This window comes from Stakelama flava (assembly GCF_019351405.1).
Classification (GTDB): Bacteria; Pseudomonadota; Alphaproteobacteria; order Sphingomonadales; family Sphingomonadaceae; genus Sphingomonas; species Sphingomonas flava_A.
Genome location: NZ_JAHWZX010000010.1, coordinates 1 through 53,464, shown reverse-complemented (window position 1 = coordinate 53,464; position 53,464 = coordinate 1). Strand labels below are relative to the sequence as shown.

72 protein-coding genes (1 of these 72 cut by a window edge) are annotated in these 53,464 nt (G+C 62.4%); 63 read left to right on the top strand and 9 right to left on the bottom strand.

Annotated elements, in window-relative coordinates:
- A protein-coding gene (locus KY084_RS11410) for an AI-2E family transporter (RefSeq protein ID WP_219238601.1) crosses the window boundary here: on the bottom strand, positions 1-385 show its 5' end (the start). The gene continues 641 nt to the left of window position 1, outside the view; the window shows 385 of its 1,026 coding nt (coding positions 1-385); the start codon lies at positions 383-385; its stop codon lies beyond the left edge, outside the window.
- Positions 382-1,293 (bottom strand): LysR family transcriptional regulator, encoded by a 912-nt coding sequence (locus tag KY084_RS11405; RefSeq protein ID WP_219238600.1) that lies wholly within the window; start codon positions 1,291-1,293, stop codon positions 382-384. The genes KY084_RS11410 and KY084_RS11405 overlap by 4 nt, the downstream gene beginning before the upstream one ends.
- Positions 1,294-1,373: 80 nt before the next feature.
- On the opposite strand from KY084_RS11405, the gene KY084_RS11400 reads away from it, so the two are divergent.
- From KY084_RS11400 to KY084_RS11370, 7 genes are all read left to right on the top strand, one after another.
- The gene (locus tag KY084_RS11400; RefSeq protein WP_219238599.1) at positions 1,374-2,072 is read left to right on the top strand and encodes a pirin family protein; all 699 of its coding nucleotides are present in this window, start codon (positions 1,374-1,376) and stop codon (positions 2,070-2,072) included.
- A gap of 15 nt (positions 2,073-2,087) precedes the next feature.
- Complete coding sequence (gene wrbA, locus KY084_RS11395) at positions 2,088-2,690, top strand: NAD(P)H:quinone oxidoreductase (protein ID WP_219238598.1); 603 nt, start codon at positions 2,088-2,090, stop codon at positions 2,688-2,690.
- Positions 2,691-2,761: 71 nt separating this feature from the next.
- A complete protein-coding gene (locus tag KY084_RS11390; RefSeq protein WP_219238597.1) occupies positions 2,762-3,277 on the top strand; it encodes a DUF421 domain-containing protein in 516 nt (171 codons plus the stop codon).
- On the top strand, positions 3,274-3,924 hold the full coding sequence (locus tag KY084_RS11385) for an RluA family pseudouridine synthase (RefSeq protein ID WP_219238596.1): 651 nt from the start codon (positions 3,274-3,276) through the stop codon (positions 3,922-3,924). The genes KY084_RS11390 and KY084_RS11385 overlap by 4 nt, the downstream gene beginning before the upstream one ends.
- Complete coding sequence (gene arfB, locus KY084_RS11380; protein ID WP_219238595.1) at positions 3,917-4,324, top strand: alternative ribosome rescue aminoacyl-tRNA hydrolase ArfB; 408 nt, start codon at positions 3,917-3,919, stop codon at positions 4,322-4,324. Before KY084_RS11385 ends, arfB begins: the two co-directional genes overlap by 8 nt.
- 7 nt (positions 4,325-4,331) lie before the next feature.
- Positions 4,332-4,823: a GAF domain-containing protein gene (locus tag KY084_RS11375; RefSeq protein WP_219238594.1), complete on the top strand. Its 492-nt coding sequence runs from the start codon at positions 4,332-4,334 to the stop codon at positions 4,821-4,823.
- A gap of 153 nt (positions 4,824-4,976) precedes the next feature.
- Positions 4,977-5,783 (top strand): RcnB family protein, encoded by an 807-nt coding sequence (locus KY084_RS11370; RefSeq protein WP_219238593.1) that lies wholly within the window; start codon positions 4,977-4,979, stop codon positions 5,781-5,783.
- A gap of 37 nt (positions 5,784-5,820) precedes the next feature.
- Here the strand turns inward: KY084_RS11370 and KY084_RS11365 are convergent, their stop codons facing one another.
- Positions 5,821-6,276, bottom strand: a complete 456-nt coding sequence (locus tag KY084_RS11365) for a universal stress protein (protein ID WP_219238592.1) — start codon at positions 6,274-6,276, stop codon at positions 5,821-5,823.
- Positions 6,277-6,406: 130 nt separating this feature from the next.
- Here KY084_RS11365 and KY084_RS11360 point away from each other — a divergent pair, with 130 nt between their 5' ends.
- From KY084_RS11360 to KY084_RS11340, 5 genes are all read left to right on the top strand, one after another.
- Positions 6,407-7,765 carry a pyruvate dehydrogenase complex dihydrolipoamide acetyltransferase gene (locus KY084_RS11360; RefSeq protein WP_219238591.1) on the top strand — a complete coding sequence of 453 codons (1,359 nt, stop codon included), beginning with the start codon at positions 6,407-6,409 and terminating at the stop codon, positions 7,763-7,765.
- Positions 7,766-7,781: 16 nt separating this feature from the next.
- On the top strand, positions 7,782-8,000 hold the full coding sequence (locus tag KY084_RS11355; RefSeq protein WP_219238590.1) for a hypothetical protein: 219 nt from the start codon (positions 7,782-7,784) through the stop codon (positions 7,998-8,000).
- Entirely contained in the window at positions 7,993-8,379 is a 387-nt protein-coding gene (locus tag KY084_RS11350; RefSeq protein ID WP_219238589.1) for an acyl-CoA thioesterase, read from the top strand. Before KY084_RS11355 ends, KY084_RS11350 begins: the two co-directional genes overlap by 8 nt.
- A 26-nt stretch (positions 8,380-8,405) precedes the next feature.
- Positions 8,406-9,800, top strand: a complete 1,395-nt coding sequence (gene lpdA / locus KY084_RS11345) for a dihydrolipoyl dehydrogenase (protein ID WP_219238688.1) — start codon at positions 8,406-8,408, stop codon at positions 9,798-9,800.
- A gap of 109 nt (positions 9,801-9,909) precedes the next feature.
- Positions 9,910-10,512: a DUF4142 domain-containing protein gene (locus tag KY084_RS11340; RefSeq protein WP_219238588.1), complete on the top strand. Its 603-nt coding sequence runs from the start codon at positions 9,910-9,912 to the stop codon at positions 10,510-10,512.
- 101 nt (positions 10,513-10,613) lie between these two features.
- On the opposite strand, the gene KY084_RS11335 is transcribed toward KY084_RS11340, so the two are convergent.
- Positions 10,614-11,183: a hypothetical protein gene (locus tag KY084_RS11335; protein ID WP_219238587.1), complete on the bottom strand. Its 570-nt coding sequence runs from the start codon at positions 11,181-11,183 to the stop codon at positions 10,614-10,616.
- A 286-nt stretch (positions 11,184-11,469) separates the two neighbouring features.
- Between KY084_RS11335 and rpsL the strand changes: the two genes are divergently transcribed.
- From rpsL to KY084_RS11310, 5 genes are all read left to right on the top strand, one after another.
- Positions 11,470-11,841, top strand: a complete 372-nt coding sequence (gene rpsL / locus KY084_RS11330; RefSeq protein ID WP_019831557.1) for a 30S ribosomal protein S12 — start codon at positions 11,470-11,472, stop codon at positions 11,839-11,841.
- A 92-nt stretch (positions 11,842-11,933) separates the two neighbouring features.
- On the top strand, positions 11,934-12,404 hold the full coding sequence (rpsG, locus tag KY084_RS11325) for a 30S ribosomal protein S7 (RefSeq protein WP_219238586.1): 471 nt from the start codon (positions 11,934-11,936) through the stop codon (positions 12,402-12,404).
- A gap of 51 nt (positions 12,405-12,455) precedes the next feature.
- Positions 12,456-14,528, top strand: a complete 2,073-nt coding sequence (gene fusA / locus KY084_RS11320; RefSeq protein ID WP_219238585.1) for an elongation factor G — start codon at positions 12,456-12,458, stop codon at positions 14,526-14,528.
- A 79-nt stretch (positions 14,529-14,607) separates the two neighbouring features.
- Positions 14,608-15,798, top strand: coding sequence for an elongation factor Tu (tuf, locus tag KY084_RS11315; protein ID WP_219238584.1), 1,191 nt, complete (start codon positions 14,608-14,610; stop codon positions 15,796-15,798).
- 265 nt (positions 15,799-16,063) lie between these two features.
- Positions 16,064-16,513: a GNAT family N-acetyltransferase gene (locus KY084_RS11310; RefSeq protein WP_219238583.1), complete on the top strand. Its 450-nt coding sequence runs from the start codon at positions 16,064-16,066 to the stop codon at positions 16,511-16,513.
- Between the two features lie 72 nt (positions 16,514-16,585).
- Here the strand turns inward: KY084_RS11310 and KY084_RS11305 are convergent, their stop codons facing one another.
- Positions 16,586-16,897 carry a putative quinol monooxygenase gene (locus tag KY084_RS11305; protein WP_219238582.1) on the bottom strand — a complete coding sequence of 104 codons (312 nt, stop codon included), beginning with the start codon at positions 16,895-16,897 and terminating at the stop codon, positions 16,586-16,588.
- 151 nt (positions 16,898-17,048) lie between these two features.
- On the opposite strand from KY084_RS11305, the gene KY084_RS11300 reads away from it, so the two are divergent.
- The 36 genes from KY084_RS11300 (at position 17,049) to KY084_RS11125 (ending at position 41,899) form a co-directional block, all read left to right on the top strand.
- Positions 17,049-17,390 (top strand): winged helix-turn-helix transcriptional regulator, encoded by a 342-nt coding sequence (locus KY084_RS11300; protein WP_219238581.1) that lies wholly within the window; start codon positions 17,049-17,051, stop codon positions 17,388-17,390.
- A 261-nt stretch (positions 17,391-17,651) separates the two neighbouring features.
- Positions 17,652-17,960, top strand: coding sequence for a 30S ribosomal protein S10 (rpsJ, locus tag KY084_RS11295; protein ID WP_133496197.1), 309 nt, complete (start codon positions 17,652-17,654; stop codon positions 17,958-17,960).
- A gap of 292 nt (positions 17,961-18,252) precedes the next feature.
- Positions 18,253-19,011: a 50S ribosomal protein L3 gene (gene rplC, locus KY084_RS11290; protein WP_219238580.1), complete on the top strand. Its 759-nt coding sequence runs from the start codon at positions 18,253-18,255 to the stop codon at positions 19,009-19,011.
- Between the two features lie 4 nt (positions 19,012-19,015).
- On the top strand, positions 19,016-19,627 hold the full coding sequence (rplD, locus tag KY084_RS11285) for a 50S ribosomal protein L4 (protein ID WP_219238579.1): 612 nt from the start codon (positions 19,016-19,018) through the stop codon (positions 19,625-19,627).
- A complete protein-coding gene (locus tag KY084_RS11280; protein ID WP_219238578.1) occupies positions 19,620-19,937 on the top strand; it encodes a 50S ribosomal protein L23 in 318 nt (105 codons plus the stop codon). The genes rplD and KY084_RS11280 overlap by 8 nt, the downstream gene beginning before the upstream one ends.
- 5 nt (positions 19,938-19,942) lie before the next feature.
- On the top strand, positions 19,943-20,779 hold the full coding sequence (rplB, locus tag KY084_RS11275; protein WP_219238577.1) for a 50S ribosomal protein L2: 837 nt from the start codon (positions 19,943-19,945) through the stop codon (positions 20,777-20,779).
- 3 nt (positions 20,780-20,782) lie between these two features.
- Positions 20,783-21,058: a 30S ribosomal protein S19 gene (gene rpsS, locus KY084_RS11270; RefSeq protein ID WP_133496192.1), complete on the top strand. Its 276-nt coding sequence runs from the start codon at positions 20,783-20,785 to the stop codon at positions 21,056-21,058.
- Positions 21,058-21,435 (top strand): 50S ribosomal protein L22, encoded by a 378-nt coding sequence (rplV, locus tag KY084_RS11265; protein ID WP_133496191.1) that lies wholly within the window; start codon positions 21,058-21,060, stop codon positions 21,433-21,435. The genes rpsS and rplV overlap by 1 nt, the downstream gene beginning before the upstream one ends.
- Positions 21,436-21,438: 3 nt before the next feature.
- The gene (rpsC, locus tag KY084_RS11260; RefSeq protein WP_133496190.1) at positions 21,439-22,134 is read left to right on the top strand and encodes a 30S ribosomal protein S3; all 696 of its coding nucleotides are present in this window, start codon (positions 21,439-21,441) and stop codon (positions 22,132-22,134) included.
- 24 nt (positions 22,135-22,158) lie between these two features.
- Positions 22,159-22,590: a 50S ribosomal protein L16 gene (rplP, locus tag KY084_RS11255; protein ID WP_219238576.1), complete on the top strand. Its 432-nt coding sequence runs from the start codon at positions 22,159-22,161 to the stop codon at positions 22,588-22,590.
- Positions 22,591-22,595: 5 nt separating this feature from the next.
- Entirely contained in the window at positions 22,596-22,799 is a 204-nt protein-coding gene (gene rpmC, locus KY084_RS11250) for a 50S ribosomal protein L29 (protein ID WP_219238575.1), read from the top strand.
- 15 nt (positions 22,800-22,814) lie between these two features.
- Positions 22,815-23,087 carry a 30S ribosomal protein S17 gene (rpsQ, locus tag KY084_RS11245; protein WP_219238574.1) on the top strand — a complete coding sequence of 91 codons (273 nt, stop codon included), beginning with the start codon at positions 22,815-22,817 and terminating at the stop codon, positions 23,085-23,087.
- Between the two features lie 70 nt (positions 23,088-23,157).
- Positions 23,158-23,526 carry a 50S ribosomal protein L14 gene (rplN, locus tag KY084_RS11240; protein WP_133496186.1) on the top strand — a complete coding sequence of 123 codons (369 nt, stop codon included), beginning with the start codon at positions 23,158-23,160 and terminating at the stop codon, positions 23,524-23,526.
- A complete protein-coding gene (gene rplX, locus KY084_RS11235) occupies positions 23,526-23,843 on the top strand; it encodes a 50S ribosomal protein L24 (protein ID WP_219238573.1) in 318 nt (105 codons plus the stop codon). Before rplN ends, rplX begins: the two co-directional genes overlap by 1 nt.
- Entirely contained in the window at positions 23,836-24,414 is a 579-nt protein-coding gene (gene rplE, locus KY084_RS11230; protein WP_219238572.1) for a 50S ribosomal protein L5, read from the top strand. Before rplX ends, rplE begins: the two co-directional genes overlap by 8 nt.
- Positions 24,415-24,433: 19 nt before the next feature.
- Positions 24,434-24,739 carry a 30S ribosomal protein S14 gene (gene rpsN / locus KY084_RS11225; protein ID WP_219238571.1) on the top strand — a complete coding sequence of 102 codons (306 nt, stop codon included), beginning with the start codon at positions 24,434-24,436 and terminating at the stop codon, positions 24,737-24,739.
- Between the two features lie 10 nt (positions 24,740-24,749).
- Positions 24,750-25,145, top strand: coding sequence for a 30S ribosomal protein S8 (gene rpsH, locus KY084_RS11220; RefSeq protein WP_219238570.1), 396 nt, complete (start codon positions 24,750-24,752; stop codon positions 25,143-25,145).
- Positions 25,145-25,678 carry a 50S ribosomal protein L6 gene (gene rplF, locus KY084_RS11215; protein ID WP_219238569.1) on the top strand — a complete coding sequence of 178 codons (534 nt, stop codon included), beginning with the start codon at positions 25,145-25,147 and terminating at the stop codon, positions 25,676-25,678. Before rpsH ends, rplF begins: the two co-directional genes overlap by 1 nt.
- Positions 25,678-26,034: a 50S ribosomal protein L18 gene (gene rplR, locus KY084_RS11210; RefSeq protein ID WP_219238568.1), complete on the top strand. Its 357-nt coding sequence runs from the start codon at positions 25,678-25,680 to the stop codon at positions 26,032-26,034. Before rplF ends, rplR begins: the two co-directional genes overlap by 1 nt.
- Before the next feature lie 2 nt (positions 26,035-26,036).
- On the top strand, positions 26,037-26,801 hold the full coding sequence (gene rpsE / locus KY084_RS11205; protein WP_219238567.1) for a 30S ribosomal protein S5: 765 nt from the start codon (positions 26,037-26,039) through the stop codon (positions 26,799-26,801).
- A gap of 6 nt (positions 26,802-26,807) precedes the next feature.
- Positions 26,808-27,008 (top strand): 50S ribosomal protein L30, encoded by a 201-nt coding sequence (gene rpmD / locus KY084_RS11200; RefSeq protein WP_219238566.1) that lies wholly within the window; start codon positions 26,808-26,810, stop codon positions 27,006-27,008.
- Positions 27,009-27,111: 103 nt separating this feature from the next.
- Positions 27,112-27,645, top strand: a complete 534-nt coding sequence (gene rplO / locus KY084_RS11195; RefSeq protein ID WP_219238565.1) for a 50S ribosomal protein L15 — start codon at positions 27,112-27,114, stop codon at positions 27,643-27,645.
- 114 nt (positions 27,646-27,759) lie between these two features.
- Positions 27,760-29,124, top strand: a complete 1,365-nt coding sequence (gene secY / locus KY084_RS11190) for a preprotein translocase subunit SecY (RefSeq protein WP_219238564.1) — start codon at positions 27,760-27,762, stop codon at positions 29,122-29,124.
- Positions 29,125-29,172: 48 nt separating this feature from the next.
- Entirely contained in the window at positions 29,173-29,826 is a 654-nt protein-coding gene (locus tag KY084_RS11185; protein WP_219238563.1) for an adenylate kinase, read from the top strand.
- A 188-nt stretch (positions 29,827-30,014) separates the two neighbouring features.
- Positions 30,015-31,367 (top strand): NADP-specific glutamate dehydrogenase, encoded by a 1,353-nt coding sequence (gene gdhA, locus KY084_RS11180; RefSeq protein WP_219238561.1) that lies wholly within the window; start codon positions 30,015-30,017, stop codon positions 31,365-31,367.
- Between the two features lie 216 nt (positions 31,368-31,583).
- A complete protein-coding gene (gene rpsM / locus KY084_RS11175; RefSeq protein ID WP_219238560.1) occupies positions 31,584-31,952 on the top strand; it encodes a 30S ribosomal protein S13 in 369 nt (122 codons plus the stop codon).
- A 108-nt stretch (positions 31,953-32,060) separates the two neighbouring features.
- Complete coding sequence (rpsK, locus tag KY084_RS11170; protein ID WP_219238558.1) at positions 32,061-32,450, top strand: 30S ribosomal protein S11; 390 nt, start codon at positions 32,061-32,063, stop codon at positions 32,448-32,450.
- 101 nt (positions 32,451-32,551) lie between these two features.
- Positions 32,552-33,613 (top strand): DNA-directed RNA polymerase subunit alpha, encoded by a 1,062-nt coding sequence (locus KY084_RS11165; protein ID WP_219238557.1) that lies wholly within the window; start codon positions 32,552-32,554, stop codon positions 33,611-33,613.
- Positions 33,614-33,875: 262 nt separating this feature from the next.
- Positions 33,876-34,298, top strand: coding sequence for a 50S ribosomal protein L17 (gene rplQ, locus KY084_RS11160; RefSeq protein ID WP_219238556.1), 423 nt, complete (start codon positions 33,876-33,878; stop codon positions 34,296-34,298).
- A gap of 310 nt (positions 34,299-34,608) precedes the next feature.
- Positions 34,609-36,774: a prolyl oligopeptidase family serine peptidase gene (locus tag KY084_RS11155; RefSeq protein ID WP_219238555.1), complete on the top strand. Its 2,166-nt coding sequence runs from the start codon at positions 34,609-34,611 to the stop codon at positions 36,772-36,774.
- 40 nt (positions 36,775-36,814) lie between these two features.
- Positions 36,815-37,354, top strand: coding sequence for a nuclear transport factor 2 family protein (locus KY084_RS11150; RefSeq protein ID WP_219238554.1), 540 nt, complete (start codon positions 36,815-36,817; stop codon positions 37,352-37,354).
- Positions 37,355-37,435: 81 nt separating this feature from the next.
- Positions 37,436-38,995 (top strand): glutamine-hydrolyzing GMP synthase, encoded by a 1,560-nt coding sequence (guaA, locus tag KY084_RS11145; RefSeq protein WP_219238553.1) that lies wholly within the window; start codon positions 37,436-37,438, stop codon positions 38,993-38,995.
- Positions 38,996-39,347: 352 nt separating this feature from the next.
- Positions 39,348-40,034: an endonuclease III domain-containing protein gene (locus KY084_RS11140; protein WP_343228004.1), complete on the top strand. Its 687-nt coding sequence runs from the start codon at positions 39,348-39,350 to the stop codon at positions 40,032-40,034.
- Positions 40,031-40,951: a hypothetical protein gene (locus tag KY084_RS11135; protein WP_219238550.1), complete on the top strand. Its 921-nt coding sequence runs from the start codon at positions 40,031-40,033 to the stop codon at positions 40,949-40,951. Before KY084_RS11140 ends, KY084_RS11135 begins: the two co-directional genes overlap by 4 nt.
- 46 nt (positions 40,952-40,997) lie before the next feature.
- A complete protein-coding gene (locus KY084_RS11130; RefSeq protein WP_219238549.1) occupies positions 40,998-41,555 on the top strand; it encodes a hypothetical protein in 558 nt (185 codons plus the stop codon).
- A complete protein-coding gene (locus KY084_RS11125) occupies positions 41,552-41,899 on the top strand; it encodes an ArsC family reductase (protein WP_219238548.1) in 348 nt (115 codons plus the stop codon). Before KY084_RS11130 ends, KY084_RS11125 begins: the two co-directional genes overlap by 4 nt.
- Before the next feature lie 6 nt (positions 41,900-41,905).
- Here KY084_RS11125 and KY084_RS11120 read toward each other — a convergent pair whose 3' ends face one another.
- On the bottom strand, positions 41,906-42,121 hold the full coding sequence (locus tag KY084_RS11120; RefSeq protein ID WP_219238547.1) for a helix-turn-helix transcriptional regulator: 216 nt from the start codon (positions 42,119-42,121) through the stop codon (positions 41,906-41,908).
- Positions 42,114-42,551, bottom strand: a complete 438-nt coding sequence (locus tag KY084_RS11115; protein ID WP_219238546.1) for a hypothetical protein — start codon at positions 42,549-42,551, stop codon at positions 42,114-42,116. The genes KY084_RS11120 and KY084_RS11115 overlap by 8 nt, the downstream gene beginning before the upstream one ends.
- Before the next feature lie 125 nt (positions 42,552-42,676).
- Between KY084_RS11115 and panB the strand changes: the two genes are divergently transcribed.
- The 7 genes from panB to KY084_RS11080 all read left to right on the top strand — a co-directional run bounded on the left by panB (position 42,677) and on the right by KY084_RS11080 (position 48,881).
- Positions 42,677-43,537, top strand: a complete 861-nt coding sequence (gene panB / locus KY084_RS11110) for a 3-methyl-2-oxobutanoate hydroxymethyltransferase (protein ID WP_219238545.1) — start codon at positions 42,677-42,679, stop codon at positions 43,535-43,537.
- Between the two features lie 71 nt (positions 43,538-43,608).
- Positions 43,609-44,340, top strand: a complete 732-nt coding sequence (locus KY084_RS11105) for a tetratricopeptide repeat protein (protein ID WP_219238544.1) — start codon at positions 43,609-43,611, stop codon at positions 44,338-44,340.
- The gene (locus tag KY084_RS11100; RefSeq protein WP_219238543.1) at positions 44,337-45,662 is read left to right on the top strand and encodes an outer membrane protein assembly factor BamB family protein; all 1,326 of its coding nucleotides are present in this window, start codon (positions 44,337-44,339) and stop codon (positions 45,660-45,662) included. The genes KY084_RS11105 and KY084_RS11100 overlap by 4 nt, the downstream gene beginning before the upstream one ends.
- A gap of 57 nt (positions 45,663-45,719) precedes the next feature.
- On the top strand, positions 45,720-47,075 hold the full coding sequence (gene der, locus KY084_RS11095) for a ribosome biogenesis GTPase Der (protein WP_219238542.1): 1,356 nt from the start codon (positions 45,720-45,722) through the stop codon (positions 47,073-47,075).
- Positions 47,072-47,290, top strand: a complete 219-nt coding sequence (locus KY084_RS11090) for a sulfurtransferase TusA family protein (RefSeq protein ID WP_281421903.1) — start codon at positions 47,072-47,074, stop codon at positions 47,288-47,290. Before der ends, KY084_RS11090 begins: the two co-directional genes overlap by 4 nt.
- 16 nt (positions 47,291-47,306) lie before the next feature.
- Positions 47,307-48,539, top strand: coding sequence for an epoxide hydrolase family protein (locus tag KY084_RS11085; protein ID WP_219238539.1), 1,233 nt, complete (start codon positions 47,307-47,309; stop codon positions 48,537-48,539).
- Between the two features lie 171 nt (positions 48,540-48,710).
- On the top strand, positions 48,711-48,881 hold the full coding sequence (locus KY084_RS11080; RefSeq protein WP_219238538.1) for a CsbD family protein: 171 nt from the start codon (positions 48,711-48,713) through the stop codon (positions 48,879-48,881).
- 124 nt (positions 48,882-49,005) lie between these two features.
- Here the strand turns inward: KY084_RS11080 and KY084_RS11075 are convergent, their stop codons facing one another.
- Positions 49,006-50,661: a thiamine pyrophosphate-binding protein gene (locus tag KY084_RS11075; RefSeq protein ID WP_219238537.1), complete on the bottom strand. Its 1,656-nt coding sequence runs from the start codon at positions 50,659-50,661 to the stop codon at positions 49,006-49,008.
- 168 nt (positions 50,662-50,829) lie between these two features.
- On the opposite strand from KY084_RS11075, the gene KY084_RS11070 reads away from it, so the two are divergent.
- Genes KY084_RS11070 through KY084_RS11060 form a run of 3 tightly spaced genes read left to right on the top strand, consistent with a single transcriptional unit; the run spans position 50,830 to position 53,068 of the window.
- Positions 50,830-51,537 (top strand): CoA transferase subunit A, encoded by a 708-nt coding sequence (locus tag KY084_RS11070; RefSeq protein ID WP_219238536.1) that lies wholly within the window; start codon positions 50,830-50,832, stop codon positions 51,535-51,537.
- Positions 51,534-52,430, top strand: coding sequence for a 5'-nucleotidase, lipoprotein e(P4) family (locus tag KY084_RS11065; RefSeq protein ID WP_343228003.1), 897 nt, complete (start codon positions 51,534-51,536; stop codon positions 52,428-52,430). Before KY084_RS11070 ends, KY084_RS11065 begins: the two co-directional genes overlap by 4 nt.
- A gap of 2 nt (positions 52,431-52,432) precedes the next feature.
- Positions 52,433-53,068 carry a CoA transferase subunit B gene (locus tag KY084_RS11060; protein WP_219238534.1) on the top strand — a complete coding sequence of 212 codons (636 nt, stop codon included), beginning with the start codon at positions 52,433-52,435 and terminating at the stop codon, positions 53,066-53,068.
- 171 nt (positions 53,069-53,239) lie between these two features.
- On the opposite strand, the gene KY084_RS11055 is transcribed toward KY084_RS11060, so the two are convergent.
- Positions 53,240-53,464: hypothetical protein (locus KY084_RS11055; RefSeq protein ID WP_219238533.1), on the bottom strand; the 225-nt coding region annotated here is incomplete at its 5' end.

The window sequence follows — 53,464 nt, the reverse complement described above, 5'->3', positions numbered from 1 at the left end:
CCGCCTCGACCGCGGCGACGATCTTTGCACCCACCGGCGATTGCGACAGCGTCGTTTCGAACTGTTCGAGCAGGCCGGGCAGCGCCACGACAAGCTGATTGACCTGCTCTCCGAATTGCCACGCGACCAGCCAGACCAGAAAGGCGATCGCGAACAGGACGGTGAACATGCCCGCGGGAACGCAGGCGCGTCGCGGCAGGTGCAGCTTTTCATCATACAGGTCGGCGATGGCGTGAATGGTGATCGCGCCCAGCATCGATCCGAAACCCAGGATCAGAAGGTCGAGCGCGCGGTACAGCGCCACCGTCAGCCCCAGCAGCAACAGCAGCAATATGGCGCGCCGCAGAAAACGGGCGTCGGCCGTGTCGGGGGTGAGACGGTTCATCGGCCGGCCTCTTCGCGTGCGCGAAACCGTTCTGCAAGAAAATCCATGAGCAACGTAACGCGCGCCGGGCGCAAGGTTCCCGGTGGCGTCATCATATGCAGCGCGATCGGCCGCGTGTCCCACCCGGTGAGTACCGCTTCCAATGAGCCGTCATTCAGCAATTCGTCGACGATGAAATCGGGAAGGCGCGCAATGCCGAGGCCGCGCCGAAGCGCCGGAAGCATCGCCCGGCCGTTGTCGACGATCAGCGGACCTTCCACGCGGATCCCCGCTTCCTCGCCTTCCGGCCCGTAATATTGCCACAGATCGGGGCGCGACGTATTGGAATAGACGAAGCAGCGATGATCGGTCAGTTCGGACGGATGGCTTGGCCGGCCGTGGCGGTCGAGATAGGCGGGCGCTGCGACCGTGTGGATGCGGACAGGTGCCAGACGACGCGCGCGAAGGCTGCTGTCGGGAAGATCGGCGATCCGCAGGGCGATGTCGAACCCGTCCGCAACGATGTCGACCGTCGCGTCGGACAATTTCAGGTCGATATGGATTTGGGGATATTCGGCCAGAAAGTCGGCGATTGCCGGCGCAACCTGGCTGAGGCCGAAGGTCAGCGGTGCCGCGATGCGCACCGTGCCGCTGGGCGCGACGGCCGCCTGCCGCGCCTCTTCCTCCGCGCATTGCGCTTCGCCCAGAATGCGTTTCGCCCGCTCGGCAAGCGCCGCGCCGCTCTCGGTCAGCGTCAGTTTGCGGGATGTGCGGTGGAACAGATTGGTGCCCAACCGCTGCTCCAGCCTGGTTATCGCTTTCGACACGGTGGCTTTGGAAATTCCTATCGCCTGCGCAGCACCGCTGAACGATCGGTGCTCCACCACGCAGGCGAATATCGCCCAGCCTTCGAAATCAGGTAGTGACATGAAACGATCCGTTTCCAACGTTTCCGTTTACCGATCGATCATGCGTCCTATCTGTATCACAAGCAATCAAAGGCATCGTCATGATCGAAAAACGACCGTTCGAAAGTCTGGGCCATGCCGATCATGGCTGGCTGAACGCCAGACATCATTTTTCCTTTGCCGGGTATCATGATCCCGCGCGCATGGGCTGGGGCGCGATCCGGGTGTGGAACGATGACGAGATCGCGGCGGATAGCGGTTTCCCGCCACATCCGCATCGCGACATGGAAATCATAACCTATGTCCGCAGCGGCGCGATCACCCATCAGGATTCGATGGGCAACAAGGGCCGCACCGAAGCGGGCGATGTCCAGGTGATGAGCGCCGGAACCGGCGTTCGTCATGCCGAATATAATCTGGAGCGCGAAACCACGACGCTGTTCCAGATATGGATCGAGCCGCGTGAAAAGGGCGGCGCGCCGAGCTGGGGCGCGAAGCCTTTCCCGCGTGGCGACCGTTCGGGCCGTTTCGTAACGCTGGCGAGCGGCTTTGCCGAAGATGCGGATGCGCTGCGTATTCGCGCCGATGCCCGCGTCATGGGGGCGACGCTAAAAGCGGGCGAGCAGGTGACCCATAGTGTGGGCGAAGGACGGCACGCCTATCTGGTATCCGCAGCGGGCGCGGTAGCGATCAACGGCGAACGCTTTGCATCGCGCGACGGTGCGGCGCTTTCGGGCGGGGAAACGGTGACGATCGAGGCGCTGGAAGACGCCGAAATCGTGCTGGTCGATTCGGAATAAAAAGGAGCCTTTCAAATGACAAAGATTCTCGTGCTGTATTATTCCTCCTACGGCCATATCGAGCAGATGGCCGACGCCGTGGCCGAAGGTGTGCGCGGTGCAGGCGCGCAGGTCGACGTCATGCGCGTCCCCGAAACCGCGCCGCAGGAAGTCGTCGAAGCAGCGGGCTTTCGCACCGAATATGACCATAAGGTGCTGGAGGATGTGAACGCGCTGGCCGACTATGATTCGATCATCCTAGGCGCGCCCACCCGGTTCGGCCGGATGCCGAGCCAGATGGCGGCATTTCTCGACACCGCCGGCGGGCTTTGGGCGAAAGGAGCATTCAACGGCAAGGTTGGCGGCGCATTCACCTCAACCGCCAGCCAGCATGGCGGACAGGAAACGACGCTGTTTTCGATGATTACCAATCTGATGCATTTCGGCATGGTGGTCGTCGGCCTTGATTACGGGTTTCAGGAGCAGATGGGCGTCGATGCGGTGAAGGGCGGCTCTCCTTACGGCGCGACCACCATTGCCGATGGCGATGGCAGCCGCCAGCCGAGCGAGATCGAACTTGACGGTGCCCGGTATCAGGGCCGCCGCATCGCCGAAATGGCGGCGAAACTGGCGGGCTGAATCGATACCACAAAGCGCTATGACGGTGAGGGCGGGTGGCGTTTGCCGCCCGCCCTTCCTATTTGCCAGTCATGTTCGGCTTGTACCCAATCGCGGATTCGGTAGTTCGCGCCATCCTGCTGTCGCTGATCGGCATTGCTTGGATCGCCTCGCTGGTACGGCTTTTCGGTCTGCGCACGCTGACCAAGATGACTGCGATCGATCTCCTTGTCACGCTGGCGACAGCATCGCTTCTGGCGCAGATGATCGCATCGTCCAGTTGGCATGCTTTTATTCAATCGACGCTGGGCGCTGGAATGCTGACCGTGTGGCAATTCGTCTATGCGAAGCTGCGCCGCTCCACTGGGATGCGCGCTGCGCTGGAAAATCAGCCGCGCCTGTTGATGCGCAACGGCCAGTTTCTGGACGATGTGCTGACCGATGCACGGGTCAGCCGCAGCGACGTCATCGCGAAGCTGCGTGAGCATAATATCGCAGAGTATGAAAAGGTTGACGCCGTGGTGCTGGAAGTCACGGGGGATATTGCCGTGTTGAGCGGCCATGGAAAGGCAGCGGACCATATGCTGCAGGACGTTGCCAATATATGATCGAGGACAGCGTGCTTTTCATCGACGGAGAGGCAGTCGTGATCGACAAGCCGGCCGGACTTGCCGTCGACCGACCGCGCGACGGATCGCCTAGCGTCGAGGCGATGCTGGGCGACCTTACCTTTGGTTTTCAACGCCCCCCCAAACTGGTTCACCGGATAGACCGCGATACCTCGGGCTGCCTGTTACTGTCGCGCAATCCAAAGGCGCACAAGCGGTTTCATCAAGCGTTCGAGCAGGGGCAGGTAACCAAGCGCTATTTCGCCCTTCTGGACGGTGCGCCCCAAGAGGATTCCGGAACAATTGATCTGGCGCTGACCAAGGTGTCGAGCGCGGCGACGGGCTGGCGAATGCGCGGCGATGCAAAGGGCAAGGCGGCGCGCACCCGGTGGAAGGTGATCGAACGGCAACCGCATCGCGCGCTGGTCGCCTTCTATCCCGAAACGGGTCGCACCCATCAGATTCGCGTTCATGCCGCCGAAGGGCTTGGCATCCCGATCATGGGCGATCCCGTCTATGGCGCGGGCGGCGGGGCGATGATGCTTCATGCCGTTTCGCTGAGCCTGCCCCGACCAGGCAAGCCCGATATAAGCGCGCAGGCGCCCTGGCCCGAGCGGTTTACGCAGGTGGGGTTCGATCGTGGCTGACTTTGTGATTCCCGATGAGGCGATCGTTGACGAACGTTTCATCGCCGCGTCGGGGCCGGGCGGGCAGAATGTGAACAAGGTGGCGACGGCGGTTCAGCTTCGCGTCGACATATATCGATTGCGCTTGCCGCCCTTTGCCTATCACAAGCTGAAACAGCTTGCGGGTACGCGCCTTAATAGTGGCGGTGAACTGATCATCACCGCGCGGAAATTCCGCACGCAGGAAGCGAATCGCGAGGATGCGCGCCGCCGGCTGGCCGAACTGGTCGAAGAGGCGCATCAGCGCGATGCGCGGCGGATCAAGACGAAGCCAAGCCGCAATGCCAAGGCGAAACGCGTCGATTCGAAAAAGGCGCGGTCCAGGGTCAAACAGGCGCGCGGCCGCGTGCGCATGGATTGAGGCGAAAATGTACCAGTTCGATATTTCAAATGGCAGCAAGGCCGAGCTTTATCGCGATCTGGCGGCCGCGCTCGACGCGCTTACCGCCGACGAACCCGATGAAATCGCCAACATGGCCAATGCGGCGGCGCTGATCTGGCAATATCTGCCCGACCTCAATTGGGCTGGCTTTTATCGCATGGTCGATGGCGAACTGGTGCTTGGCCCGTTTCAGGGCAAGCCCGCCTGTATCCGGATCGCGCCGGGTAGCGGTGTATGCGGCGCCGCAGCTGAAACGCGCGAAACCCAGCTGGTGGAGGACGTGCACGCCTTTCCCGGCCACATCGCCTGCGATGCCGACAGCCGGTCCGAACTGGTCGTGCCGATCGTGGTGCAGGGCGCGCTGATCGGGGTACTCGACCTAGACAGCCCGCACGCTGCCCGGTTCGACGCCGGGGACGCCGCCGGATGCGAGGCATTGATGCGCATACTCGGCCCGCGCCTCGCTCAATTCGACTGATTTCGGCAAATCCCGATTCGGGACAAGGGCTTGCCGGTTTTCCGCCTGCGTTTCGGCACCGTCAGGGTTAAATTTCGTTAGGAAATTGCCCGATGGCTGAACCCGGCCGTGCAAAAGCCATGCGCGCGGCATCGAAAAGGAGACCGATCGCCCATGCGCATGATCGCGACGACCGCTATTGCCCTGGCCACCCTGCCGTTCGCGGCGGCCGCCCCGGTTTCCGCGCAGACATCTGGCGGCGCGTATCGCAATACGCCACCGCCGCTGCCGCATCAGAATGTTCCTGCCGGGATGCACCATGCGCAGCCGCGCTGGCATGACGATGGTCATGGACGGTGGGAAGGCGGTACGCGCGCGCCGGGTGGCTGGCAGGCGTATCGCCAGCCGGCTCGTGGCTGGCGCTTGCCCGATTACTGGCAGGCTCCGCGCTTTCACGTGCGTGATTATGGGTTTTGGGGGCTGACCACGCCGCCGCGCGGATATCACTGGATCCGCTATTATGACGATGCGCTTCTGGTCGATTCGTACGGACAGATTGCCGACTGGATGCGCAATATCGACTGGGATAGAGTCGCGGGCGAGGGGTATGGCTATTCCGACGCCTATGCGCCGGACGATTATGCCGAACCTTATCTCTATTCCGAAGCGCCGGTGCAGCCCGCCTGTCCGGGCAGCGGTTATGGCACGTCAGGTGGATGCGGCGCGGTGCAGGCCGTGACGGTGCAGCCGTCCTGCGGCTGCGTGCAGGGAGGGTACAGCTATTCCCAGGGCGTGATGTGGGTTCCGACGACGGTCGTTACGGTGACGCCTGCGGTGATGACCACGACCACGACGACCACCACAACGACCGAGGAGTGGGTTGAGGAAGTGGCCGCGCCCCAGCCCGTGGTGCAGTATGCCGCGCCTGGCAAGAAGCTGCTTCGCCGGCCAGTGCGGGGCAAACGCCTGCTGCGAAAATAAAAATCGGGGCGGACGGCGGTGGCTGGGCCTTGTACGGTCAGCTGAGGCGGTCGATCGCCTCACGATCCAGATCGCCGGGAATGATCATCACCGGAACGGGCAGCTTTCCCGCATCGACGCCGGCGAAATGGGTGACCAGCGGACCGGGCGAACCATCGGGTGCCGCGCCGAGCACCAGTGCCGCGATATCGGGATTCGCCGCGATCATGTCTCGAACGATCTTCGCCCCGTCGCCGCGCGAAACGTTGATCGACGGTTTCAGGCCCGATTCCTCCAGCAGCGTCCCCGCCGCCCCGGCGACCAACGCCTGCGCGCGCTGCATCGCCTCTTCCTCCATCGTCGCCATCACGCCGCCCCACTGGACGAATTCGGGCGCGGGGATCAGCGCGAGAATTTCTATCCCGCCGCCGGTCTTCACCGCGCGACGCGCGGCGAAGCGCATTGCGATCTCCGATTCCCTGCTTTCATCGATCACGACCAGATAGGTTCGCATGGATAAGTCTCTCCCGATGGGCGTTCAGTGACCCAGCGAAGACGTTCGTGCAAGCCCGATAGGCTTGACCGCGCCTCGCGTGGAGGGAATTAGGGGGACCATCCCCGGGAATCACGCTTCAGGACAGTTCATGGCGATTGAAATCAAGATGCCCGCACTTTCTCCGACGATGGAGGAGGGCACGCTGGCCAAATGGCTGGTGAAAGAAGGCGACACGGTCGATTCAGGCGATCTGCTTGCCGAAATCGAAACCGACAAGGCGACGATGGAGTTCGAGGCGGTCGATCCCGGCACCATCGCAAAGATCACGGTTCCCGAAGGAACCGACAATGTGAAGGTCGGCGCGGTCATCGCCATGCTGGCCGAAGAGGGTGAGGATGTCTCCGACGTCGAAGCCCCCGCCGCGTCGGACAAGGCGGCAACGCCCAAGCCCGAAAATGACGAAGGCAAGCCCGACCCGTCCGATCCCAATAAAACGGGTGACGAGGCGAAGCGCGCCGACCGCGATGCCGCGCAGGCCGAAGATCACGGCAAGCCTGCCGCTCCGAGCGCAAAAGCCGGTCCCGCACCGACGCAGGGTGAGCGTATCAAGGCCAGCCCGCTTGCGCGCCGGATCGCAAAGGAAAAGGGTATCGAGCTTTCGCAGGTTGAAGGCTCCGGCCCGTATGGTCGCATCATAAAGGCGGATGTCGAAGGTGCGAAACCGGGAGCGAAGGCCGCGCCTGCCGCCGAAGCCCCCGCAGCGGCGGCGTCCGCAGCCGCGCCGGCCGAACCGAAGGCGGTGTGGTATGATGAGACGATTCCGCACGAAGCGGAAAAACTTTCCAACATTCGCAAGACGATCGCGCGCCGCCTGACCGAGGCGAAGCAGACCGTCCCGCACATCTATCTGACCGTCGACATTCGCCTTGATGCGCTGCTCAAGCTGCGCGGCGAGTTGAACAAGGGGCTGGAATCGCGCGGGATCAAGCTGTCGGTGAACGACATGCTGATCAAGGCGCTGGGCGTCGCGCTTGCCGAAAGCCCGAAGTGCAACGTGACCTTCGCGGGCGACAAGCTGATCAAATATTCGCGGGCCGACGTGTCGGTGGCGGTGTCGACCCCGTCGGGTCTGATCACGCCGATTATCCGCGACGCGGCGAACAAGAGCCTGTCTTCGATCTCGACCGAGATCAAGGAACTGGCCGGTCGCGCCAAGGAAAACAAGCTGAAGCCTGAGGAATATCAGGGCGGCACGGCATCGCTGTCCAATATGGGCATGTTCGGCATCAAGCAGTTCGAAGCGGTCATTAATCCGCCGCAGGGCATGATCCTGGCGGTCGGCGCGGGTGAGAAGCGTCCGCACGTGATAGACGATGCGCTGCAGGTCGCAACGATGATGAGCGCCACCGGCAGCTTCGACCATCGCGCGATCGACGGCGCCGACGGCGCGGCCATGCTGAAGGTGTTCAAGGAACTGGTCGAATCGCCGCTCGGCATGATCGCCTGAACGAAAAGGGCAGGGAATGCGCGTTCTGATCGAGGTGCTGTACATCGTCGCGGGGCTTGCCGCGGTGGTGCTGCTGGGCTGGTTGTCGGCCTGGTCCTATCCGCTGGGGCGCCACGATATCTGGTTGGTGACGGGCGCGGCGGTCGTCGTGGTGGTATTGATGGGCGTCTGGCCGGTTATGCGCGCCTATCGCGCCGACCGGCTGGCGCTTGACGGAGCGGGCGGCAATGACTGATTCGGCGCAGCCGCCGGCACGCGATCCGGCGATCCGTGTGACCACCCAGCCCGCCGATACCAATCCGTACGGCGATATCTTCGGCGGCTGGCTGATGGGCCAGATGGACATGGCGGCGGGGCTGGTCGCCTCACGCCATTCCAAGGGGCGTGCCGTCACTGCCGCGGTCGACAGCATGCAGTTTCATCACCCCGTCTATGTCGGCGATGAAGTCAGCGTGTTCGCCGAACTGGTCCGGTCGGGCCGCACGTCGATGACCATCGAGGTCGAGGCATGGCGTCGCGACCGTTTCGGCGAAACCCATGAAAAGGTGACGCAGGCGAGCTTCGTCTTCGTCGCCATCGACGAGCAGGGCAAGCCGCGCGCCGTCGAAATGTAACTCATTCTTTCCCCAAGGAATCCATGATGGCTGATACTTACGACCTTATCGTTCTCGGTTCCGGCCCCGGCGGCTATGTCGCGGCGATCCGGGCGAGCCAGCTCGGCATGAAGGTGGCGATCGTCGAGCGCGAACGGCTTGGCGGCATCTGCCTCAATTGGGGCTGCATCCCGACCAAGGCGCTGCTGCGCACGTCCGAAATCTATCATTACATGACGCATGCTGCCGATTACGGGCTTAAGGCGGAAAATACCGGGTTCGACCTTACCAGGATCGTCGAGCGCAGCCGCAAGGTTTCGGGGCAGCTGAACGCAGGCGTCAAGGGTCTGATGAAGAAGCACAAGGTCGCGGTGCATGAAGGCGTCGGCAAGCTGACCGGCAAGGGCAAGCTGCAGGTGACCCAAGGCGACAAGACGGTCGATCTTCAGGCCAAGCACATCATCGTCGCGACCGGCGCGCGTGCCCGCGACCTGCCCTTCGCCAAGGCCGATGGCAAGCGCATCTGGACCTATCGCCACGCGATGGTGCCCGAAGAAATGCCGACCAAGCTGCTCGTAATCGGATCGGGCGCGATCGGTGTCGAATTCGCCAGCTTCTATTCGGACATGGGCGCCGACGTCACCATCGTCGAGATGCTACCGCGCATCCTGCCTGTCGAGGACGAGGAAGTGTCCGCCCACATGGATAAAACGCTGCAAAAGCAGGGCATGAAGATCATGACCGGCGCCGGCGTCGAGAAGCTGGAAACCGGCGCGAAATCGGTCAAGGCGACGATCAAGGGCAAGGATGGCAAGTCGGTCACCGAGGAATACAGCCATGTCATCGTCGCGATCGGTATCGTCCCCAATACCGAGAATATCGGTCTGGAGGACCTTGGCGTGAAGACCGATCGCGGGCATATCGTCACCGATGGCTATTCCCGCACCAATGTTGAGGGAATCTATGCGATCGGCGACGTGACGGGGCCGCCATGGCTTGCGCACAAGGCGAGCCATGAAGGCGTGGTCTGCGTCGAGGCAATTGCGGGCGAAAAGCCGCATCCGTTCGAGACGTGGAATATTCCGGGCTGCACCTATTCGCGCCCTCAGGTGGCGAGCGTAGGCCTGACCGAAGCCAAGGCCAAGGAAGCGGGCCATAAGGTGAAGGTCGGCAAATTCCCGTTCATCGGCAATGGCAAGGCAATCGCGCTGGGCGAGGCGGACGGCTTCATCAAAACGATCTTTGACGAAAAGACCGGCGAATTGCTGGGCGCGCACATGATCGGTGCCGAAGTGACCGAACTGATTCAGGGCTATGTCGCCGCACGCCAGCTGGAAACGACCGAGGCGGAGCTGATGGAAACAGTCTTCCCACACCCCACGCTGTCGGAAATGATGCACGAAAGCGTGCTTGGCGCCTATGGCCGCGCGATCCATATCTGATTGATTTGCACGCCATCGCCGGGTGCTTCGAACCCCGGCCGACCCGTCCTGGAGGGAACAGGGCGCGGCGGCCGGCGTTCGTGTCGCGGAAAAGCGTTAGGAGTGCTTTATGAAACGGATTATCCCTTCGGCCGCGTTACTGCCGGCTTTTGCCCTGTTGGCGGCGTGCGGCGGCAACAATGCCTCGACCGATAACATGGCGATGATGTCGAACGACACGATGGCCAACGACATGATGGCCGACGATATGGGCGGCAACGGCATGATGGCGAACGGCGCGATGAGCGCAGCCGATATGACGCCGCAGCAATTCGCCGACACGGTTGCGCAAAGCGATGCGTTTGAAATCCAGTCGGCCAAGATCGCCCAGACCAAGGCGACAAGCCAAGATCTTAAAGATTTCGCTGCAAAGATGATCACCGATCATGGCAAGTCGACTGCGGACCTGAAAACCGCTGCGACAAAGGTGGATGGCGTGACGCCCGACGCCGCACTGCCACCCGAATTGCAGAGCAAGATCGACGCGCTCAACGCGGCGAGCGGCGATTCGTTTGACGATCTTTACAAGAGCCAGCAGCGCGAGGCGCATCAGAATGCGCTGAACCTGCTTCAGGACTATGCCGACAATGGCAGCGCCGATCCGTTCAAGGATTTCGCGTCCAAGACCGCGTCGGTGGTCAAATCGCATCTCGAACTGATCGAAAATCTGTAATCGAACCTCGCCCGTCGCCATGCGCGGCGGGCAGTTCTTTCGCGCAAGGGACGTGAAGCCAGCGCATCCCGCTTGTTGCGCGACGCCACTGAACCGGTGGCTCAGCGATATCGCAGGTGAATACGGCCAAGGCGTAGCCAATCGATCGGATTGAGCAGCATCCCATGGCGATTATCGTTCGCCGCCTCACGGGGCCCGGACCGGATCAGCCGCAACGTAGCCCAGGCAAGTGCAGGCGCTCCCCAATGCGGCCCGCCCGCGAGAACCGCGACAAGCGCAGCTGCAATCAGCAACGGCGTCAGAAGATCGCGCGAGCGCGTAACGCGTGCGATTGATAGCGGCAGCGCGGCGGCGGCGAGCACGAAATGCGCGGCCGGAAGCGTAAGCGCCAGCGCAAGCGCGACCAATGCGCCGCTTCGCAGCGGATCATGACGCGCCGCATTCCTTCCGGCCATCTCCAGCACCAGCGCCGCCACCGCACCGATCGCCAGCAGAACACTGAACGGCAGTAGCAAGGACATGTCCGGTGCGGCATATCGCTTCACCGCCCACAGCCCCGGTGCGGGGAGGGCGGGAAGCGCCGCTTCGGCCGCAAGCACCGCCAGAGCAAGCGCGAGCGCAATGTATTTCCACCGCGCGTCGGGTCGGGCGTGAAGGGCTATGGCATTCATAGTCCCACTATAGCCGGTGAAGCTTGATCCCGGCTGTACCGCACCCCAGATTAAGCGTCGCGGCGGGCATTGACCGTTTCTGCCGGCCCCGCTATAGGCCCCCGCGTCTGCAGGATATGCGACCGGACGAATCCCGCCCGCGGCGCCCCTGCCAGTCAAAGAGCAGAACGTTGTTGGAGACGAAGACCCGGGGGGTCATTGGCCGCCGGGGGCTTTTTGTATTGCACGACTAGGGCTCCAGCAAAGTAACCGCCGGGACTTCCGGCAAGATAAGGTGAAGGGCTTCATGCCGACGATTAACCAGTTGGTCCGCAAGGGCCGCGAACCGCAGAAGGCCAAGAGCAAGGTCCCTGCGATGGAACAGAATCCGCAAAAGCGCGGCGTTTGCACTCGCGTCTATACGACGACCCCGAAAAAGCCGAACTCGGCGCTTCGCAAGGTCGCCAAGGTTCGCCTGACGAACCAGCGCGAAGTCATCAGCTATATCCCCGGTGAGGGCCACAACCTGCAGGAGCACTCGGTGGTGCTGATCCGCGGCGGACGTGTGCGCGACCTTCCCGGTGTGCGCTATCATGTGCTGCGCGGCGTTCTCGATACGCAGGGCGTGAAGGACCGCAAGCAGTCGCGTTCGAAATACGGCGCGAAGCGTCCGAAGTAATACAGCCAAAGTAAGCGCCGGACAGGGCGTCCGTCATCATGACGGGGCTCCTTAGGGTTCCGGGTAAGCTGAATTAGTCCAAGGAAACAGAAATGGCTCGTCGTCGTCGTCCCGAAAAACGGGAAATCCTGCCTGATCCGAAGTTCGGAGATATCGTTCTTTCCAAGTTCATGAACTCGGTCATGCTGGACGGTAAGAAATCCACTGCGGAGCGCATCGTCTATGGCGCGCTCGATACGGTCGAAGCGCGCGCGAAGAAGGAGCCGCTCGGCGTGTTCCACGAAGCGCTGAACAACATCAAGCCGGGCATCGAGGTCCGCAGCCGCCGCGTCGGCGGTGCGACTTATCAGGTCCCGGTCGAGGTTCGCCCCGAACGCGCCCAGGCGCTGGCGATCCGCTGGCTGATCAGCGCATCGCGCGCCCGCAGCGAACACACCATGGCCGCCCGCTTGTCGGGCGAACTGCTCGACGCATCGAATAATCGCGGCAACGCGGTGAAGAAGCGTGAAGATACCCACCGGATGGCCGAGGCGAACCGCGCCTTCAGCCATTATCGCTGGTAGTTTTTAACTGATCGCCGGGGACGACTTTCCCGGCACCGGAGTTTTTCCAAGATGGCTCGTAAAGAACCGCTCGACACGTATCGCAACATCGGCATCATGGCGCACATCGATGCCGGCAAGACGACGACGACGGAGCGTATCCTGTTCTACACCGGCAAGTCGTACAAGATCGGCGAGGTGCATGAAGGTACCGCGACGATGGACTGGATGGAGCAGGAGCAGGAGCGCGGGATCACGATCACGTCGGCCGCCACGACCTGTTTCTGGAACGACCATCGCATCAACATCATCGACACGCCCGGCCACGTCGACTTCACCATTGAAGTCGAACGTTCGCTGCGTGTGCTCGACGGTGCGGTCGCCTGCTTCGACGGCGTTGCCGGCGTCGAGCCGCAGTCGGAAACGGTGTGGCGTCAGGCGGACAAGTACAAGGTTCCGCGGATGTGCTTCATCAATAAGCTCGACCGCACGGGCGCCGACTTCAAATATTGCGTTCAGTCGATCATCGATCGCCTGGGCGCGACACCTGCCGTCCTGTATCTGCCGATCGGCATGGAGAGCAATCTTCAGGGGCTGGTCGACTTGGTCGAGATGCGCGGCATCATCTGGGAATCGGAAGGGTTGGGCGCGAAGTTCAACTATGTCGACATTCCCGACGACATGAAGGACGAAGCCGCCGAATATCGCGAAAAGCTGGTCGAACTTGCCGTCGAGCAGGACGACGAGGCGATGGAAGCGTATCTGGAAGGCAATGAACCCGATGTCGCGACGCTGAAGAAGCTGATCCGCAAGGGAACGCTGGAGCACGCATTCGTGCCGGTACTGTGCGGTTCGGCCTTCAAGAACAAGGGCGTTCAGCCGCTGCTCGACGCGATCGTCGATTATCTGCCCAGCCCGGTCGATGTTCCGGCGATCAAGGGCGTGCTGCCCGACAGCGATGAAGAAGCGACCCGTCCGTCGTCGGACGACGAGCCGTTCTCGGCACTGGCGTTCAAGATCATGAACGACCCGTTTGTCGGCACGCTGACCTTCACCCGCATCTATTCGGGCAAGCTCACCAAGGGGTCGTATCTGAACTCGGTGAAGGACAAGAAGGAAAAGGTCGGCCGTATGCTCCTGATGCACGCGAACTCGCGTGAGGACATCGAGGAAGCATTTGCCGGCGACATCGTCGCGATCGCGGGTCTGAAGGAAACGACGACCGGTGACACGTTGTGCGATCCCAACAAGCCGATCATCCTCGAACGGATGGAATTTCCCGAGCCGGTGATTGAACTGTCTGTGGAGCCCAAGACCAAGGCCGACCAGGAAAAGATGGGCGTCGCGCTCAACCGCCTGGCAGCTGAGGATCCCTCGTTCCGCGTATCGACCGACCATGAATCGGGCCAGACGATCATCAAGGGGATGGGCGAGCTTCACCTCGACATTCTGGTCGATCGCATGAAGCGCGAATTCAAGGTCGAGGCGAATGTCGGCGCGCCGCAGGTGGCGTATCGCGAATATCTGGCCAAGCCGGTCGAGCTGACCTACACGCACAAGAAACAGTCGGGTGGTTCGGGCCAGTTCGGCGAGGTCAAGGTCAAGGTCGTGCCGGGCGAGCGCGGATCGGGCTATCAGTTCTTCGACGAGATCAAGGGCGGCAACATCCCGCGCGAATATATCCCGTCGGTCGAAAAGGGCATGCGCGAGGCGGCCGAGAGCGGCCACCTGATCGGTTTCCCGATCATCGACTTCGAAGTTCACCTGACTGACGGCAAGTATCACGACGTCGACTCTTCGGCGCTGGCGTTCGAGATCGCGGCCCGCGGCGCGATGCGTGAAGTGGCGCAGAAAGCCGGCATCAAGCTGCTTGAGCCGGTGATGAAGGTGGAAGTGATCACGCCCGAGGATTATCTCGGCGACGTGATCGGCGACATGAACTCGCGTCGCGGCCAGATTCAGGGCACCGAGGCCCGCGGTAACGCTCAGGCGGTCATCGCCAACGTTCCGCTGGCCAACATGTTCGGATATGTGAACGAGCTTCGTTCGTTCACGCAGGGCCGCGCGCAGTACACGATGCAGTTCTCGCATTACGACGAAGTGCCGCAGAACGTCGCCGACGAAGTGAAGGCGAAGCTGGCGTAATTGGAAAAGGCTCGCTATGGGCGCGCTTCGCGCTGCTTCAGGCGATTCGAAATAGCGTAGAATCAGAAGGTAGGAAAAAATGGCGAAAGCAAAGTTCGAGCGGTCGAAACCGCACCTGAACATCGGCACCATCGGTCACGTCGACCATGGCAAGACGTCGCTGACGGCGGCGATCACCAAGGTCCTGGCCGAAACCGGCGGCGCGACGTTCACCGATTACGCGAACATCGACAAGGCGCCCGAAGAGCGTGAGCGCGGTATCACCATTTCGACCGCGCACGTCGAATATGAAACCGAAAAGCGCCACTATGCGCATGTCGACTGCCCCGGCCACGCCGACTATGTGAAGAACATGATCACCGGCGCGGCGCAGATGGACGGCGCGATCCTGGTGGTTTCGGCTGCTGACGGCCCGATGCCGCAGACCCGTGAGCACATCCTGCTTGCCCGTCAGGTCGGCGTGCCCGCGATGGTCGTGTTCATGAACAAGGTCGATCAGGTCGACGACGAGGAACTGCTCGAACTGGTCGAGTTGGAAATTCGCGAACTGCTCAGCTCGTACGAATTCCCGGGCGACGATATTCCGATCGTTAAGGGTTCGGCGCTGGCCGCGCTGGAAGACAGCAACGAGGAAATCGGCAAGAAGGCCGTTCTCGAGCTGATGAAGCAGGTCGATGCCTATATCCCTGAGCCGGAGCGTCCGCTCGACAAGCCGTTCATGATGCCGATCGAAGACGTGTTCTCGATCTCGGGTCGCGGTACGGTTGTTACCGGCCGTATTGAAACCGGCGTCATCAAGGTTGGCGAGGAAGTCGAGATCGTCGGCATCACCGACACCCGCAAGACCACCGTCACCGGCGTGGAAATGTTCCGCAAGCTGCTCGACGAAGGCCATGCGGGCGACAATGTCGGCGCGCTGCTGCGCGGCGTTGCGCGTGACGATGTCGAGCGCGGTCAGGTTCTGGCCAAGCCGGGTTCGATCACCCCGCACACCGAGTTCAAATCGGAAGTGTACGTTCTGTCGAAGGACGAAGGCGGCCGTCACACGCCGTTCTTCGCGAACTATCGTCCGCAGTTCTACTTCCGGACGACCGACGTCACCGGCACCGTCGAACTGCCCGAGGGCACCGAGATGGTCATGCCCGGCGATAACGTCGCGCTCGGCGTCAAGCTGATCGCGCCGATCGCGATGGACGTCGGCCAGCGCTTCACGATCCGCGAAGGCGGCCGCACCGTCGGCGCCGGCGTCGTGAGCGGCATCGACAAGTAATCCGACACCCGGAAGGGTGAAGGACAACGCAAAGGCCCGGCGTCCCTAAGGGGAGGTCGGGCTTTTTGTTTGTGGGCGGCGCGGCGTTTCCGAACGGGATCGCGCGAGCCTTTAGAGAAGTTTTTGGTCGGATATAGGGTTCAGTGCAGCTGGGCGGGCGCCGCAACACAGCATTCTTACGCAAGCCGCCGGCTCTGCTCACGCGCGGTTAGCGCGATCACTCGATGGTAGGCCGCAAAGCGGTCCGGTATCGAAGGAGAGAAGAATGCACACGATTCGTCTGGCGAAGAAGGCAGACCTTCCCGCGATACTGGCGCTTTTCGCAGCGTCCGAAGTAAGCGAGTTCGCCCGACCCGCCGAGCGGGCCGCGCAAATCTGGGACGCTACGCTGGCGAGCAATCACCTGTTTGTGTTCGTGAGTGCCATCGAGAAGGGACTGGCCGCGACGTGCACGCTGATCACCGCACCGAACCTGTTGCGCAACGGGCGATCGCACGCGTTTCTTGAAAACGTGGTGACTCATCCCGATCACAGGGGGCAGGGGCATGGCGGGGCCGTCGTCAGCAGGGCGCTCGACCATGGCTGGGCGCTCGACTGCCACCATGTGCTGATGCAAAGCGGCCGCCCGGACCCCCGCGTTCACCGCTTTTACGAAAAGCTGGGCTTCTTGCCGGGTTTGCGGACCGGCTATGTCGCCATGCGGCCCGAAAGGTGAACACCCCGACGCCTTGCGCAATCGGCGCAGCAATGTTGTGTCACCGAAATGATACGCCGATCGAGCCGCATATCATGATGGCATATCGAGCGGCCTGCTTTCGGACACGGTGTACAATTCCGCGGTGCGGTTCGTGATCGTCAGCTTTCCCGCCTCTGCCAACACCTGCTGGAATTGCTCGCTCGCGCCATGCGCCTCGACCGCTTGCCAGTCGCGCCATCCTTCGAAAAGATGGAAGATGGTGCTGTCCTCCAGGCTCTGCGCGACCTTCAGGAACGCGCATCCGTCGCGTTTTCGAGCCGCCGATGCCATTTTCAGGGCGAGCGCCCTGAACGCGTCCACATCCTTCGGGGCAAGTTGATAGGTGGTATCGATAAGAAGCATGGACTGGGCCATTTTCGGGGTCTCCATTGCCGGATGGTTGCTGCGCCGCGCAAGGCCCATGCGCGACGCGCCGGGCCGGAAAGTACGGCAATGGCGATATGGCTGACCGGTTGCCATTGCACCAGTACATACACAAAGGTAAGTGTCGAATATGGTTGAGGTCGGCGATGACAGCGGTTGCGGTCTGGACATTGCGTTTGCCGTGATCGGCGGCAAATGGAAGCCACTGATCCTGTATCATTTGCGCGCCGGGCCGAAACGGTTTGGCGAACTGAAACGTGCGATCGGCAGCGTCAGTGAAAAGGTGCTGATCCAGCAATTGCGCGAACTTGCCGCGGCGGGCGTGCTGATCCGTCGCGATTACCAGCAAGTACCGCCCAGGGTTGATTACACGATCACCGATTTCGGCATTACGCTTGCCGAGGCGCTGATGCCGCTGTGCATATGGGGCGTGGAACACCGGGCGCGTATTGAAGCGACGGCGGCGGTATAGCATGTTCGAAACGCGATTGCCGATGCGGCGGTTCGCCAGCGATCCGGAGTTGACGGCGCTGTTGGCACCGTTGAATCCCACATGCCAGTGATTCTGCGGTAAAATCGCATTTCGGGGGGTTGATCCGAATCGCGCGCCGCTGTAGAGGCGCCCCTTCAGTTTTCGGTTTGAACAGCAAGAGGCTGCCTTTCGACCGTCGTCCTGTACTTTTCGGGACCGGTGGTTGGGGGAGCGGCCCCGCTCTTTCGCATTGGTAGGGTTATGGACAACAATATCCGCATTCGCCTGAAGGCGTTCGATCATCGCGTGCTCGATCAGGCGACCGGCGATATCGCCGAGACCGCCCGCCGCACCGGCGCGCTAATTCGTGGTCCCATCCCCCTGCCGACGCGAATCGAGAAGTTCACCGTGAACCGTGGCCCGCACATCGACAAGAAGTCGCGCGAGCAGTTCGAGGTGCGCACCTATAAGCGTATGCTGGACATCGTTCAGCCCACGCCGCAGACCGTCGACGCGCTGATGAAGCTCGATCTTGCTGCGGGTGTTGATGTCGAGATCAAACTGGCGTAAGGACGCGCCTTCTCGACGACAAAGAGATTCGGTTTTCGCCTAGTCTGTGCATTTGCACTTCCGGTGAAAACAGGCTCCCGCGAATAGCGGTGAGCGCTGAGGGTTCGCCCTCACACGACATTGGGATACCGCCGGCCGCTTCGGCTGCCGGGCCTGCGTCCCCCGTCATGTCCGACATGCCCCGGCATATCGGACGCTCAGCCCGGCGGGGGCTCGCATTTCATATTTCGGGCTGGCACGCACCGCAAAGGAATGGTCCTTCGCGGTGCCTCTGTATGGGAGTGAATGGATCATGCGCACTGGCGTGATCGCGAAGAAAATGGGGATGACCCGCCTGTTCCAGGATGATGGCCGGCATGTGCCGGTGACCGTTCTGGCGCTTGAAGGCGTTCAGGTCGTCGCCCGTCGCGAGATGGACAAGGATGGCTATGTCGCCGTCCAGCTTGGCGCGGGCAGCGCCAAGGCAAAGAATCTGAGCAAGCCGCAGCGCGGCCATTTCGGCAAGGCCGAAGTCGAGCCCAAGGCAATCGTCTGCGAATTTCGCGTCGAGGAAGACGGCCTGCTGGACGTCGGCGCCGAACTGGCTGCCGATCATTTTGTCGCGGGCCAGCTGGTCGATGTGTCGGGCCGTACCCAGGGCAAGGGCTTTGCCGGTGCGATGAAGCGCTGGGGCTTCGGCGGTCTGCGGGCTTCGCACGGCGTTTCGCTGTCGCACCGCTCGCATGGTTCGACCGGTAACCGTCAGGACCCGGGCCGCGTCTTCAAGAACAAGAAGATGGCCGGTCACATGGGCGACCGTAACCGCACGCAGCAGAATCTTGAGATCGTTTCGACCGATGTCGAGCGCGGGCTGATCTTCGTGAAGGGCTCGGTGCCCGGTCACAAGGGTGCGTGGCTGATCGTCAAGGACGCCGTGAAGGTTCCGCGCCATGCCGAGGCTCCCTATCCGGCCGGCTTGAAGCAGGCCGCGAATTCCAACGACTCCGCTCCCGCCGATACGCCTGCTGATGAAGCGGCGAACGCGGAAGCGACCGAAGGCCAGGAGGGCTGATCAAGTGAAGGTCAAGGTTCAGACCCTCGACGCCAAGGCAAGCGGCGACATCGAGCTCAATGACGCGGTTTTCGCGGTTGAGCCGCGTGCGGACATTCTGCACCGCGTCGTTACCTGGCAGCTCGAGAATCGTCGCGCTTATGCGCGTCCGACCCGTGAACGTTCGGACGTTGCGCGCACCGGCAAGAAATGGGGTCGCCAGAAGGGTGGGGGTACTGCCCGTCACGGCGACCGCAAGGCGCCGATCTTCATCGGTGGCGGCAAGGCGCACGGCGCCCGGGCCCGCGAATTTTCGGTGTCGCTCAACAAGAAGATCCGTGCGCTGGGCCTCAAAATGGCGCTTTCGAGCCATGCCAAGTCCGGTTCGCTGATCGTGCTCGACGCGTTCGACGCCGATAAGACAAAGGCGCTCAAGGCGCAGTTCGAGAAGCTGGGCGTGGGCAAGACCGCGCTGGTGATCGACGGCGAGCAGAGCGAGGCGAAGGCCGCCCGCAACTTGGCAGGCGTGAACGTCCTGCCGGCGGTTGGTGCGAACGTCTACGACATCCTGAAGCATGACACGCTGGTCCTGACCAAGGCGGCGGTCGAAAAGCTGGAGGCGCGTTTCAATGGCTAAGAAGCCGGCAAAGTCGGCGGTCGATAACCGCCATTACGACGTGATCGTCGCGCCCCATATCACCGAAAAGTCGACGCTGGTCAGCGAGGCGAATGCGGTGGTGTTCAAGGTGGCGAACGACGCGAGCAAGCCCGAGATCAAGGCAGCGGTCGAAGCGTTGTTCAACGTTTCGGTAACGGCCGTGAACACGATTGTCCAGAAGGGCAAGACCAAGAAGTGGAAGGGCGCGCCGTACAAGCGCACCGACATGAAAAAAGCGATCGTGACGCTGAAGGACGGCGATTCGATCGACGTCACGACGGGGGTCTGAGGTAAATGGCACTCAAGCATTACAACCCGACTTCTCCGGCACGACGCGGACTGATCCTCGTCGACCGCAGCGGTCTTCACAAGGGCGGCCCTGTCAAGCAGTTGACCGAGGGCAAGCGCAAGACGGGCGGCCGCAACAACAAGGGCCATGTCACGTCGCGCGGAATCGCCGGCGGCCACAAGCAGCGCTATCGCATCATCGATTTCAAGCGCCGCAAATGGGACGTCGAAGGCACGGTAGCGCGTCTGGAATATGATCCCAACCGCACCGCGTTCATCGCGCTGATCGAATATAGCGACGGTGAGCAGGCGTACATCATCGCGCCGCAGCGGCTTGCTGCGGGCGACAAGGTGATCGCGGGCAAGAAGACTGACGTAAAGCCGGGCAATGCCATGGAACTGGGTCAGATGCCGGTCGGCACCATCGTCCACAATGTGGAGATGAAGCCGATGAAGGGCGGGCAAATCGCCCGGTCGGCAGGCACCTATGTCCAGGTTGTTGGTCGTGACCGCGGCATGGTCATCGTCCGTCTGAATTCGGGCGAGCAGCGCTACATCCACGCCAATTGCATGGCGACGGTTGGTGCGGTGTCGAACCCCGACAACCAGAACCAGAATTTCGGCAAGGCCGGACGTACCCGCTGGAAGGGCAAGCGCCCGCTGACCCGTGGCGTCGCGAAGAACCCGGTCGACCACCCGCATGGTGGTGGTGAAGGCCGTACTTCGGGCGGCCGTCATCCGGTTACGCCGTGGGGCAAGCCGACCAAGGGTGCGCGCACGCGCAATAACAAGCAGACCGACAAGATGATCATCCGGTCGCGTCACGCCAAGAAGAAGGGCTAAATAATGGCTCGTTCAGTCTGGAAAGGCCCGTTCGTAGAACTGAGCCTGCTGAAAAAAGCGGAAGCCGCGCAGGACGCCGGTGGCCGTGCGCCGATCAAGACCTGGTCGCGCCGCTCCACCATTCTCCCGCAGTTCGTGGGGCTGACGTTCAACGTCTATAACGGCCGCAAGTTCGTGCCGGTGTCGATCAATGAAGACATGGTCGGCATGAAGCTGGGTGAATTCGCGCCGACGCGCTTCTTCCCCGGCCACGCCGCCGACAAGAAGGGTAAGCGCTGATGAGCAAGCAGGCAGCTGAACGCCGCGTCGGCGAGAAGGAAGCGCTGGCCGTCGGCACCACCATTCGTGGTTCGGCCCAGAAGCTGAACCTCGTCGCCGGCCTGATCCGCGGCAAGAAGGCGGATGAAGCGCTGAACATCCTCGCTTTCTCGAAGCGGGCGATGGCGGTTGATGCGCGCAAGGTGCTCGCTTCGGCGATCGCCAATGCGGAGAACAACCACAATCTCGACGTCGACGCACTGGTCGTCGCCGAGGCTTCGGTCGGCAAGTCGATCACCATGAAGCGGTTCCACGCCCGTGGCCGCGGCAAGTCGACGCGCATCCTCAAGCCGTTTTCGCGGCTGCGGATCGTCGTTCGCGAGATGGAAGAGGCGTAAGTCATGGGTCAGAAGAGCAATCCGATCGGGCTTCGGCTCCAGATCAACCGGACCTGGGACAGCCGCTGGTTCGCCGAAGGCCATGATTATGGCCGCCTCCTCATGGAGGATCTCAAGATCCGCCAGTACATCCTGAAGACGGTGCCGCAGGCAGCGATCTCGAAGGTTGTGATCGAGCGTCCGGCCAAGCTTTGCCGCGTGTCGATTTATGCGGCGCGTCCCGGTGTGATCATCGGCAAAAAGGGTGCGGACATCGAAAAGCTTCGTCAGAAGCTGAAGACGATGACCGATTCCGACGTGTCGTTGAACATAGTAGAAATCCGCAAGCCGGAAATCGATGCCAAGCTCGTCGCACAGGGCGTTGCCGACCAGCTGGAACGCCGTATCGCGTTCCGCCGGGCGATGAAGCGCGCGGTTCAGTCGGCGCTTCGTCTTGGTGCGGAAGGTATCCGTATCACGTGCGGCGGCCGTCTGGGCGGTGCCGAGATTGCCCGCGTCGAATGGTATCGCGAAGGCCGCGTTCCACTTCACACGCTGCGCGCCAATGTCGATTATGCCGAAGCCGAAGCGCACACCGCCTATGGCGTGTGCGGCGTGAAGGTGTGGATCTTCAAGGGTGAGATCCTGGGCCACGATCCCATGGCGCAGGACCGGCTGATGATGGAGGCTCAGACCTCCGGCGTCCGTCCGGCACGCTGAGCTTAAGGGACCAGGACAAGAACCATGCTGCAACCAAAGCGCACCAAGTTCCGCAAGGCCTTCAAGGGCCGCATCCATGGCGATGCGAAGGGCGGCACGACGCTGAACTTCGGCTCGTACGGCCTTAAAGCGCTCGAGCCCGAACGGATCACCGCTCGCCAGATCGAGGCGGCCCGCCGCGCGATCACGCGTCACATCAAGCGTCAGGGACGTTTGTGGATCCGCGTGTTCCCCGACGTGCCGGTTTCGAAGAAGCCTGCCGAAGTCCGTCAGGGTAAGGGTAAGGGTAGCCCTGAATATTGGGCCGCCCGCGTCAAGCCCGGCCGTATCCTGTTCGAACTGGACGGCGTTGCCGGCCCGCTGGCCGCCGAGGCGTTCGAGCGTGCGGCGATGAAGCTGCCGATCAAGACCAAGGTGGTGGCTCGCCTGGGCGACCATTCGCACCTGGAGGGTTGAGGATCATGACCGACATTACCGATCTTCGGACGAAATCCGACGACGAGCTGAATACGCAGCTCGGCCAGCTGAAGCGCGAGGCGTTCAACCTGCGTTTCCAGGCGGCGACCCAGCAGCTCGAAAAAACGAGCCGCGTGAAGGAAGTCCGTCGCGACATCGCCCGTATCAAGACGCTGCAGAACGAGCGCTCGCGCTCGGCTGCCAAGTAGGAAGGACGCGAAGACATGCCGAAGCGCGTGCTGCAGGGGCAGATCGTCTCCGACAAGACCGACAAGACCGTGACCGTGCTGGTGGAGCGCCGGGTTAAACACCCGCTCTATGGCAAGATCATGCGTCGGTCGAAAAAATATCATGCCCATGACGAGGGCAATGAGTACAAGGAAGGCGAAACCGTCCGGATTGAGGAGATCGCACCGATTTCCAAGACCAAGACGTGGAAGGTGATCGCGCGGGTGAACACCCATGCGACGCCCGAAGAGGTCCAGGCCGAAGCCTGAACCCAGCTGTTTTAAGAGCAACGGAACCACCGGGATTTCCCGGCAGGCCTAACGAGAAGGAATTGGATCGATGATCCAGATGCAATCCAATCTCGACGTCGCGGACAACAGCGGCGCGAAGCGGGTGCAGTGTATCAAGGTGCTGGGCGGCTCCAAACGCCGCTTTGCCGGCGTTGGCGACGTGATCGTCGTCTCCGTCAAGGATGCGGTGCCGCGCGGCCGTGTGAAGAAGGGCGACGTCCATCGCGCCGTCATCGTTCGCACGTCGAAGGACATTCGTCGCCCCGACGGTTCGGTGATCCGCTTCGACGGCAACGCAGCCGTTCTCGTCAACAAGAACGAAGAGCCGATCGGCACCCGTATCTTTGGCCCGGTCGTGCGCGAGCTGCGTTCGAAGGGCTATATGAAGATCATCAGCCTTGCGCCGGAGGTGCTGTAATGGCCGCCGCCAAGATCAAGAAGGGCGATCAGGTCATCGTTCTGTCCGGCAAGGACAAGGGCCGCACCGGTGAAGTGGTTCAGGCCATGCCGCGCGAGGGCAAGGTGATCGTCGAGGGCATCAACGTGCATGCCCGCCATCGTAAGCCGAGCCAGGAAAATCCGCAGGGCGGCATCGATCGCAACCCGGCGCCGATGGACATTTCCAACGTCGCGCATGTGACGAAGGACGGCAAGGCTACCCGCGTCCGCTTTGAGGAGCGCGACGGCAAGAAGGTCCGCGTGGCCGTCAAGACCGGGGAGGTCATCAATGGCTGAAAAATACGTTCCGCGTATGCGCAAGCTGTACGACGACGAAATCGCCAAGGCGATGAAGTCGAAGTTCAACTATAAGAACGACATGGAAATCCCGCGCATCGACAAGATCGTCCTGAACATGGGCGTTGGCGAAGCGACGCAGGACCGCAAGAAGGTCGATCAGGCCGTTTCCGAAATGGAGCGGATCGCCGGCCAGAAGCCCGTCGTGACCAAGGCGAAGAAGTCGATCGCGCAGTTCAAGCTGCGTGAAGGCATGGCGATCGGGTGCAAGGTGACCCTGCGCCGCGAACGCATGTTCGAATTCCTCGACCGTCTGGTGACGATCGCGATGCCGCGTATTCGCGACTTTCGCGGGCTGAATCCGAAGTCGTTCGACGGCCGTGGCAACTATGCCATGGGCGTAAAGGAACAGATTGTCTTCCCCGAGATCAATTACGATCAGATCGACAAGGTCCGGGGCATGGACATCATCGTGACCACTACCGCGAAGACCGATGAAGAGGCTCGCGAACTCCTGCGCCTTTTCGGTTTCCCGTTCCCCGCGAACGAAGAAACCCAGCAGGCTGCATAAGGAAGGAAGAACTTAAGTCATGGCGAAACTGAGTTCGATCAACAAGAATGAGCGTCGCAAGAAGCTGGTGAAGAAATATGCCGGCCAATATGCGAAGCTGAAGGCCATTGCGGACGACGAAAGCCTGGAATTCCAGGATCGTTGGGTCGCCCGGCTCAAAATGGCGGAAATTCCGCGCAACGGCAATCCGACGCGCATTCGCAACCGCTGCGAGCTGACCGGCCGTCCGCGCGGTTATTACCGCAAGTTCCGTCTCGCGCGCGTGATGCTTCGCGATCTTGCCAACCGCGGCATGATCCCCGGCGTCACCAAGTCGAGCTGGTAAGGAAAACGCAATGGCATTGACCGATCCCCTGGGTGACATGCTCACCCGCATCCGCAACGGCCAGCGCGCGCGCAAGGATTCCGTCCTTACGCCGGCGTCGAAGCTGCGCACCCGCGTGCTCGACGTTTTGCAGCGCGAAGGCTTTATTCGCGGGTACAGCGAAGAGCAGATGGGCCCCGCTGCAGGCATCCGCATCGAGCTGAAATATTTCGAAGGCCAGCCCGCGATCAAGCATGTTGCGCGCGTGTCGAAGCCCGGCCGCCGCGTCTATTCGGGTTCCAAGGAACTTCCGCGCGTTCGCAACGGACTTGGCATCACCATCGTTTCGACGCCTCGCGGCGTTCTGTCCGACGCGGAAGCGCGGGATCAGAATGTCGGCGGCGAAGTGCTGGCGGAGGTGTTCTGATGAGCCGTACAGGCAAACGGCCGGTCGCCGTACCGGCAGGTGTAACCGCCAATATCGACGGTGGCGAAATCTCGGTGAAGGGTCCCAAGGGCACGCTCACCATGCCGAAGGATCCGCTTGTCTCTTATGAGATGACCGATCGTGGTATCCAGGTAAACCCGGTGAACCAGACGAAGCGGGCACGCTCTTTCTGGGGCATGCAGCGCACGCTGATCCAGAACCTGGTGACGGGCGTGACCGAAGGCTTTTCAAAGAAGCTGGAAATCAACGGCGTCGGCTATCGCGCCAATGCGCAGGGTCGCAAGCTGAAACTTCAGCTCGGCTTCAGCCACGATGTCGATATCGAGATTCCCGAAGGGCTTGAGGTCAAGACCCCCGACCAGACGACGGTCGAGATTTCGGGCATCGATAAGCAGAAGGTAGGCCAGTTGGCCGCGGAAATCCGCCAGTGGCGCAAGCCCGAACCCTATAAGGGCAAGGGTGTGAAATACGCCGGCGAGTATATCTTCCGCAAGGAAGGGAAGAAGAAGTAATGGCCAAGGGTCTGTCTCTCTTTCAGAAGCGGCGCCGCCGCAATCGCAGTGCGCTGGCGAAGCGCGCGGGCGGCCGTCCCCGGCTGTCGATCCACCGTTCGGGCAAGCATATCTATGCCCAGGTGATCGACGATACCGAGGGCAAGACTGTTGCCGCAGCGTCGACGCTGGAAAAGGCCGAGCGCGGCAAGAACGGCGCGAACATCGATGCCGCCAAGGATGTCGGTACGCGCGTCGCCGAGGCGGCGAAGAAGGCCGGCGTCACCAGGGTGGTATTCGACCGCGGCGGTTTCCTGTTTCACGGCCGGGTCAAGGCGCTTGCCGACGCGGCGCGTGAAGGCGGATTGGAGTTTTAAGAATGGCTGACGAAAATACGACCGGCCAGGGCAACCAGCCCGAGCAGACGCTCGCCCCCGAAACCACGGCGCAGGACGTCACCCAGCCCGCCCAGAATCAGGGCGGGCAAAATCAGGGCGGCCAGAATCAGGGTCAGCCGCGCGGTGGCCGTGGCGGCCGTGGACGCGATGGCGGACGTGGCCGCGACGGCGGCCGGGGCCGTGGTCGCCGCGACGATCGCCGCAATCAGGACGATGGCGAAGAGCTGATCGAAAAGCTGGTTCACATCAACCGCGTTTCCAAGACGGTGAAGGGTGGTAAGCGCTTCGGTTTCGCCGCGCTCGTCGTCGTAGGCGATGGCAAGGGCCGGGTCGGTTTTGGCCATGGCAAGGCACGCGAGGTTCCCGAGGCGATTTCAAAGGCGACTGCTTCGGCCAAGAAGAAGATGATCCGCGTGCCGCTGCGCGAGGGTCGTACGCTTCACCATGACGGTCGCGGCACGTTCGGCGCTGGTCGGGTCTATGTCCGCTCGGCTCCGTCGGGTACGGGCATCATCGCCGGCGGTCCGATGCGCGCCGTGTTCGAATCGCTGGGCGTTGCCGATGTGGTGACCAAATCGGTCGGCACGTCCAACCCCTATAACATGATCCGTGCAACCTTTGAGGCGCTGGGCGACCAGTCCAGCCCGAAGGCGGTGGCGCAGCGTCGCGGCAAGAAGATTGCCGACCTGCTGGGCCGCGGCGGTTCGCAGACCGCGGAGGCTGATGCCGCCGCGATCACGGAGTAAACCGTCATGGCGAAAAAGAACGACAAGAAGACCATCAAGGTCACCCAGACCGGTTCGCCGATCCGGCGCGACAAGGCGCAGCGCGCCACGCTGACCGGCCTTGGCCTGGGCAAGATGCACAAGACCAGCGAGCTGGTGGACACGCCTGAGGTACGGGGCATGATCCAGAAGGTGCATCACATGGTCACCGTCGAAGCCGAAGGCTGATCGCGCGAAAGCGCAATTCGGTGATGACAAATATGGGGAAGGGGGCTAAGCGGCCCCCTTCCTGTTTTTCAAGCGCGAACAAAGCGAAAGCGAGTGCATAGTTATGAAGATCAACGAACTCCGCGATAATGAAGGCGCCCGCAAGGGCCGGATGCGCGTCGGACGCGGCATCGGTTCGGGCAAGGGCAAGACCGCCGGTCGCGGCCAGAAGGGCGCCAAGGCGCGCTCGGGCGTTTCGATCAACGGTTTCGAGGGCGGTCAGATGCCGCTCCACATGCGCCTGCCAAAGCGCGGCTTTAACAACCCCTTCGCCAAGGATTATGCCGAGGTGAATCTGGGCACGGTGCAGAAGGCGATCGACGCCAAGAAGCTGGATGCATCGAAGGATATCGACCATGCCGCGCTGAAGGCCGCCAATCTGGCGCGCGGTGGCAAGGACGGCGTCCGCCTGCTGGGCAAGGGTGAGCTGACCGCGAAGGCGAAGTTCATCGTTGCCGGTGCGTCCAAGGGCGCGAAGGAAGCGGTCGAGAAGGCCGGTGGTTCGATCGAGGTGATCGAGGTCGTGCCCGCTTCGGAAAAGGCCGCCGCCAAGAAGGGCAAGGGCCAGTCGAAGAACAAGGCAAAGGCCGGGGACTGATTTCCCGCGGCCCGTGACACTGGCTTAGACAAGCCTGTGCACTTCATTATATGGGGCGGCGGGAGCGGTGTTTGCCGTTTCCGCCGTTCATCATTTCAGGACGTGTAGATAAACATGGCGAGTTCTGCCGATCAAATGGGCGCGGGGCTTAGCCTCGCCAATTTCAGCCAGGCCACCGAGCTGAAGAAGCGGCTGTGGTTCACGCTGGGCGCCCTCATCATCTTCCGGATGCTGAGCTATGTCCCGCTGCCGGGGATCGACCCTACGGCGCTGGGCCTGCTGGCGCAGCACACCTCCGGCGGCGTCCTTGATTTCTTCAATAGCTTTTCGGGTGGGTCGCTCAAGCGCATGAGCGTCACCGCGCTGGGCGTGATGCCGTACATCACCGCATCGATCGTGGTGCAGCTCGCCACTTCGCTCAGCCCGCAACTCGCCGCGATCAAGAAGGAAGGCGAATCGGGCCGCAAGAAGCTGAACCAATATACCCGTTATGGCACGGTCGGGCTGACGGCGGTGCAGGGATATTTCCTTGCCGCCGGGCTTGAGGCGCTGGGCGCCAACCAGGGAGTTCAGGCGGTGGTCGCGCCGGGCATGATCTTCCGCGTCGCGGCGGTGGTGTCGCTGATCGGCGGCACGATGTTCCTGATGTGGCTGGGCGAACAGATCACCAGCCGCGGTATTGGCAACGGCATTTCGCTGATCATCATGGCAGGCATCGTCGCCAACCTGCCGGTCACGCTGGCCCAGTTGTTCGAAGGCGGCCGTTCGGGATCGGTCAACCCGCTGACGATCGTGGTGGTCATTGCAGCGGTGGCGGGTCTGGTGCTGTTCATCTGTTTCATGGAACGGGCGCAGCGGCGTATCCTGATCCAGTATCCCAAGCGACAGACCGCGCGCGGCGTCCATGCCGATCGCAGCCATTTGCCGCTGAAGATCAACACCGCGGGCGTCATCCCGCCGATCTTCGCCTCTTCGCTGTTGCTGATGCCGCTGACGATCAGCCAGTTCGCCGGGAACAAGGTGTCGGGCGAAAGCACCTGGGGCGATATCGTGCTGACGCTGAACCAGTATCTCCAGCACGGATCGCTGGTCTATATGCTGCTATACGGTGCGGGTATCGTATTCTTCTCGTTCTTCTACACCGCGGTCGTGTTCAATCCCGAAGAGACGGCGGACAATCTGAAGCGCTATGGCGGGTTCATTCCCGGCATCCGTCCGGGCAAGAACACCGAGACCTATCTGGACTATGTGCTGACTCGTATCACGGTGATCGGCGCGGCCTATCTGGCGCTGATCTGCCTGTTGCCCGAATATCTGATCGCGCAGATGGGCATTTCCTTCCTGCTGGGCGGGACGAGCCTGTTGATCGTGGTCAATGTGACGATGGACACGGTGGCGCAGATACAGTCGCATTTGCTGGCGCATCAATATGGCGACCTGATCAAGAAGGCGAAGCTGAAGGGCGGACGTCTGCGTTGACGACGTTCGCCGGTATCGGCGGCAATCACGGTAACAGGGGAAGCGTGCGTGAACATCATCCTGCTTGGTCCGCCGGGGGCGGGTAAGGGCACCCAGGCCAGCCGGCTCGAAAAGGACCGCGGCATGGTGCAGCTGTCGACGGGCGACATGCTGCGCGCCGCGGTGAAGGATCAAAGTCCGGTAGGCGTGAAGGCGAAAGCGGTGATGGACGCCGGTGAACTGGTGTCCGACGCGATCGTTTCGGCGATCATCGGCGAACGGCTCGACCGGCTCGAAGCGAATACCGGCGCGATTTTCGACGGCTATCCGCGCACTGCCGCGCAGGCTGAGGCGCTCGATATCCTGCTGGGCGAGCGCGGCCGCAAGCTCGATTACGTAATCGAGTTGAAGGTCGATGAAGATGCGCTGGTCGAGCGCATCGTCGGTCGGTTTACCTGCGCCGAATGCGGGGCGGGCTATCACGACAAATACAAGCTGCCCAGACAGGCGGGCGTGTGCGACAAGTGCGGCAGCCATGAATTCAAGCGCCGACCCGACGATAATGCGGAAACGGTGCGTACCCGCATGGCCGAATATCGTGCCAAGACCGCGCCGATCCTGCCGATCTATGAAGCACGCAGGCTTGTTCATCGTGTCGACGGCATGGGGCAGATCGACGACGTCACGCGCGAGATCGAGGCGATTCTCGACCGGAAGTCCTGAACGCCGAGCCTCTGAAATCAGCGTCTATATGGGAAAGCCGGTGCGACATGCGCCGGCTTTTCTTCGTTTCGGGGACATTTGCTTTGTGTAGTGCGTTTTGGCCTGTCCCGATCATCGCGGATCACGCCAGGTGCATATCAACGCCCCTCCCGGCTGCAGCCGCTACCGCCCGCAACTGGAGCAGATATATGGCGCAGCGCCCGAAGCTGAACGATTTTCTGGAAGACCTGAAAGAGCGCAATCCCAATCAACCCGAATTCGTACAGGCAGTGCGCGAAGTGGCCGAGGATGTCGAAGCGCTCATCGCCGAAAATCCCGAATATCATCACCAGCAGATTTTGCGGCGGATGAGCGAACCCGATCGGGTGATCAGCTTTCGCATTTGTTGGGAAAATGACGATGGCGATATCTGCGTTCAGCGCGGCTACCGGGTGCAGAACAACAATGCCATCGGGCCCTATAAAGGCGGGCTGCGCTTTCATCCGAGCGTGACGGAGAGCGTGCTCAAATTCCTTGCGTTCGAGCAGACGTTCAAGAATTCGCTCACCGGCCTTCCCATGGGTGGCGGCAAGGGCGGGGCGGATTTCAATCCCAAAGGCCGCTCCGAGCGGGAAATCATGCGCTTCTGCCAGAGTTTCATGACCGAACTGTACCGCCATGTCGGCGCGGATATCGACGTACCGGCGGGCGATATCGGGGTCGGGTCGCGCGAAATCGGGTTTATGTTCGGCCAGTATAAGCGGATCACCAATCGCTTTACCGGGGTGCTGACCGGCAAGGGGCTGGAATATGGCGGGTCGCTGATCCGGCCCGAAGCCACCGGCTATGGCGCGGTGTATTTCCTGCGCTCGATGCTCGATACGCAGGGCCGCGACCTTGATGGTCTGGATGTCGTGATTTCGGGATCGGGCAATGTCGCCACCCATGCCGCGGAAAAGGCAACCGACCTTGGCGCGAGGGTGGTCGCGATGTCCGACAGCAAGGGGTTCATTCACGATCCCGACGGGGTCGACGCCGAAAAGATCGGCTGGATTAAGGAGCATAAGGGGCGGCGCGGCGGAGAGATCGCCGACTATGCCGATGAATTTTCCGGGGCGCGTTTTCACAAGGGCAAAAAACCTTGGGGCGTGAAATGCGACATTGCGATGCCATGCGCGACGCAGAACGAATTGAGCGGCGATGACGCGCGCACGCTGCTCGATAATGGCTGTATCGCGGTTGCCGAAGGGGCGAACATGCCGACCGAGCGCGACGGCGTGAAGGCGTTCAAGGAAGCGCGCATCCTGTATGCGCCGGGCAAGGCCGCGAATGCCGGAGGCGTGGCGGTGTCGGGTCTGGAGATGAGCCAGAATTCGGAACGCCGTTCCTGGGACAAGGATCAGGTACAGGGCCTGTTGGTCGATATCATGCGGGATATTCACCAGCGTTGCCGCGACGACGGCACCGATGGCAAGGGCGATTATTGCGATTATGTCAGGGGCGCGAACGTCGCGGGTTTTCGCAAGGTGGCTGACGCGATGCTTGCCTATGGCGTGGTATAGGATAGCGATTTGCGTCGGCGCGCGTGGGTGCGTCGGCGACGCTTCGCTTGACAGCGGATCGCGTTGGACCTAAGCGGAGCCGTAATTCCGATACGAAGGTGTTTCCGGCGGCGTTATCGTGCGCACGCCGGTCGCTTGCGTTGCGGAATATTTAACGCGACGAGATGGGGTGAACGCTGCCATGCGCACCTCGTGGAGCTGGGAGAAAACAAACTCATGGCACGTATTGCGGGTGTCAACATCCCGACCAACAAGCGCGTGGTGATCGCGCTTCAGTATATCCACGGCATTGGCCAGGCCAAGGCGAAGGAAATCACCCAGAATCTGAACATCGCGCCGGAACGCCGCGTGCAGGACCTGACCGATCAGGAAGTCCTTCACCTGCGTGAAGCGATCGATGCCGGGTACACGGTTGAAGGCGATCTTCGCCGCGAAACCGCGATGAACATCAAGCGGTTGATGGACCTCGCCTGCTATCGCGGGCTTCGGCACCGTAAGGGCCTGCCGGTTCGCGGCCAGCGCACGCACACCAATGCGCGGACCCGCAAGGGCAAGGCAAAGCCGATCGCGGGCAAGAAAAAGTAAGGAAAATCGTCCGAGGACGATTTTCTGCTTTTTCTCCGCCGGAGGCCGGTACGAGGCAGATAGCCTCCCGCTCTCTGTATTGAGATTTCAGGTCAGGACATCAAATCAATGGCACGTGAACCGCAGCGCCTTCGCAGGCGTGAACGCAAAAACATCTCGGCCGGCGTCGCCCATGTGAACGCCAGCTTCAACAACACGATGATCACCATCACCGACGCGCAGGGCAATGCGATCAGCTGGTCTTCGGCCGGCATGATGGGTTTTAAGGGCAGCCGCAAGTCGACGCCCTATGCCGCGCAGGTCGCGGCGGAGGATGCCGGGCGCAAGGCCGCCGATCATGGCGTCCGCACGCTGGAAGTCGAAGTGAAGGGTCCGGGTTCGGGCCGCGAATCGGCGCTTCGCGCGCTGCAGGCGGTCGGTTTCCAGATCACGTCGATCCGCGACGTGACCCCGATCCCGCACAACGGCGTTCGTCCGTCGAAGCGCCGCCGCGTCTGATTTCGCCGTCGGAACAAAGCGTTCTTACAAACGCTCGCTTTGTTCGCATCGGTTTTTTCGGCGGGAATCGCCCCTTTTCCCGCCCAACCTAGGGGAAGCCCGTGTCTGTCAACGCAAAGAACTGGCAGGAACTCAAGAAGCCCAATGGCCTCGAGAAGAAGTCGGGCGGCGATTCAAAGCGCAAGGCGACGTTCGTTGCCGAGCCGCTGGAGCGCGGTTTCGGCCTGACGCTCGGCAATGCGCTTCGCCGCGTTCTGCTCTCGTCGCTTCAGGGTGCGGCGGTAACGTCGCTCAAGATCGAGAATGTGCTCCACGAATTCTCTTCGCTCGCCGGTGTGCGTGAGGATGTAACGGATATCGTCCTGAACGTGAAGCAGATCGCGCTGAAAATGCAGGGCGAAGGCCCCAAGCGGCTTCAGCTTTCGGCAACCGGCCCCGCAGAGGTGAAGGCCGGCGACATCGCGGTCAGCGGCGATATCGAAGTGACCAATCCCGACCTCGTCCTTTGCCATCTGGATGAGGGCGCGACGCTGAACATGGAACTGACCGCCGATACCGGAAAGGGCTATGTTCCCGCGGCGGGCAACCGCCCCGCCGACGCGCCGATCGGTCTGATCCCGGTCGATGCGCTGTACAGCCCGGTTCGCCAGGTTTCGTACAAGGTGGAAAACACCCGCGTCGGTCAGGAACTCGATTATGACAAGCTGACGCTGTCGATCGAAACCGATGGCACGGTGACGCCGGAAGATGCCGTGGCCTATGCCGCGCGTATCCTTCAGGACCAGCTAGCGCTGTTCGTGCATTTCGACGATTCGGCGATGCCTGCACAGGCCCCGGCGGGTCAGGCTGCTCCGGCGGCGGGCGAAGCCGGTGGCGATACCGCGCAGATCAATCGTTACCTCCTCAAGAAGGTCGACGAACTGGAACTGTCGGTGCGTTCGGCCAACTGCCTGAAGAACGACAATATCATCTATATCGGCGATCTGGTTCAGAAGACCGAGGCCGAGATGCTTCGCACGCCGAATTTCGGTCGTAAGAGCCTTAACGAGATCAAGGAAGTCCTGAGCTCGATGGGCCTTCGCCTCGGGATGGAAATCCCTGGCTGGCCGCCGGAAAATATCGAGGAAATGGCCAAGAAGCTCGAACAGGAGATTCTGGGCTGATTGCAGGCGGATAGCCAAGTCTATCCGCCGTTTCAGCAATCAGCACGGCCAGCGGGTCGGCAGTGCCGACCCGTCTGACGATGCGGCTTTGCCGCGGCGTCGCCGTCTTTGGCCGGATTCCCCACTTCCGCGGGAATGACGGCGTAAGCGTTTGGGGCCTTCCCGGTCGGGAAGGCGACGGATTTTTGGAGCAGGCCAGCCGTCCCTGCCTGGCCCGGGGAGGTCCGTAAAACGGCCCCGGTACGAACGGAAAGGAAATACCATGCGTCATCGTTATGGCGGCCGTAAGCTGCAGCGCACCTCCGCCCACCGTCAGGCGCTTTTGCGCAACATGTCGGCTTCGCTCATCAAGCATGAACAGATCACCACCACGCTTGCCAAGGCGAAGGAACTTCGCCCCTATGTCGAGAAGCTGGTGACGCTGGCCAAGAAGGGCGGCCTGTCGAACCGTCGGCTCGCTGCAGCGCGGCTGATGGACGACACGCAGCTCGTCAAGCTGTTCGACGTGTTCGCCGATCGCTATGCTAGCCGCAACGGTGGCTATACCCGCATCATCAAGGCCGGTATTCGCGCGTCGGACGCTTCGCCGATGGCGGTCATCGAATTCGTCGATCGTGACGTCGATGCCAAGGGGCAGGATTCGGGTCCGGTCATGACCGATGAGGATTTCGAAGACGCGGCCTGATCTCCGTAAGCCTTTTATGGGTTGAGCAAGACCCGCCCCGCGCGCCTGTTCCGACAGGGCGGCGCGGGGCGGGTTTTGTTTTTTGGCCGGAAGGTCGCAGGGGCGGAGTTCCCGCGCTTCGTCATCGCGAGTAGCGAAGCGACGCGGCGATCCAGCGACCCGCATGCCGCCGCTGGATTACTTCGCCCGCGCCGCGGGCTCGCAATGACGAGGTGGTGAGAGGTGCCCGTGTTTCGGCCTACGCAGGCCGCTTGAGAAAGATGCTGTCGCTATCTACGGTGCGGGCACTTTTGTTTCGGGGGGAATTTCAATGCGCCGCTTGACCCTGCTCGCTCTGCCGCTGCTGTTCGCGGCGGGGCCGCTCAACGCTCAGACCAGTTCGGAGACCACGACCGCGATGCCTACCAGCCAGTTGCACTATCCCGAAACGCGTCGCGGTGACGTGGTTGACGATTATTTCGGGACGAAGGTCGCCGATCCGTATCGCTGGCTGGAAAACGATGTCCGAGAGGACAAGGAGGTGGCCGACTGGGTCGCGGCGGAGAACAAGGTCACCGACGCCTATCTGGCGACGCTGCCGGGACGCGATATCTTTGCCAAACGACTGCGCGCGCTGATGGATTATGAACGCTTCGGGATTCCGACCGAAAAGGGCGGGCATTATTTCTATCAGCATAATAGCGGGCTGCAGAATCAGGCCGAACTGTTCGTGCGCGATTCGCTGAACGGCGAGGGCAGGGTGCTGCTCAACCCCAATGACTGGTCAGCCGACGGCGCGACCGCGCTTGCCGAATGGGTGCCGTCGGAAGACGGAAAATATCTGTTGTACGCGGTGCAGGACGGCGGCACCGACTGGCGCATGGTAAAGGTGCTGAACGTCGCGACGGGGCAGCAGCTTTCCGACGAGCTGCAATGGGTCAAATTTTCCGACTTTTCCTGGGCGAAGGACGGATCGGGCTTCTATTATTCGCGCTTTCCCGAACCGGCGAGCGGTGAGAAGTTTCAGGCGACGAACGAAAACCAGACCGTTTATTTCCACAAACTGGGGACCGATCAGGCGGCGGACCGGCTCGTCTACAAAACACCGGACCATCCCAAATACGGGCATAGCGCGCAGGTTACCGATGACGGCAAATGGCTGGTCATCATCACCAGCGAAGGCACCGACAACCGCTATGCGGTCACGGTAAAGGACCTTACCAAGGCGGATGCGAAGCCGCGCACGATCGTTGCGAAGCTGGAAAACCAGTGGTCGCCGATCGGCAATGTCGGATCGACTTTCTATTTCGACACCAACAAGGATGCGCCGCGCGGTCGGATCGTCACGCTGGACGTTGCGGCGGCCGATCCGATGGCGACGATGAAGGAAATCGTGCCGCAATCGGACGCGACGCTGGACAGCGCAAGCATGACCGGCGGGCGGATTTTCGCCAGCTATCTGGTCGATGCGAAGACGCAGGTCCGCCGTTATGCGCCCGACGGCAAATCGCTGGGCATGGTGGAATTGCCCGGCATCGGCACCGCGGCGGGCTTTGGCGGCGATGCGGATTCGGACGAAACCTTCTTTGCATTCACCAGCTTCGCGACGCCCACGACGATCTATCGCTATGACATCAACAGCGGTGAGGCGACCGCCTGGGCAAAGCCGCAAGTCGATTTCGATCCCGACCAGTATGAGGTGAAGCAGCGCTTCTATACCTCGAAGGACGGGACCCGCGTTCCGATGTTCATCGTGCATAAAAAGGGGATCAGCGAACCCGCGCCCACGTTGTTGTACGGCTATGGCGGGTTCAACATTCCGCTGACCCCCGCCTTTTCCTCCACCCGGCTCGCGTGGATGGAGCAGGGCGGGGTGCTGGCCGTCGCCAATCTTCGCGGCGGCGGCGAATATGGCAAGGCGTGGCACGATGCCGGCCGGTTGCACAACAAGCAAAATGTGTTCGACGATTTCATCGCCGCGGGCGAGGACCTGATCGCGCAAGGCGTGACGACCAAGGACAAGCTCGCCATTCAGGGCGGATCGAACGGCGGGTTGTTGATCGGCGCGGTCACCAACCAGCGGCCCGACCTGTTCGCAGCGGCGCTTCCGGCGGTAGGGGTGATGGACATGCTGCGCTTCGACAAATTTACTGCCGGGCGCTACTGGGTCGATGATTACGGCTATCCGGAGAAGAAGGAGGATTTCGATGTCCTCTATTCCTATTCGCCCTATCACAACATTCATTCGGGCAAGGACTATCCTGCGATTCTGGCATCGACGGCGGACACCGACGACCGCGTGGTGCCGGGGCATACGTTCAAATACACTGCCGCGCTTCAGCATGCCGATATCGGCGACAAACCGCATCTGGTGACGATCGAGACGCGCGCCGGCCACGGGTCAGGCAAGCCGACCGACAAGATCATCGAGGAATATTCCAACCTCTGGGCTTTCGCCGCCTATTGGACGGGAATGAACGTACATATGCCCGAGTAATCGCGCTTGCGCTTCGCATGTGTGTTGATACGCAACACACATGCGAAGCCTATTTGGAACCACCGTCGCTGCCTTCGCCCTATTGGCTCTCCCTTCGGCGACACATGCGCAGCGGCAACCGGCGGCACGCACGGCGCGTACCCATGTCGCGCCCGACATTGTCGCGCGCCTGATCGAACGCGACGCGCAACTGTTCGCGGCGGCGTTCGATCGGTGCGATCCGCAGGCGATGCGGGCGATGGTGACCGATGATTTCGAATTCTATCACGACCGCGAAGGGCTGATCGCCGCCAATGGCGACCAGTTTCTCGCTGACGGTATCGAAACCTGTAACCGGCGCGCGCGTGGTGAGGCAGAGGTGCTGCGCCGTGAGTTCATTCCGGGCAGCAACAGCTTTCATGCGCTAGGCGAGGGGCGGGTGATGCAGATCGGTCGGCATCGCTTTTACCTGATCGAAGCGGGCAGGCCCGATCGCCTGGTCGAAGAGGCGACGTTCCTTCACCTGTGGCGCAGGATGCCAGACGGATGGCGGATCGCGCGCGAGATCAGTTACGACCATGTCGCGATCGGCGCGCAATAGGCGCGATCGTATGGCGTTCGGCGCGGGCGACCGGTTCGCTACCACTTCCCCTCTACGCGGCATCTGCTATCTGCCTCGGGCATGACCGCGCTTGATCCCGATTCCATCCTGATCGTCGATTTCGGCAGCCAGGTGACCCAGCTTATCGCGCGCCGGGTGCGCGAAGCGGGCGTCTATAGCGAAATCGCACCGTTCAACTCCGCAGCGGAGGCGTTCGAACGGATGAAGCCAAAGGGCGTCATCCTGTCGGGCAGTCCCGCATCGGTCCCCGAAGCCGACAGCCCGCGCGCGCCGCAGGCGATTTTCGATTCGGGCGTTCCGGTTTTCGGCATCTGCTATGGCCAGCAGGTGATGATGGAGCAGCTTGGCGGTGCGGTCGAGCAGGGCGATTCGGGCGAATTCGGCCGCGCTTTCATCGAAATCGACGCCGGGTGCGAACTGTTCAACGGATTGTGGAATATCGGCGAAACGCATCAGGTGTGGATGAGCCATGGCGACCGGGTCGCCGACCTTGCGCCCGGTTTCCGCGTGGTGGCGACAAGTCCGGGCGCGCCCTATGCCGTCATCGCCGATGACAGCCGCCGCTATTACGGGATGCAGTTTCACCCCGAAGTCGTTCACACCCCCGACGGGGCTCGGCTGATCGCCAATTTCGCGCGCCATGTCTGTGGCCTGTCTGGCGACTGGACAATGGCTGAATTCCGCGATGCGAAGATCGCCGAAATCCGCGAACAGGTGGGCGATGCCCGTGTGATTTGCGGACTGTCGGGCGGTGTCGATTCGGCGGTTGCCGCGGTGCTGATCCACGAAGCGATCGGCGACCAACTCACCTGCGTCTTTGTCGATCATGGCTTGCTGCGCTCCGGGGAGGCGGAGCAGGTCGTCGGCCTGTTCCGCGGCAGCTACAATATCCCGCTCGTCCATGTGCAGGCCGAAACGCTGTTCCTGCACGGCCTGGCCGGGGTGACCGACCCCGAACAGAAGCGCAAGTTCATCGGCAAGACCTTTATCGACGTGTTCGAGGAAGAGGCTAAGAAGATCGGCGGCGCGCAATTCCTCGCCCAGGGGACACTGTACCCCGATGTGATCGAAAGCGTCAGCTTCACCGGCGGGCCGAGCGTGACCATCAAGAGCCATCACAATGTCGGCGGCCTGCCCGAACGCATGAACATGAAGCTGGTCGAGCCGCTGCGCGAACTGTTCAAGGACGAGGTGCGCGCGCTGGGCAAGGAACTGGGCCTGCCCGAAGCCTTTGTCGGACGCCATCCGTTCCCCGGTCCGGGCCTCGCCATCCGCATTCCGGGAGAGGTGAGCAAGGAACGCTGCGACATCCTGCGCAAGGCCGATGCGATCTATCTGGAGGAAATCCGCAGCGCAGGCCTGTATGACGCGATCTGGCAGGCGTTCGCGGTGCTGCTTCCGGTACGCACGGTGGGGGTGATGGGCGACGGGCGTACCTATGACCACGTCCTTGCGCTGCGCGCGGTGACGTCGACTGACGGCATGACGGCGGAAGTTTTTCCCTTTCCCGGCGATTTCCTGCCCCGCGTGGCGACCCGGATCGTCAACGAAGTGCGCGGCGTGAACCGCGTCGTGTACGACTATACCAGCAAACCCCCCGGCACGATCGAGTGGGAATGATCCGGAAATAGCGGGCTTGTGGGGCAAGCCCGCCCGGATCATTCGGCGGCGCAAGCCGCCGCACGGGCGAGGAAATAGCGGGCTTGCGGGGCGGGCCGCCCGGATCACCCGGCGGGGCAAGCCGCCGCATAGTCGAGGAAATAATGGGCTTGCGGGGCAAGGCCGCCCGGATCACGCGATGATGCAAGCCTTTGCGTCTTCTTGAACAGCGCTGCTGGTAATAGGTGATTGAAGGGCCGTTCTTCCGTGGCGCGGGGAAGGGGCTGTGGTTGGCCGCGCCCAAGCGCCGACGGGCAGGGAACTCTTTTTTCGTTTCCGGCTTTGCTTGGCCATGGCGAATGGAAGAGAAGTGGTGGCCGACAGGCTGCTTGATGCGCAAGAGGTTGAACGGACCTTTGAACTGCTGCGCGACGCGATGGGCGGCGATATGGCGAATGCGAAGGGGCCGAAAGGGCAGCCCGACGCGTTTCGATCCTGCATCGCATGCATGCTTTCGGCCCAGTCGCGTGACAGCAACACGGCAAAGGCCACGCGCGCGCTGTTCCGTCTGGCCGAAACGCCGCAGGCGATGCTCGCGCTGGATGACGCCACTTTGATCGATGCGATTCGGCCCGCGGGGCTGTACAACAACAAGGCGAAGGCGATTCGCAAATTCTGCCGCCAGTTGATCGACGATCATGACGGGCATGTACCCGATACGCGGCAGGGCCTGCTTTCGATGCACGGCATCGGCCGTAAATGCGCCGATATCGTGCTGGCATTCACCTTTGGCGGCGACGCGATTGCGGTCGACACGCATGTCGGCCGGGTATGCGAGCGCACCGGGCTGGCGCTGGGATCGACCGAGGCGAAGATCGCCGAGGCGCTGGACGAACGCGCGCCCGACTGGGTAAAGCCGGAGGGGCATTTCTGGTTGATCCGCTTCGGCAAGCGCGTATGCACCGGCCGGGCGCCCAAATGTGCCGATTGTTTCCTTGCCTCGCTATGCCGTTATCCCGACAAGCGGCTGCGACGCGCCGGCGAAAGCGCGGAAGCATGAAGCGGGAAAGGAAACCGGAAATGATGCGCGGACTGGCGGTGATCGCACTTGCCATGCTCGCCGGATGCGGCGGCAATGGCGAAACGCCGGATAATCAGGACGCGGGAATCGCGAATGTGGGCGCGCCCGATCCGTCGCCCGATATTCCGGCGCGCTTCACCGGTACATGGGATCAGGATGCGGCAAGCTGTTCGGCGGCGGCGAGCGATATGCGGCTGACCATAGCGGCCCGGCAACTGCAATTTTACGACGGCAGCGCCCGGGTAGCATCGGTCACCAAGGGCGAAGATGATTCGGTGAAGGTCAATGCCGTGCTCGACAGCGAAGGCATCACGCGCGAGGAGCAATTCACCCTTACGCTAGGCGATGACGGCAGGTTGACCGTGCGCGCCAATGGCGGAGAGGATGTGCGGGTGCGCTGTTCCGCCACCAACGGCGGGAAGGGCGCAAATGGGCAGGCGACCGTCACGCCGCTGCTCAACATCGCGCCCGATTCGATCGCGCTGGTCGACCCGCAAAGCGGGCGAACCCGGCGCGTGCAATTCGGGACGCAGGCTTCGGACGCGCTCGATGCGGTCGGGCGTGCCGCCGGGGAACCGGTGGAACGCGGGACGAACCGAGAATGCGAATCGGGGCCGCTGGATTTTGCGCGCTTCGATGATGGCCTGACGCTGTTGGTGAAGGACGGTGATTTCGTCGGCTGGTCGCTGCAAGCGCCGTCAAAGGTGTCGACCATGTCGGGTGTGGGCATCGGTTCGACGCGCAAGCAATTCGCATCCTCCTACAAGGTGGAAAACGTCGCGAACAGCGAAGGGCGTGAGGTGAAGGCGGGCGCTATGCATGCGTTGCTGTCAGGCGACGGCGCGCAGGCGAAAATCGCGCGGCTATGGGCAGGTGCTTCCTGCCACTTTCCGTAATATGATGCGCAGGAGCACCGTACGGTCCCGTCAATGCGCGACGGGGATGTCGCTGGCCGTCGCGATTGCCGTCGGCCTGCCCGGATGTTCGCCCGACGCCAGAACCGCAGACAACAGCGCCAACATCGCGGCGCCCGATCCCGGCCCGACGCCCAGTCCGGACGGGCCGCCGGTGGTGAAGCCGGTCATCGCGTCGGACCCGTCCGAAACGGTTCCGCCCGAACCGGGGCGTGCAAGCCGCTGGTACGCGTCTGGTGACGGCGCGGTGTTTGGAACGGGGCAGGGCGCGGCCAGCCTGAGCATCGCGTGCGACCGGGCGGATGATGCGCTGGTCTTTCACCGGACATCCGACGATTCGCAGGTACCGCCGGTCGCCAACCTGAATCTGTCGCTGGTAGAAGGGGCGTCGCTGGTGCGCGCATTTTCGGGCAGGACCGATGAACCGGGCTATACCGGGCAGATGCCGCTGCGCGATCCCTGGCTGGACAAGCTGCTCGCGACGTCGGGCACGTTGGAAACCGATCTGGACGGGCGGTCGCCATTGTCGGTGCCGGTCGCCCCGGCGTTGAAACAGGTCATTCGCGAGTGCAGGAGCGGAAAATGAGCGTCACGATCCACGGCATCAAAAATTGCGATACGATGAAGAAGGCGCGCGCCTGGCTTGACGAACATGGGATAGGTTATCGTTTTCACGACTATCGCGCCGACGGGATCGACGCGGCGACGCTGGAATTATGGGCCGATCGGGTGGGTTGGGAAAAGCTGCTTAACAAGGCGGGCACGACGTTTCGCAAGCTGCCCGATGCACAGAAACAGGATATCGATCGCGCGCGCGCAATCGCGCTGATGGTCGAAAACCCGGCAATGATCAAACGCCCGGTACTCGAATATCCCGGCGGCATCTTGGTCGGATTTAAACCCGGCGAATATGGCGAGACGCTGCTGTAGGCGCGTTCAACCGCCGTCCCAGCGAAACACCTCTTCAAGCGGTTTCGCGAAGACCCGTGCGATGCGGAAGGCGGTTTCCAGCGAGGGCGAATATCTGCCTTGTTCGATCGCGGCGATGGTCTGACGCGTGACGCCCACCCGCGCGCCCAGATCGGCCTGGGTCATTTCAGCGGCCAGAAAACGAAGCGTTCGGATATCGTTGCTGATCGGTGGTTTAGCCATGCCAGCCCCGGCGATAGCTGGCGATGATCAGGGTGTGGCGGGTCGCCTCTGCAATCACCAGCGCGAGCAGCGCCGCATTGGTGATCTTCCATCGGGGATCGCCGAAAGGCATGACGACGCCGACCAGGATCATGCCCGTCATCAATACGAAATACGCCGCATTTGTGCCGCGTCTGGCGATCGCCCTGTCGCGTTCGTCGGGTCGGTCTTCACCGGCGCGACGGGCGCCGATCGCGATAATCGCCGCCACGATCGCCACGAAGATCGCCTGAACAATGGTTACACTGCCGAACAGGATCAGCATCCTCAAAATGCGGGGGCCGTCGGGCGCAGCAGGATCGAAATATAGCGCAAGCAGCGAAAAATAGACACCATAGGCCACCAGCATCGACCCCAGCGTAAGCCATGCGATCTTCTCCTTGTACGCCATCCCGCACCTCAATGTTTGCTCAACTCGACTAAATGTAAAAAATATAATACATCAAGTAAATTATATCTTACGTCATGGTGCGGAGCGCTGGCGTCGCGCAGGCGCAAGCGCTAGGAGCGCGGGCGATGTCCACGACCTATACGATCGACACGGCGACCAGCCGCGCAAACCCGACGCCCGCGCCGATGAAGCGGATGACGGTGCCAGCGATTCGCAGGCGCAAGGGCGGCGATCCGCTGGTCATGCTGACCGCCTATACGGTTCGCATGGCGCAACTGCTCGATCCGCATTGCGACATGCTGCTGGTCGGCGACAGCTTGGGCCAGGTGATTTACGGCCTGCCTTCCACGGTGCCGGTGACGCTGGAAATGATGGTGGCGCACGGGGCGGCGGTGGTGCGCGGCAGCTATCACGCGATGGTCGTCATCGACATGCCGTTCGGCAGCTATGAGGCATCGCCCGAACAGGCTTTTGCCAGCGCATCGCGCCTGTTGAAGGAAACCGGCGCGGCGGCGGTAAAGCTGGAGGGCGGCCGGGCAATGGCCGACACGGTGCGCTTCCTGTCCGAACGCGGCGTTCCGGTGATGGGGCATGTCGGATTGACGCCGCAGGCGGTGAATGTGCTGGGTGGCTATGGTGCGCGCGGGCGCAGTGACGAGGAAGCGGCGAAGATCCTCGACGATGCGAAGGCGGTCGCCGAAGCGGGCGCGTTCAGCGTCGTTCTGGAAGGCGTCGTGGAACCCATTGCGATAGAGGCGACGCAATCGCTTGCTTGCCCGACGATCGGTATCGGCGCATCGGCGCAGTGCGACGGGCAGGTGCTGGTGGCGGAGGACATGCTGGGCCTGTTCGAACGGACGCCGCGCTTCGTCAAAAAATTCGATAATCTGGCTGGCCGCATTTCCGCCGCGGTTGAAACCTATGCCCGCGATGTACGCGCCCGGACCTTTCCCGGTGAGGAGCAGGTTTATGCGCCAAAGAACTGATCTAGGTTTTTACGTCGCGCGCGGTTAAGGTCCGCGCCCTTCCATCCCTTTTCTGCCGGAGCTGATACAACGTGGCCTTGTCCCCCGAGTCCAACGAGGCTTTTTTCCGCGAAGTCGATGAAGAGATGCGCCGCGAGCAGTTTGCGAGCTTCGGCCGGCGCTATGGCGTGTGGGTGGCGATCGCTATCGTCGTGGTGATCGCCGCTGTGGGTGGCTGGCTGTACTGGATGCATGCGAAAAACGCCAAGGCGTCCGAGGCGGGCATTCAGTATAACGCCGCGATCGATGCGTTGGGCAAGGAGAATGTCGACGCGGCGGGCAAGCAGCTTCAACCGCTGACCGCTTCAAAGATCGACGGCTATCGCGCGATGTCGCGCTTCGTTCAGGCCGATGTCCTGCTGCGCAACGACGATGCCAAGGGCGCGGCGAAGAAGTTCGCCGAGATCGCCAATGACGACGCACTGCCGCAGCCCTATCGCGATCTGGCGATCATTCGTCAGACGCTGGTGCAGTATGACGATATGAAGCCGCAGGACGTCATTCAGCGGCTGCGCCCGCTGGCGATGAAGGAAAGCCCCTGGTTCGGCAGCGCGGGCGAGATGGTGGCGATCGCCTATATGCGCTCGGGCCGGCGGGACCTGGCGAGCAAGATGTACAGCGATCTGGCCGCGTCGGACGACATTCCCGATAGTGTCCGGCAACGTGCCGTTCAGATGGCGGGTGCTTTGGGAACGGATACGGACAAGGCCGCCGGAAACGGCAAAACGGGCGACAAGAACGCGAAGGATACGAAGGCAGGATGACGACGTTCAGGACTTCCGCCGCGATATTGGCGCTCACCGCGCTTTGCGGCTGCGGCATTTTTGGTGGCGACGGTAAGAAGGCGACCCCGGTACTGGGCGAGCGCGTTCCCGTGCTTTCGTCCGAAAGCAGCATCGCAGCAGATGAAACGATCGCCAGCGTACCGGTGACGGTGCCCGCTCCGGTCGCCAATCCCGACTGGACCCAGTCGGGCGGCAATGCGGCGAAGGTCATGGGCAATCTTGCGCTGGGCGATCAGCTGAACACCGCATGGACCGCCATGATTGCGGGCAATTCCAGCCGGGCAAGGCTGGCCGCGGCGCCGATCGTCGTCAACGGCACGATGTACGTCATGGACACCGACGGCAAGGTGCACAGCCTGGACGCCGCGACCGGTGCCGAGCGCTGGACCAAGTCGACCGCTACCGAGGCGCAGCAGGGTTCGCGCGTGCTGTTCGGTGGCGGGGTCAGCTATCAGGACGGTCAGCTGTACGCCACCAACGGCATGGGCGATGTCGTTGCGATGAATGCCGAGGACGGCGCCATTGTGTGGCGTCAGAAGCCGGGCGGCCCGCTTCGCGGCGCGCCGACGATCGCCAACGGCAATGTCTATGTGATCAGCCAGGACAATCAGCTGTTCGCGCTGTCGCAGCAGACGGGGGAGGTGAGCTGGAACCAGTCCGGCTCGCTCGAATCGCAGGGCGTGTTCGGGGTTGCCGCTCCGGCCGCGGGACGCGGATCGGTGGTGGCGGGGTTCTCCTCCGGCGAACTGAACGCCTATCGCTACGAAAACGGCGCGACGCTGTGGGGGGACACGCTGTCGCGCACGACGATTTCCACTTCGGTGTCCTCGCTGGCCGATATCGACGCCGATCCGGTGATCGACGATGATCAGGTTTTCGCCATCGGTGAAGGCGGCCGCATGGTCGCGCTCGACATATTGAGCGGCCGGCGGCTGTGGGAACAGAATATCGCGGGCACCAAGACGCCGTGGGTCGCGGGCAACTGGATCTATGTGATGTCCAACGACGCCAAATTACTGTGCATCGCGCGCGACAGCGGCAAGGTGCGCTGGATCGCGCAGCTTCCCGGCTATCGCAACGAAAAGAAAAAGAAGGATCCGATCTACTGGTCGGGACCGGTCATGGCGGGCAGCCGCCTGTATGTGGTCAGCAGCCGCGGCGCGATGACCAGCGTCGATCCGCAAAGCGGGACCGTCGACGCGATGCGCGATGTCGGCGATTCGTTCAGCCTGCCGCCCGTTGTCGCGAACAACATGCTCTTCACCCTGTCGAACGACGGCCGCATCACCGCCTTTCGCTGATCCCCGCATCGGCGAAAGGCGCGTGAAGCACGGCGCGTAATCGTTTAGGACCGCCCCATGCCGTTACCCGTCGTCGCCATTATCGGACGCCCCAATGTGGGCAAATCCACGCTGTTCAACCGGCTGGTGGGAAAACGCCTGGCGCTGGTCGACGATCAGCCGGGGGTGACCCGCGACCGGCGTGAGGGCGAGGCGCATCTGCTTGGCCTCGACTTTCGCGTCATCGACACCGCCGGGTATGAGGATGAGGATGCGCAGTCACTGCCCGGCCGTATGCGCCAGCAGACCGAGGCGGCGGTGGCCGACGCCGATGTCGCGCTGTTCCTGATCGACGCGCGCGCCGGGATTACGCCGCTGGATGAGGAAATCGCCCGCTGGCTGCGCGCATCCGCCACCCCGGTCATTCTGGGCGCGAACAAGGCCGAAGGGCGCGCGGGCGAATCGGGCGTGCTCGAATCGCTGGCGCTGGGTATGGGCGATCCGGTGCAATTGTCCGCCGAACATGGCGACGGGGTCGCCGACCTGTTCGAAGCGCTGTTGCCGCATGTCGAGCGGGTTCAGGCGGAGATCGACGCGGCGGAGGAAGCGGAAGGCGATCCACCGCTGAAACTGGCGATCGTCGGCCGACCGAATGCGGGCAAATCGACGCTGATCAACCGGATGCTGGGACAGAACCGGCTGCTGACCGGCCCGGAAGCAGGGATTACGCGCGATTCGATCGCGATCGACTGGGAATGGCAGGGCCGCCCGGTCCGGCTGATCGACACCGCGGGCATGCGTAAGCGCGCGCGGGTGCAGGAAAAGCTGGAAAAATTGTCGGTCGCCGATGCGCTGCGCGCGGTGAATTTCGCTGAAGTGGTCGTGCTGCTGCTCGACGCGACCAAGGGGCTGGAGCTTCAGGACCTGAAAATCGCCGACAATGTCCTGCAAGAGGGCAGGGCGCTGATCATCGCGATCAACAAATGGGACGTGGCGCAGGACGCCAGCAGCCTGTTCAACGGGGTGAAGGCGGCGCTGGAGGAAGGACTGGCGCAGGCGAAGGGAATCACGGTGCTCACCGTCTCCGCCGCCACCGGAAAGGGCGTCGACACGCTGGTCAAGGTCGGGTTCGAAACGCGCGATGCATGGTCGCGCCGCGTGTCGACCGGTGCGCTCAACCGCTGGTTCGAACGCGCAATGGCCGAAAATCCGCCCCCCGCTCCGGGCGGCAAGCGAATCAAGCCGCGTTATCTGACTCAGGCAAAGACGCGTCCGCCCAGTTTCGTTTTGTTCGGCACGCGAGTCGATCAGCTTCCTGAAAGCTATAAACGCTATCTGGTCAACGGCATCCGGCGCGAATTCGGCTTTGACGGCGTGCCGGTGCGCCTGACGGTGCGCGCGTCGCGCAATCCCTTTGATCGGGATCGCGATTGATCCGGCGAATTGACGCGCGCGGCATGCGCTGTCCCTGGCCGGCGATTCGCCTCGCCCGGTTGCTGCGCGACGGGAACGGGCCGGTGGAAATCGATGCCGATGATCCGGCCGCCGCGCGCGAGCTGGAACAGGTGGCAAAGGCAGCAGGCGCGACGATCGAGCAACTCGGCTCCCACCGCTTCCGCATCCTGCCGCAAGAGCGCGCATCGACATAAGGAGAGTGACCCGCAAATGACCGACAGCCCATCACCGGTGCGCCATACCGTCCATGTTCCGGAAAGCACGCTAACCGATCTGGCGGCGCGGGTGCGCGCGACGCGATGGCCCGACGATCCGGGCAATGCCGACTGGTCCTATGGCGTGCAGGCTGATTATCTGCGCGGTCTGGCGAGGATATGGTCGGAGGAATTCGACTGGCGCGCGGTCGAAGCGCGAATCAATGCCTATCCCAACTGGATCGTCGAAATTGACGGCATTCCGATCCATTATCTGCACGTGCGCGGAAAGGGGCCGTCGCCGACGCCGCTGATCCTGACCCATGGCTGGCCATGGTCGTTCTGGGACATGGCGCGCGTGATCGGGCCTTTAAGCGATCCGGAAGCGTTTGGCGGCGACCCGGCAGATGCATTCGATCTGGTGATCCCGTCGCTGCCGGGATACGGATTTTCCGGCCCCGTGCCGCGCGCGGGGCTGACCTTCTGGCAGATTGCCGATTTGTGGCACCGGCTGATGCATGACGTGCTCGGCTATTCCCGGTACGGGGCGAGCGGCGGCGACTGGGGCGCGCTGATCGCGTCACAACTGGGCCATAAATACGCCGATACGTTGATCGGGGCACATCTGATGCACCCGATGCTGCTCGACCAGTTCGGCGGGAAAATGCCGTGGAACGTTGCCGCGCGGGCATGGGACAGCGGAGCGGCGGTGCCGCCGGGCGTGACAAAGTTCGCCGCGCATTTCGCGGTGCATGTGCTCGATCCGCAGACGCTTGCCTATGCGCTTAACGATTCGCCTGTCGGCCTGCTTGCCTGGCTGCTCGAACGTTGGCGCGCATGGGGCGATACCCGCGACGAAACGGGGCGCGTCACCGGCGATCCCGAACGCGTTTTCCCGACCGAACATATGCTGGCCAACGCCACGATATACTGGGCGAGCGGCACCGCCGGTTCGTCGATGCGCGCCTATGCAGATGCGGCGCGCGCGCCCTGGGCACCATCGCACGACCGACACCCCGTGGTAGAGGCACCGGTCGGCATCAGTTTCCTTGGCGGCGAAAACCCCGCCGGTGTGGCCACTGCGGATCGTGTGAAGCTTTTCCAAAACGGGCCGCGCGCCGACTTTTTCAACACCGTGTTTCTCAACGCACACGAAAGAGGTGGCCATTTCGGCTATTATGAAAATCCGTCGGCGGTTGTGGACGATCTGCGCATAATGTTTCGCCAGCTGCGCGCACGAAACGGATGACAGTAGCGGCTTAGCACGCCGCTCTTGCCGGATTGGTTCGCGACGAAGCGAAGGGCGATGCGACGAACCGAATGACGGCAAGGGGAACGCGATGTCCCCCTGCGCGTTCTTCAAGAACAATTAAATCAACAGGTTGCGCTTTTTGCACCTGTAGTTCGAAGGAGACCTGTCATGGGTGAACTGACCGACAAAATCAAAGGCAATGCCAATGAAGCAGCGGGTAAGCTGAAGCAGCAGTCCAACGACCCCGCGACGCGCGAAGAAGGCGCGGCGCAGGAAGGCAAGGGTAAGGCGCAGCAATTCGCCGGTAAGGTGAAGGGCGCGCTGGGCGACGATATCTAAGTCGTCTCCTATTGCCCCCCGGTATGCCGGGGATCGATGAAATCCGCCGCGTGGGATGCCGAAAGGTGTTCAGCGCGGCGGTTTTCGTTTGTTTGCGTACCCGCGCGATCGCAAGCGGTGTGCGCTAATTTACCCGCATTTTTGCGATTGTGGTCGCCGGATTGATATACTCCATGTCGGTCCGGCAATGGATCAGGCGGATGCCGTTTCGGGACAGTGCGCGATCGAGCGCGGGGGCGAATTGTTCGGTACGCTCCACGCTTTCCGCCCAGCCGCCATACGCGCGCGTTAGCGCCGAAAAGTCGGGATTTGCGAGCGCCGTGCCACTCACGCGCTCGGGATATTCGCGCTCCTGATGCATCCGGATCGTGCCATAGCCGCCATTGTCGATCAGGATCACCAGCAGGTTCGCGCCATGCTGCGCCGCGGTGGCGAGCTCCTGCCCGTTCATCAGAAAATCGCCGTCCCCGGCCAGCGCTATCGCAGTCTTTTCCGGGCGCCGAAGCGCCGCCGCCACCGCCGCCGGGACGCCATAGCCCATCGCGCCCGCGGTTGGCGCCAATTGCGTGCCGAGATGGCCATATCGCCAATAGCGGTGCCACCAGGCGGAAAAATTGCCCGCGCCGTTGCAGATGATCGTATCGTCCGGCGTCAGCCGTTCGCGCATCGCGGCGACGCACTGGCCCAGATCGAGCGCGACGCCTTCGCGCAGGGCTGGTGTCGACCATTTGCGCCATTCGCCATTCGCCTGCGCTGCCGCAGGATGCGGAGCGGACGGCGGCTCGGTCGCTGCGAGCGCAGCGGCGAAATCGGCCATGCCCGCGACGATTGCGAGGTCGGTGCGATATACGCTGTCAATTTCGTTCGCATCGGGATGCACATGAACCAGCGTCTGGCCGGGATGGTCGGGTGTGATCAGCGAATAGCCGTCGGTCGTTGCCTCCCCCAGTCGCGCGCCGATGGCAAGGATCAGGTCAGCCTGCTTCACGCGTTCGACCAGCCGTGGGTTGGGGCCATAGCCGAGATTGCCCGCCCAGACGGGCGATGTGTTCGAGATTGCGTCCTGTCGCCGGAACGCGCCCGCGACCGGCAGGCCCCAGCCGCGCGCAAAGGCGTCGAACGCTTCGCCGGTCGCGGCGTCCCACCCGGCGCCGCCGATGATCGCCACCGGTCGTTCGGCGGTGCGCAGCAAATCGAGCATCGGAGTCAGTGCATCTGGGTCCAGCCCACGCTGCGGCGTTGCAAGGCGCGGCCGGTCGGTTGCCGTTACCCGATCTTTCAGCATGTCTTCGGGAAGCGCGATGACCACCGGGCCGGGTCGGCCTCCGGTCGCCACCCGCCAGGCGCGCGCGACATATTCGGGAATACGCGCCGCGTCCTCGATCCGCGTCGCCCATTTGGAGATCGGGGCGAACATCGCGGGAAAGTCGATTTCCTGAAACCCTTCGCGCCCGCGCATCGACCGGTCGACATCGCCGATGAACAACAGCATGGGGATCGAATCCTGCATCGCGACATGCACCCCGATGCTGGCATTGGTCGCGCCGGGGCCGCGCGTGACGAAGCAGACGCCCGGCTTGCCGATCAGCGCGCCATCGGCACAGGCCATGAAGGCAGCGCCCCCTTCCTGACGGCAGGTGACAAGATCGATGGCGGGCGTATCGTGCAGCGCGTCGAGCACGGCGAGGAAACTTTCGCCGGGAACGTGGAAAATCCGGTCGCACCCTTGCGCCAGAAGGTTGTCGGTAAGGATACGTCCGCCGCTGCGTTTTTCGGTCATGGAAAGCAGGTCTAGCGGCTGGCGCGCGGGGAGCAAAGGGCGGCGCGGTCGCTTCGCGCGATGCGCGCCGGGCGAAAAGCTGAACGCCGGTCCGGCTGCTTGACCCCCCATGGCCCGCCCGCGTAATCGCTTTGGTCAGGGCGAACCATATTGCGGAGATTCGATGCCATGAAGAAGCTGTATCCCGATGCTCAGGCGGCGCTGGACGGCCTTCTTTTCGACGGCATGATGATCTGTGCGGGCGGCTTCGGACTGTGCGGCATTCCCGAACGGCTGATCGATGCGATCCAGGCGGCGGGGACGAAGGACCTGACCATCGCCAGCAACAATGCCGGCATCGATAACGAAGGGCTGGGCAAGCTGCTTCGTTCGAAGCAGGTGAAGAAGATGATCTCCTCCTATGTCGGCGAAAACAAGGAGTTCGAGCGGCAGTTCCTGTCGGGCGAACTGGAGGTTGAATTCTGCCCGCAGGGGACGCTGGCCGAGCGCTGCCGCGCGGGCGGTGCCGGCATTCCCGGCTTCTATACCAAGACCGGCGTCGGCACCCAGATTGCCGAGGGCAAGGAAGTGAAGCAGTTCGATGGCGAGGAGTATATCCTCGAACGCGGCATTGTCGCCGATATCGCCATCGTGAAGGGATGGAAGGCCGACGAGGCAGGGAACCTGATCTTCCGTAAGACAGCGCGCAACTTCAACCTGCCGATGGCGACGGCGGGCAAGGTCTGCATCGCCGAGGTTGAGGAAGTGGTGCCGACCGGCACCCTCGACCCCGATCAGATTCATCTGCCCAGCATTTACGTCAACCGGATGATCGTCGGCGCGCCCTATGACAAGAAGATCGAGTTCCGCACGGTTCGCGAGCGCGAGGCGGCGTGAGCATCCGGATTGGCGTTACGGTGCCGGTCGCGGCATTGCTGCTGGCCGGCTGCGCCTCCACCGCCACGTCGGTCAGCGAGCCGGCGGCGCAGCCTGCCGCCGCCTCCGTGCCGCCGGCGATGCAATTCCTGTACGGATCGGGTGAGGCGGCAGCGCTTTCGCGGCAGGCCTATGCGGGCCTTACCGACTATGTTCTTGATAGTGTCGAGCGGTATGAAAGCGGCCAGCCGGTGCGTTCTGCGCTGCTTGCCCCCGGTGCGACGCTCGCCGATCCGCAATGGCGCGAATGTAAAGCCGGTCGGCCGGTGGCAATCGTGCTCGATGTCGATGAAACCACGCTGCTCAACCTCGGCTTCGAATCGGACGCGGCGGCGGGGAATGCCTTCACCCCCGAACGCTGGAGCGAGTGGGAACAGACCGGCGGCGACAAGGTCGCTCCGGTCCCCGGCGTGGCAGAGGCGCTGAACAGCGCGCGCGCGCACGGGGTCACGGTGATTTTCAACACCAACCGTTCGACCGCGAATGCCGATGCCACCGGTGCGATGCTCGACCGCGCGGGGCTTGGTCCTGCGGTGCCGGGCAAGACGCTGTTCACAAAAGCGGCGGGGGAGCATGGCAAGGATGGCCGCCGCGCCACGATCGCGTCGCGCTATTGCGTAATCGCGATGGTGGGTGACCAGCTTGGCGATTTTAGCGATCTGTTCGAAGCGCCCTCGCTTTCGGTGGGTGAGCGCCGCGCGGCGGCGTCTTCGCCTGCGATCGCAGCACTTTGGGGCAAGGGCTGGTTTCTTCTCCCCAACCCGGTTTACGGATCGTCGCTGAAAGGCGGCGTCAACGACATCTTCCCGACCGATAAACGCTGGAGTCCCCGGACCTCCGGCAGCAAGGAGTAGCTATGGCCTGGACTCGCGACCAAATGGCGGCGCGCGCCGCGAAGGAGCTGGAGGACGGCTTTTACGTCAATCTCGGTATCGGCATTCCGACGCTGGTCGCCAACCATATCCCCGACGGGGTGGACGTGACGCTGCAATCGGAAAACGGGATGCTGGGCATCGGTCCCTTTCCGCTGGCGGGTGAGGAAGACCCTGACCTGATCAATGCGGGCAAGCAGACGGTAAGCGAACTCGACCGCACGGTCTATTTCGACAGCGCGACCAGTTTCGCCATGATCCGCGGCGGGCATATCGACCTTGCCGTGCTGGGCGCGATGGAAGTCGCTGAAAATGGCGATATCGCCAACTGGATGATTCCCGGCAAAATGATCAAGGGGATGGGCGGCGCGATGGACCTGGTCGCGGGCGTCAAGAAGATCATCGTGGTGATGGAGCACACCTCCAAACATGGCGATCCGAAGTTCATTCCCGAATGCACCCTGCCGCTGACCGGCAAGAATGTCGTCGATATGATCATAACTGATCTGTGCGTTTTCCAGCGGCCGGACCATGACAGCGCGTTCAAGCTGGTCGAGCTTGCCGACGGCGTCACGGCGGAGGAAGTCGCAGCCAAGACCACGGCGAAGTTCGACCGCTGATGCGCCGCGTTGCGGCGGTGGCGCTGGCTGCATTGCTTGCCGCCTGTTCGCCGCCGAAGCTGCTTAGTACGCTGGACAGCGTTACCGGTGGCGGGGCGGATGCAAAGCGGAGCGTGTCGGGCGCGGCGTTCGGAACGCATGACCAGCGGCTCGATGTGTGGGTGCCTATCATTACAGTTGCAATTTGGTTTTGAGGTGAGCCGGTTTTGCTGCGGCTTGATGAACTCGCCTCCAGCATGACCAGGCGATGATGCAGGCAGGCTCGATCCGGCGTTGAGCGAGTTTGACGGCGATGCGCCGGACCTCCTGAACGGACCAGCGGATCAACTCCTGATGGCGGGCATCTTCGGTCTTTTTGGGGGCGTGGTGTTGTTGGCGCGGTATCGGACTACAGCC

Bases quoted from the DNA above. Each gene is read 5' to 3' on its own strand.
- rpsJ (WP_133496197.1), top strand. From the start codon at position 17,652: ATGGACAACAATATCCGCATTCGCCTGAAGGCGTTCGATCATCGCGTG.
- rplB (WP_219238577.1), top strand. From the start codon at position 19,943: ATGGCACTCAAGCATTACAACCCGACTTCTCCGGCACGACGCGGACTG.
- KY084_RS11135 (WP_219238550.1), top strand. From the start codon at position 40,031: ATGAAGCGGGAAAGGAAACCGGAAATGATGCGCGGACTGGCGGTGATC.
- KY084_RS11390 (WP_219238597.1), top strand. From the start codon at position 2,762: ATGTTCGGCTTGTACCCAATCGCGGATTCGGTAGTTCGCGCCATCCTG.
- KY084_RS11060 (WP_219238534.1), top strand. From the start codon at position 52,433: ATGGCCTGGACTCGCGACCAAATGGCGGCGCGCGCCGCGAAGGAGCTG.
- gdhA (WP_219238561.1), top strand. From the start codon at position 30,015: ATGGCGCAGCGCCCGAAGCTGAACGATTTTCTGGAAGACCTGAAAGAG.
- rpsC (WP_133496190.1), top strand. From the start codon at position 21,439: ATGGGTCAGAAGAGCAATCCGATCGGGCTTCGGCTCCAGATCAACCGG.
- KY084_RS11075 (WP_219238537.1), bottom strand. From the start codon at position 50,661: ATGACCGAAAAACGCAGCGGCGGACGTATCCTTACCGACAACCTTCTG.
- KY084_RS11120 (WP_219238547.1), bottom strand. From the start codon at position 42,121: ATGGCTAAACCACCGATCAGCAACGATATCCGAACGCTTCGTTTTCTG.
- rpsL (WP_019831557.1), top strand. From the start codon at position 11,470: ATGCCGACGATTAACCAGTTGGTCCGCAAGGGCCGCGAACCGCAGAAG.
- secY (WP_219238564.1), top strand. From the start codon at position 27,760: ATGGCGAGTTCTGCCGATCAAATGGGCGCGGGGCTTAGCCTCGCCAAT.
- wrbA (WP_219238598.1), top strand. From the start codon at position 2,088: ATGACAAAGATTCTCGTGCTGTATTATTCCTCCTACGGCCATATCGAG.
- rpsS (WP_133496192.1), top strand. From the start codon at position 20,783: ATGGCTCGTTCAGTCTGGAAAGGCCCGTTCGTAGAACTGAGCCTGCTG.
- rplF (WP_219238569.1), top strand. From the start codon at position 25,145: ATGAGCCGTACAGGCAAACGGCCGGTCGCCGTACCGGCAGGTGTAACC.
- rplC (WP_219238580.1), top strand. From the start codon at position 18,253: ATGCGCACTGGCGTGATCGCGAAGAAAATGGGGATGACCCGCCTGTTC.
- rpsK (WP_219238558.1), top strand. From the start codon at position 32,061: ATGGCACGTGAACCGCAGCGCCTTCGCAGGCGTGAACGCAAAAACATC.
- KY084_RS11350 (WP_219238589.1), top strand. From the start codon at position 7,993: ATGACTGATTCGGCGCAGCCGCCGGCACGCGATCCGGCGATCCGTGTG.
- KY084_RS11130 (WP_219238549.1), top strand. From the start codon at position 40,998: ATGTCGCTGGCCGTCGCGATTGCCGTCGGCCTGCCCGGATGTTCGCCC.
- KY084_RS11360 (WP_219238591.1), top strand. From the start codon at position 6,407: ATGGCGATTGAAATCAAGATGCCCGCACTTTCTCCGACGATGGAGGAG.
- rplE (WP_219238572.1), top strand. From the start codon at position 23,836: ATGGCTGAAAAATACGTTCCGCGTATGCGCAAGCTGTACGACGACGAA.
- rpsE (WP_219238567.1), top strand. From the start codon at position 26,037: ATGGCTGACGAAAATACGACCGGCCAGGGCAACCAGCCCGAGCAGACG.
- rplP (WP_219238576.1), top strand. From the start codon at position 22,159: ATGCTGCAACCAAAGCGCACCAAGTTCCGCAAGGCCTTCAAGGGCCGC.
- rplX (WP_219238573.1), top strand. From the start codon at position 23,526: ATGGCCGCCGCCAAGATCAAGAAGGGCGATCAGGTCATCGTTCTGTCC.
- KY084_RS11310 (WP_219238583.1), top strand. From the start codon at position 16,064: ATGCACACGATTCGTCTGGCGAAGAAGGCAGACCTTCCCGCGATACTG.
- rplV (WP_133496191.1), top strand. From the start codon at position 21,058: ATGAGCAAGCAGGCAGCTGAACGCCGCGTCGGCGAGAAGGAAGCGCTG.
- rpsQ (WP_219238574.1), top strand. From the start codon at position 22,815: ATGCCGAAGCGCGTGCTGCAGGGGCAGATCGTCTCCGACAAGACCGAC.
- KY084_RS11155 (WP_219238555.1), top strand. From the start codon at position 34,609: ATGCGCCGCTTGACCCTGCTCGCTCTGCCGCTGCTGTTCGCGGCGGGG.
- rplN (WP_133496186.1), top strand. From the start codon at position 23,158: ATGATCCAGATGCAATCCAATCTCGACGTCGCGGACAACAGCGGCGCG.
- KY084_RS11340 (WP_219238588.1), top strand. From the start codon at position 9,910: ATGAAACGGATTATCCCTTCGGCCGCGTTACTGCCGGCTTTTGCCCTG.
- KY084_RS11070 (WP_219238536.1), top strand. From the start codon at position 50,830: ATGAAGAAGCTGTATCCCGATGCTCAGGCGGCGCTGGACGGCCTTCTT.
- KY084_RS11080 (WP_219238538.1), top strand. From the start codon at position 48,711: ATGGGTGAACTGACCGACAAAATCAAAGGCAATGCCAATGAAGCAGCG.
- KY084_RS11375 (WP_219238594.1), top strand. From the start codon at position 4,332: ATGTACCAGTTCGATATTTCAAATGGCAGCAAGGCCGAGCTTTATCGC.
- KY084_RS11355 (WP_219238590.1), top strand. From the start codon at position 7,782: ATGCGCGTTCTGATCGAGGTGCTGTACATCGTCGCGGGGCTTGCCGCG.
- rpsM (WP_219238560.1), top strand. From the start codon at position 31,584: ATGGCACGTATTGCGGGTGTCAACATCCCGACCAACAAGCGCGTGGTG.
- KY084_RS11125 (WP_219238548.1), top strand. From the start codon at position 41,552: ATGAGCGTCACGATCCACGGCATCAAAAATTGCGATACGATGAAGAAG.
- KY084_RS11335 (WP_219238587.1), bottom strand. From the start codon at position 11,183: ATGAATGCCATAGCCCTTCACGCCCGACCCGACGCGCGGTGGAAATAC.
- KY084_RS11100 (WP_219238543.1), top strand. From the start codon at position 44,337: ATGACGACGTTCAGGACTTCCGCCGCGATATTGGCGCTCACCGCGCTT.
- KY084_RS11300 (WP_219238581.1), top strand. From the start codon at position 17,049: ATGGTTGAGGTCGGCGATGACAGCGGTTGCGGTCTGGACATTGCGTTT.
- rpmD (WP_219238566.1), top strand. From the start codon at position 26,808: ATGGCGAAAAAGAACGACAAGAAGACCATCAAGGTCACCCAGACCGGT.
- rplQ (WP_219238556.1), top strand. From the start codon at position 33,876: ATGCGTCATCGTTATGGCGGCCGTAAGCTGCAGCGCACCTCCGCCCAC.
- KY084_RS11385 (WP_219238596.1), top strand. From the start codon at position 3,274: ATGATCGAGGACAGCGTGCTTTTCATCGACGGAGAGGCAGTCGTGATC.
- KY084_RS11115 (WP_219238546.1), bottom strand. From the start codon at position 42,551: ATGGCGTACAAGGAGAAGATCGCATGGCTTACGCTGGGGTCGATGCTG.
- KY084_RS11400 (WP_219238599.1), top strand. From the start codon at position 1,374: ATGATCGAAAAACGACCGTTCGAAAGTCTGGGCCATGCCGATCATGGC.
- KY084_RS11365 (WP_219238592.1), bottom strand. From the start codon at position 6,276: ATGCGAACCTATCTGGTCGTGATCGATGAAAGCAGGGAATCGGAGATC.
- rpsN (WP_219238571.1), top strand. From the start codon at position 24,434: ATGGCGAAACTGAGTTCGATCAACAAGAATGAGCGTCGCAAGAAGCTG.
- rpsH (WP_219238570.1), top strand. From the start codon at position 24,750: ATGGCATTGACCGATCCCCTGGGTGACATGCTCACCCGCATCCGCAAC.
- KY084_RS11405 (WP_219238600.1), bottom strand. From the start codon at position 1,293: ATGTCACTACCTGATTTCGAAGGCTGGGCGATATTCGCCTGCGTGGTG.
- KY084_RS11305 (WP_219238582.1), bottom strand. From the start codon at position 16,897: ATGCTTCTTATCGATACCACCTATCAACTTGCCCCGAAGGATGTGGAC.
- rpsG (WP_219238586.1), top strand. From the start codon at position 11,934: ATGGCTCGTCGTCGTCGTCCCGAAAAACGGGAAATCCTGCCTGATCCG.
- der (WP_219238542.1), top strand. From the start codon at position 45,720: ATGCCGTTACCCGTCGTCGCCATTATCGGACGCCCCAATGTGGGCAAA.
- rplR (WP_219238568.1), top strand. From the start codon at position 25,678: ATGGCCAAGGGTCTGTCTCTCTTTCAGAAGCGGCGCCGCCGCAATCGC.
- panB (WP_219238545.1), top strand. From the start codon at position 42,677: ATGTCCACGACCTATACGATCGACACGGCGACCAGCCGCGCAAACCCG.
- tuf (WP_219238584.1), top strand. From the start codon at position 14,608: ATGGCGAAAGCAAAGTTCGAGCGGTCGAAACCGCACCTGAACATCGGC.
- lpdA (WP_219238688.1), top strand. From the start codon at position 8,406: ATGGCTGATACTTACGACCTTATCGTTCTCGGTTCCGGCCCCGGCGGC.
- guaA (WP_219238553.1), top strand. From the start codon at position 37,436: ATGACCGCGCTTGATCCCGATTCCATCCTGATCGTCGATTTCGGCAGC.
- rpmC (WP_219238575.1), top strand. From the start codon at position 22,596: ATGACCGACATTACCGATCTTCGGACGAAATCCGACGACGAGCTGAAT.
- KY084_RS11370 (WP_219238593.1), top strand. From the start codon at position 4,977: ATGCGCATGATCGCGACGACCGCTATTGCCCTGGCCACCCTGCCGTTC.
- fusA (WP_219238585.1), top strand. From the start codon at position 12,456: ATGGCTCGTAAAGAACCGCTCGACACGTATCGCAACATCGGCATCATG.
- rplO (WP_219238565.1), top strand. From the start codon at position 27,112: ATGAAGATCAACGAACTCCGCGATAATGAAGGCGCCCGCAAGGGCCGG.
- KY084_RS11150 (WP_219238554.1), top strand. From the start codon at position 36,815: ATGCGAAGCCTATTTGGAACCACCGTCGCTGCCTTCGCCCTATTGGCT.
- KY084_RS11280 (WP_219238578.1), top strand. From the start codon at position 19,620: ATGGCTAAGAAGCCGGCAAAGTCGGCGGTCGATAACCGCCATTACGAC.
- KY084_RS11085 (WP_219238539.1), top strand. From the start codon at position 47,307: ATGACCGACAGCCCATCACCGGTGCGCCATACCGTCCATGTTCCGGAA.